The following is a 54,558-nucleotide window of genomic DNA, read 5'->3' on the forward strand; positions in this document are numbered from 1 at the left end:
GCGGTCGAGGCCGAATTCGGCCGTCAGCGGGGAATGCCCTTTGGCGACCAGCTCCGCCATGGCCCAGCCAGAGCCGGGGATTGCCTTGAAGCCGCCAGTGCCCCAACCGCAGTTGATGAAGCAATTGCCCAGCGGTGTTTTCGACAGGATCGGGGAGCGGTCGCCCGTGACATCGACAATACCGCCCCACTGGCGCAGCATCTTGAGGCGCGACAGCATGGGGAACGTCTCGACCAGCGCGCGCACGGTTTCCTCGACATGCTGGAAGCTGCCACGTTGGGTGTAGTTGTTGTAGCCGTCGGTGCCGCCGCCGATGACCATCTCCCCCTTGTCGGACTGGCTGAGGTACCCGTGCACGGTGTTGGCCATGACGACGATATCCATGCAGGGCTTGATCGGCTCCGACACCAAGGCCTGCAGCGCCACGGATTCAATTGGCAGACGGAAGCCTGCGAGCCCTGCCACATGGCCGGAATTCCCTGCGACGACGATACACAGCTTTTCGCAGTCGATGTCGCCCTTGGTGGTGGAGACGCCCGTGACCTGCCCGCCCGCACGCTTCACATCCGTGACCTCGCATTGCTGGATGATGTCCATGCCCATGTCCGAGCAGGCGCGCGCGTAGCCCCATGCCACCGCATCGTGGCGTGCGGTGCCGCCGCGCGCTTGGAACAGGCCGCCCAACACGGGATAGCGGGGGCCGTCGATGTTCATAATCGGGCAGATTTCCTTGACCCGCTCTGGCCCGATGAATTCCGTCTTCACCCCTTGCAGCGCGTTCGCATAGGCGGTGCGCTGGTAACCGCGCACCTCGTGATGGGTTTGCGCCAGCATCAGCACCCCGCGCGGGGAGAACATGACGTTGTAGTTCAAATCCTGGCTCATGGTCTCGTAGAGGCTGCGCGCCTTCTCGTAGATCGCGGCGGAGGGGTCTTGCAGGTAATTCGAGCGGATAATCGTGGTGTTACGCCCCGTGTTCCCGCCGCCCAGCCAGCCCTTCTCGATAATGGCAACGTCAGTGATGCCGTGGTTTTTGCCGAGGTAATAGGCAGTCGCCAGCCCGTGCCCGCCTGCGCCCACGATTATGACCTTATACTTCTTCTTCGGCGTCGGAGAGCGCCAAGCGCGCTCCCAACCGGAGTGGAACCGGACCGCTTCGCGCGCGATCGCAAAGGCAGAATAGCGTTTCATAGAAAGATCCCCTTGTGGGCGGCCACGTTGCCCCCGTTTTGCGCCAGCGCAGGGGGGCGCGTCCCGCTGGTTTCGGCATATCACGGCCTAGTTGCGACACACCAGCGTCGCGAGGTCGCAAATACAACATCTTGAGTGGACTTTGGGGGGCTGCCGCGCCTATCTGGAGGCAAGCAAAGAGCGGGTTTGATATGGGCGAAATTTACGATGACATCACGGCGTTTCTAGACGCCCTGCCCCCGATGCGCCCGATTGTCGGGCTTGATCTGGGCACGGTCACGCTGGGGGTTGCAGTGTCTGACAGCTTCATGTCGGTGGCGACGCCTTTGGAGACGATCAAGCGCAAAAAGTTCGGGGTGGATGCCGCCGCCCTGCTTGCCATCATGGAAAAGCGCGGGGTTGCGGGGCTCGTGCTGGGGCTGCCGTTGAATATGGACGGCTCCGAGGGGCCGCGGGTGCAATCGACCCGCGCGTTTGCGCGCAACCTGTCGCGACTGACAGATGTGCCCATCACCTATTGGGACGAGCGCCTGTCCACCGTGGCGGCGGAGCGCGCGTTGCTGGAGGCGGATACGTCGCGAAAGCGTCGCGCGGAGGTGATCGACCATGTCGCCGCAGGGTTTATCCTGCAAGGGGCACTGGACCGCATACGCCACATAAAGGACAACGCATGAGCGACGACATCTGGCAGCGCGACGAGGTGCAAAGCCCCTGCGTTAAGGTGTGCATCGTGCATCCGGCGGAGCGGTTGTGTACAGGCTGTCTGCGCACCATCGACGAGATTGGCGCGTGGTCACGGATGACGAATGAAGCCCGCGCCGCGCTTCTGGAGGAGCTACCGTCACGGGCGGGGCGCTTGAAGCAACGACGTGGCGGCCGAAAGGCCCGTATAGGCTAGCGCCCGCGCCCCAGTGGCCCTATGGACATGCCATGACTGATACAGATCTTGAGATTTTCGCCGTGGCCCCTCCGGGGTTAGAACCTGCCTTGCTGCCAGAATTCCGTGCATTGGGCTACAAAGACGCGCGATATGGCGCGGGGGGCGTGACCATGATGGGCGGCTGGGCGGATGTCTGGCGGCTTAATCTGGAACTGCGCGGGGCGACCAAGGTGCTGGCCCGCATCGGTAGCTTTCGCGCGATGAGCCTTGCGGGGCTGGACCACCGTGCCGACGAATTCCCGTGGGACGAGACGTTTTATTCCGGCACCACGGTGCGGGTCGAGGCGACGTGCAAACGCTCCAAGATTTACCACGCTGGTGCCGCGATTGAGCGGGTGGAGCGCGCGTTGCTGAAGGCGGGCATGAAACCGTCGGCGGACGGCGAGGTCACGTTGAAGGTGCGCATCGAGCAAAACATCGTCACGCTGAGCGTCGATACCTCTGGCGAAAGCCTGCACAAGCGCGGCCACAAGGAAGCCGTCGGCAAAGCGCCGATGCGCGAAAACCTTGCGGCTCTGTTCCTGCGGCAAGCGGGCTATGACGGCGCGGAGCCGGTGTTGGACCCGATGTGCGGCTCCGGCACCTTTGTTATCGAGGCGGCAGAGATTGCCGAAGGGCTGCAAGCCGGACGGTCGCGCCGTTTCGCGTTCGAGACCTTGGCGAGTTTCGACGCCGTTGACTACAAGGCCCTGCGCCGTGCGGTCAGCGTGGTAAAGGGCCCTGCGCGGTTCTTCGGCTCTGACCGCGATGCGGGGACGCTCAAAGGTGCTGTGGCCAACGCGGACCGCGCGGGGCTGTCGGCTATCTGCGACTTCCAGTGCAAACCGCTGTCAGAACTGAAGCGACCCGACGGCGCTGCGGGCCTCGTCATCGTGAACCCGCCCTACGGCGGGCGGATCGGGGACAAAAAGCAGCTATATGCGCTCTACGCGAGCCTCGGCACGGCGATGAAGACGCAGTTTTCGGGCTGGCGCGTGGCGATTGTCACCTCGGAGCCGGGGTTGGCGCAGGCCACCGGCCTGCCGCTGAGCCAAGGCCCCGCTATCCCGCATGGCGGCATGAAAGTGTGGCTGTTCCAGACACCGCCCCTGAAGTAGCGCCTTAGCCGCCAAGCTGCGTGCGCATCGCTTGGTAGATCACCGCTGTCGCAACGTTCGCAAGGTTGAGCGAGCGCACGATAGGGTTGCGCATCGGCAGGTGGAACACGCGGTCGTCCATGCCGTCCAGAACATCCGCAGGCAGGCCTTTGGATTCGCACCCGAAGACCAGATACGCATCTTCTTGGAACGCAGGTTCATAGACGCTTTGCGCGCCGTGCTCTTCAAAGAAATACAGGGCGTCACGGGGCGGCTGGCGCTCTGCCAAAAAGCTGGCCCAATCGTCGTATTCGCTAAGCTGGACGTGCTTCCAATAGTCTTGCCCCGCACGCCGGACGGATTTTTCATCCAGTGAAAACCCGTAGGGCTTGATCAGGATCAACTCCAGATTAAGCGCCACGCAGGTCCGGCCAATTGCCCCCGTGTTGTAGGGGATTTCGGGCGTTACCAAGACCAGTTTCATGCGCGGATCAGACATAGGGCAGTTGGGCTTTCAGGTTGGGCGGGCGCAGGATGGCCCGTCGCTCCCCGCCTGTTAGCGCGTTCATGGGGCGCACCACAACGGCAAGCTTGCGAAAACCAAGGCACCGCCGGTGGGACGGACTTCAACTATTTTCGTTCAAGCGGGTTCCTGCGCGGTCTGCACCGCGTCCAGCGCCTCCAGCACCAGCGCACTGCCCGCCCCCGCACGGTGGGCGTTATCAGACAGGGTGCGCCGCCAGCTGCGCGCACCGGGCTGGCCCGCGAACAGGCCCAGCATATGGCGTGTCACCTGCCCCAGCTTGCCACCGCGCGCCACGTGATCGTCGATATAGGGCAACATCTGCTGCACCACGTCCGCGCGGGTGTGGGTTCGGGGGGCCGCATCAAAGACCTTTTCGTCGGCGTCGGACAGGATGTCCCATGGTTGGTGATAAGCGGCGCGGCCATACATCAACCCGTCCAACGTGCTAAGGTGCGGCAGCCCCTCCTCCAGCGTCGCCAGCCCGCCATTGAGCGAGATATGCATATCAGGGAACGCCGCCTTCATCGCATGAACGATGTCGTAATCCAGCGGCGGCACGTCGCGGTTTTCCTTGGGGCTAAGCCCCTGCAACCACGCCTTGCGCGCGTGGATCGTCACCCGCGCCACGCCCGCATCACGGATGCGGCTCAGGAAATCGGGCAGGATCACCTCCGGCGATTGATCATCGACACCGATGCGGCATTTCACCGTGACTTCAACCGGTTGCGCCTTGATCATGGCGGCCACACACTCCGCCACCAGCGCGGGGCGCTCCATCAACACCGCGCCGAAAAAGCCCGACTGCACACGGTCCGACGGGCAGCCCACGTTCAGGTTGATCTCGTCGTAGCCACGCTGTGCACACAGGGCTGCGGCCTCGGCCAACTCCGCAGGGTCAGAGCCGCCAAGCTGCACAGCGACAGGGTGCTCCGGCTCAGAGAACTCCAACAAATGCACCGCCCCGCCCCGTACCAAAGCCGGCGCCGTCACCATTTCAGTATAGAGCAGCGCCTGCTTGGAAATCAGACGGTGAAAATAGCGGCAATGGCGGTCGGTCCAATCCATCATCGGAGCGACGGATAACCGTGCGGCGCGCGTTGCGTCCGGGCGGCCTTGCGTTTGAAGCGGGGCGAGAGGGGCCATTTGGGTCGGTTTCCTTAGGTTCGGGGGGCTTTTTCCCCCGTTCGCACCCTCTGCGCAATAGGGTATCTGCGCGGCGGCCTTAGTGCAGACCCCGCGTCACCGCGCGGTGATGGTTACTGTCAGGGACGGAAGCCCGTCGACGCCTGCTTCCATCACGTCGCCCAGCCCGACCGCACTGACACCAGCGGGGGTGCCGGTCATGATCAGATCACCCGGTGCCAGCGCCACCAAGGTGGACAGATGCGCCACGCAATCGGCGGCGGGCCATATCATCTCTGATAGGTCACCGGTTTGACGGGTCTCCCCGTTTACCGTGATCCAGATTTTGCCAGAGTTCAGCGAACCGGCCTCGGCCAGCGGCACCAGCGCCCCCATGGGGGCGGATTGATCGAACCCTTTGGCCATATCCCACGGCCTGCCTGCCTTTTTCGCCACCGCTTGCAGGTCGCGGCGTGTCAGGTCGATACCCACACCAGCACCCCACACATGCTGCATGGCGTCTTGCACGGCAATGTCGGTGCCGCCCGTGCCGATGGCTAGGACCAGCTCCACCTCATGGTGCAGGTCTTCGGTGGCCTTGGGGTAAGGCATCTTTGCGCCGCTTTCGACCACGGCGTCGGCGGGCTTGGTGAAATAGAACGGCGGGTCACGTTCGTCGTTGCCCATCTCGCGGATGTGCTCCGCGTAGTTGCGCCCGACGCAGAAGATGCGGCGCACGGGGAAGCGGTCGGAGGACCCTGCGACGGCGACGGAGGCTTGTGGTGCGGGGGGGATGACGTAGCTCATGAAGAGACCTCTTGCAGGGGGATTCTATGACGGCAACTTAGCCACGGCGGGATTGATTGGACAGGGGCGGATAGACTGGGTAGCGTCACGGCCATGAAACACATTGCCCTCAGCCTTGCGATGCTGCTCGCCGCCACAGGCGGCAGCTACGCCGACACCCTGCGACTGGGGGAGGACAAGCGTCTACGCGCCGCCGCCCAGCAGGTGTTGACGGGGCTGCAAAGCCGCAGCTTTCGCACGGGGCGCGAGTTTTGCGGGCTGCTGGGGCGCAACAAGGACGGCGCGATTGTCGCCACCCGCCCGCGCAAGGGAAGCGCCGACAGCTGCCTGCCGCACGAGTTTCGCGGGCGCGGAATTGTGGCGCTGGCGTCCTACCACACGCATGGGGCCTATGATCACGACGCCGACAGCGAGGTGCCGTCGTATTCCGACCTGAGTGCGGACATCGACGAGGGGCTGATCGGCTTCATCGCCACCCCTGGCGGGCGTTTGTGGGTGAATCTGCCGGACAAGGCCGTCAGCCGCCAGCTGTGCGGTATCAGGTGCCTGCCGCAAGACCGACATTTCCAGCAAGGCGACTGGGGGCTGATCAACAAGCAGTACACCCTGCGCCAGCTTAAACAGCGGCTGCAACTCTACTAACGCGATGACCGATCCCAGCGCCAACCGCGTGGCCGCGCTTTACGGCACCCACAGCGCCGCTTGGGACAGACTGCGGACCCGCAACGGGATGGAGTGTGACTGGATAGACCGTTTCAAGCACGCCATGCCGACCGCGCCCAGCGCGCCCCATGTGCTGGACCTTGGCTGCGGCACGGGGCAGCCGCTCGCCGCGCACCTTATGGACGCAGGCTGCAAGATTACCGGCGTGGATGCGGCGCAGGCGATGACGGCCCGCGCGGCCGCGCGCTTCCCGCAGCAAAACTGGATCACCGCCGATATGCGTGCGTTGCCCCCCTTGGGAACATTCGACGGCGTTCTTGCGTGGCACAGCTTTTTCCACCTGCCCCCTGACGCCCAGCGCCAGATGTTTTCCACCTTCGCGCGGCTGAGCCACGCGGGCACCGCGTTGATGTTCACCAGCGGCCCAGAGAGTGGTGAGACCATCGGCACGTTCGAAGGGCAGCCCCTCTACCACGCAAGTCTGGCCCCCACTGAGTACCGCGAGCTGTTGCGAGCGCATGGCTTTCGCCTGTTGGCACATGTGGCAAAGGATCAGAGCTGCGGCGGCGCGACAGTGTGGCTGGCGGTGATGGGGGCCTCTTAATTGCGATCAATTCGCAACTGGCTTGACTTTGTTGCAAACGACTCGCATATAGAACGGGACTTAATCGCACCATCAGACAGGACCCCTCTCTCATGCGCTTTGCCATCCCCGCAGTTCTTGCCCTTGCCTTGAATGTCCTTCCCGCGACCGCCGCCGATAAATTCAAAGCCGTGACCACCTTCACCGTGATCGCGGATATGGCCACGCGGGTGGCGGGCGACGTGGCCGTGGTGGAAAGCATCACCAAGCCCGGCGCGGAGATACACAACTACCAGCCCACCCCACGCGACATTGTGCGCGCGCAAGATGCCGATCTGGTGCTGTGGAACGGCCTCAATCTGGAGTTGTGGTTCGAGCAGTTCTTCCGCAACCTTTCCGACGTGCCGTCTGCTGTGGTGTCCGACGGGGTGGAGCCTATGGGCATTTCCAAAGGCCCCTACTCCGGCAAGCCGAACCCCCATGCTTGGATGTCGGTCGACGCGGCGCTGATCTATGTCGACAACATCGCCGATGCCTTTGCCCAAAATGACGCGGCCAACGCCGAGATCTACCGCGCCAACGCGGAGGCCTATAAGGCAGAAATCATAGAGGTGCTTGCCCCCCTGAAGGACCGCATCAACGCCCTGCCCGAGGATAAGCGCTGGCTGGTCACGTCTGAGGGCGCGTTTTCCTACCTTGCCCGCGATCTGGGGCTGAAAGAGCTATACCTGTGGCCGATCAATGCCGACGCGCAGGGCACGCCAAAGCAGGTGCGCGATTTGATTGACGCGGTGCGTGCCAACGACATTGGCGTTGTGTTCTCCGAGAGCACGGTGTCTGCTGCCCCTGCCGAGCAGATTTCACGCGAAACCGGCGCGGCTTATGGCGGTGTTCTATACGTGGATAGCCTCAGCACCGCCGACGGGCCGGTGCCCACCTATCTGGACCTGTTGCGGGTCACGGTTGAAACCATTGCGGAAGGTTTAGAGAAATGAGTTTTGGCAGCTTGCCTGACGACACTGCCGGCCTGTGTGCCGAAGGGATCACCGTCACCTACCGCAACGGGCATACCGCCTTGCGTGATGCGTCCTTCTCTCTGCCCAAAGGCACTATTGCCGCGCTTGTGGGGGTGAACGGATCGGGCAAGTCAACGCTGTTCAAGGCGATCATGGGGTTTGTGCCCACGTCCTCTGGCAACATCTCCATCCTTGGCGGCACCGTGCGGGACGCGCTGCGCGCCAACACGGTGGCCTATGTCCCCCAGTCGGAGGAGGTCGACTGGACATTCCCCGTATTGGTGGAAGATGTGGTGATGATGGGACGCTATGGCCATATGGGGTTCTTCCGCATTCCCCGCCCCGAGGACCACAAGATGGTCGAGAAGGCGTTAGAGCGGGTCAACATGCTGGAGTTCCGTCACCGCCAGATCGGCGAATTATCCGGCGGGCAAAAGAAGCGCGTGTTCCTCGCGCGTGCTTTGGCGCAAGACAGCCGCGTGGTACTGCTGGACGAGCCGTTCACCGGCGTAGACGTGCAAACCGAGGATGCCATTATCGCGCTGCTGCGCGAAATGCGTGACGAGGGCCGCGTGATGCTGGTCTCCACCCACAACCTTGGCTCTGTGCCGGAGTTTTGCGACCGCACGATCCTGATCAAAGGCACCGTGCTGGCGCATGGGCCGACGCCCGAGATATTCACCCGCCAGAACCTTGAACTGGCCTTTGGTGGGGTGCTGCGTCACTTCGTGATGCAAGGCGCGGACCTGCACGACGACGAGGAAGACAAGCGCCGCCTGACGGTGATCTCGGACGACGAACGCCCGTTTGTCATCTACGACCATCACGACGACGAGGACACAGAAGAGGCGGGCGCCCCATGATCGACGCGCTTTGGGAGCCGTTCACCTACAACTACATGCTCAACGCCATGTGGGTGTCGGCCTTGGTGGGCGCGGTCTGCGCCTTCCTGTCCGCCTATCTGATGCTGAAAGGCTGGTCGCTGATTGGCGACGCGCTGAGCCATAGCATCGTGCCCGGTGTGGCGGCGGCCTATATGCTGGGCCTGCCCTTCGCGCTTGGCGCGTTCTTTGCGGGCGGGCTTGCGGGCGCGTCTATGTTGTTTCTGAACCAACGCACCGGATTGAAGGAGGACGCCATTATCGGGCTGATCTTCACCTCTTTCTTTGGGCTTGGGCTATTCATGATCTCCCTGTCGCCTGCGTCGGTGAATATCCAGACGATCATCATGGGCAACATCCTTGCCATCTCCCCGGCGGACACGGTGCAACTGGCGTTGATCGGTGGCGTGTCGCTGCTGGTGCTGCTGGCCAAGTGGCGCGACCTAATGGTGACGTTCTTTGACGAAAGCCACGCACGCTCCATCGGGTTGCGGCCCGAGTTGCTGAAGGTGATTTTCTTTACCCTGCTGTCTGCCTGCACCGTGGCCGCGATGCAGACCGTGGGTGCATTCTTGGTAATCGCCATGGTGGTGACGCCAGGGGCGACCGCCTACCTGCTGACGGACCGCTTCCCACGGTTGCTGATGATCGCGGTGGCCATCGGCACGCTGTCGTCGTTCATCGGGGCCTACGCCAGCTACTTCCTCAACGGGGCGACGGGCGGCGTGATCGTGTGCTTGCAAACCGTGTTGTTCCTTGCCGCGTTCATCTTTGCCCCAAAACACGGGCTGCTGGCCGCGCGCGCCCGCGCGAAGGAGGCTTTGTGATGGAGTGGTATATGCCCTTCCAGTTCCCCTTCATGGTGAACGCGCTGCTGATCTCTGTGATGTTGGCTATCCCTGCGGGGTTGTTGTCGTGCTTCCTTGTTCTCAAGGGGTGGTCGCTGATGGGCGATGCCATCTCCCACGCTGTCTTGCCGGGGGTGGTGCTGGCCTATGTGCTGGGCCTGCCCTTTGGCGTCGGCGCCTTCGCGGCGGGCATGGCCTGCGCGGGGCTGACCGGCTGGATCGATGAGAACTCCCGCGTGAAGCGTGACACGGTCATGGGTGTTGTCTTCTCGGGCATGTTTGGCCTTGGGATCGTTATGTACACCAAGATCGAGAGCGAGGTTCATCTGGACCACATCCTGTTTGGCAACATGCTGGGCGTTGGGCCTTCGGATATGTGGACCACGGGGCTGATCGCGGTACTGGTCACAGCGCTTATCGCAGTGTTCTGGCGTGATCTTTTGTTGCAATCCTTCGACGAGCAACAGGCCCGCGCCCAAGGGCTGCATGTCCGCGCTTTGCATTTCGGCACCTTGGCGGCAATCTCACTGACCGTTGTGGCCGCCCTTCAGGCGGTGGGCATCATCCTTGCCATCGCGTTTCTTGTGGCCCCCGGTGCGATTGCCTTCCTGCTGACCAAGCGCTTCGGTGTCATGCTGTGGCTGTCAATGCTGGTCGCCGCCGCCTGTTCCTTCATTGGCGTCTACGTCAGCTTCTTCATAGACAGCGCCCCTGCCCCGACGATTGTGTTGCTGATGACCGTGACCTTCATCGCCGCCTTCGTGCGCGCCTCGGTTCTGGCGCGGCGGGTGACGGCTTAGTTGACGCTGCGTAAATCTTTACTCAACCGTACATATATGTTCGCTAACTGCCGATAAGGAAGCGGGGCGGACATGCGCGCAGAACGCAAAGACAAACGCAAACTGGAGATCGAGAAAGCCGCGTTAGAGGTCGTGCGCAAGCGCGGCTACGAGGGCGCGTCGATGCTCAACATCGCCAAGGCGGCGAAAGCGTCGAATGAAACCCTCTACCGGTGGTACGGCGACAAGCAGCAGTTGTTTCTAGAGATCGTCAAGGCCGAGGCCGCCACGACCAACCGCGCACTGGACGAAGCCTTGGCCGCGCCAACGCCGCCCGATGACATATTGCGACAAGTTGGAGTTCTGCTTTTGGGTGTGCTGATGGGGGAGCGGTCTGTCGCGCTGAACCGCGCTGCCGCCTCTGACACCAGCGGAAAACTGGGCGCCGCCATCTCGGAGGGTGGTCGCGCGCAGGTCTTCCCGAAAGTCGTCCGGCTTATGGCGCGACTGACAGACGCCGGATTGATCTCCCCGCCCAGTGACGACCAAGCGGCGCTGTGGTTTTCCTATCTATTGATCGGTGATTTACAGACCCGCCGCGTGACCGGCATCTTGCCGCAGCCCACCCGCGCCCAGATCGAAGCGCATGTCGATGCTGCGCTAGACGGCTTTTACCGCATGTGCGCCACTACCTAAGTGGCGTAAACAGCGCGCGGCGGTAGATGTGCCATGTGGCGTGGCCCAGCACCGGCAAGGCCAGAAACAACCCCAAGAACATCGGCACCATTGCGACCAGCAGCATAACCGCGATGATCGCCGCCCAAAGCAGCATCACAGCGCGGTTGTGCAGCACCGTGCGGATAGAGACGCCCATGGCGGTCATGAAGTCTAACTCGCGGTCCAACAACAAAGGCATCGACACGACGGTGATGGTAAACGTCAGCATCGCGACCAAGCCGCCCACAAGCACCTCAAACGCGACAAGCGCGAGGCCGTTGGGGGTTAGGAACACTTCCCATGAGGTTGTGATATTGGTCAGCTGCATATTGCCGAAGAACAGCGCCAGCGACATATGAGCGAAGAAGCTCCAGAACAGCAAGATGATCACCAGCAGCGCACCGATCCACGGCAACTGCCGCCCGCGTTCTGCCCAGACAACGGCGAGGACGGACACCCAGCCCAAAGGCTCCTCCGCCTCCAGCCTGCGGCTGACCTCATATAGGCCCACAGCCGCAAAGGGTGCGACCAGCGGGAAGCCCAACGCCAGCACCAGCGTCCATGTGAAGGTGCCCGCGCCCCAATAGCTTAACCCCGCCCCGCAGAGCACATAGAACGCGGAAAAGAAAAGCCCGTACAGCGGCGCACGGGTGAAATCGCGCCACCCTTCGCGCAACGCGCGCAGGAGTTCCCAAAAGGTGACCCGCCCGATGTCGGGCAGTGGCGAGGCGGCGGGTTGGTCGGTTTTTATCATGGCCCATGACAGCACAGCGCGATTTGTCCGGCAAGTGCTAGCTGCCCCCGCCCGCGCAATAGGGTGCTGGCCGCATCGGCCCGGAGCGATTAACTGTGGCGAAAGGCCAAGCACTATTTCAAATAAAATTTGAAATACACGGTCGGTCAAATGCTATAGCGATAGAGTCAGGGGAGAGCTTATATGAAACGATACGCGCGTGACATGCGTGGCCACGGGGCCAATCCGCCGAATGCCAACTGGCCGAATGGCGCGAAGATTGCGGTGCAAATCGTCGTTAATTATGAGGAAGGTGGCGAGAATTGCGTGCTGCATGGTGACGCCGCCTCGGAGGCGTTTCTGTCAGAAATCGTAGGCGCCGCCGCGTGGCAGGGCCAACGCCACTGGAACATGGAATCGATCTACGAATATGGCGCTCGGGCCGGTTTCTGGCGTCTGCACCGCCTTTTGAAAGATATCCCCGTAACGGTCTACGGCGTCGCCACCTCGCTGGCGCGCGCGCCGGAGCAAGTGGCCGCGATGAAAGACGCCGGTTGGGAAATCGCATCGCACGGTTTGAAGTGGATTGAATACAAGGATTACACCGCCGAGGACGAGCGCGTGGACTTGGACGCCGCCGTCAAGCTGCACACCGAAGTTGTCGGCACCCCGCCGCGCGGCTGGTACACCGGACGGTGCTCTGAAAACACGGTGCGACTGGTGGCGGAGCACGGCGGCTTCGACTATGTGGCAGACAGCTACGCGGATGACCTGCCCTATTATGTGCGTATGGGCGACCGCGACCAGTTGATCGTGCCCTACACGCTGGACTGTAACGACATGCGCTTTGCCACGCCGCAGGGGTTCAACTCTGGCGACCAGTTCGAGACCTACCTGCGTGACAGCTTTGACGCGCTTTATGAGGAAGGCGAAGACGGCACGCCCAAGATGCTGTCCATCGGGCTGCATTGTCGCCTGATCGGGCGTCCGGGGCGTATTCAGGCGCTGAAGCGGTTCTTGGCATATGCCCAAGGCCACGACGGTGTGTGGTTCGCCACCCGTGAGCAGATCGCTCAGCACTGGATGGCGGAGCATCCTGCGACGGTCGCAAAGCGCCCCTCTGCGATGGAAAAAGACGCGTTTATAAGCACCTACGGCGGCATCTTCGAGCACTCCCCATGGGTGGCGGAGCGCGCGTGGGGGTTGGAGCTGGGCCCCGCCCATGACAGCGCCGAGGGTTTGTGGAACGCGATGGCGCGGGCGTTTCGCGCGGCCAGCACCACCGAACGGCTGGAGGTTCTGGACGCGCACCCCGACTTGGCGGGCAAGCTTGCTGCCGCAAAGCGCCTGACCGCAGAAAGCACATCCGAGCAGGCCAGCGCGGGACTTGATGCGCTGACGGACGAGGAGCGCCAGTTGTTCACGCGCCTGAATGACGAATACGTGGCAAAGCACGGATTTCCATTCATTATTGCGGTTCGCGACAATGACAAAGCCAGCATCCTGCAAGCGTTTCAGCAGCGTATCAACAACGACAGCGCGGATGAGTTCGCCCATGCCTGCACACAGGTGGAGCGCATCGCGCAACTTCGACTACAGGAAATACTGCCATGAGCTATGCCCTTCCCCCCGCTGGCCTTCCGTCGCAATCCGACAAGCTGACCGGCACATCTATCTTTACCGAGGCCTACGCCTTCATGCCCGCAGGCGTGATGCGCGATATCGTGACGAGCTTTATCCCGCATTGGCAGGGTAGCCGCGCGTGGATCATCGCGCGGCCCCTTTCGGGCTTTGCGGAGACGTTCTCGCAGTACATCATGGAAGTCGCCCCCGGCGGCGGCTCCGACCAGCCGGAAAGCAATCCTGAGGCCGAGGCCGTTTTGTTTGTGGTTGAAGGGCAAGTTGAGCTGCGCAACAGCGCAGGCAAACATACTTTGGATGAAGGCGGCTACGCCTATCTGCCCGCGGGCGAAGGCTGGACGCTGCACAACCGCACTGACAAGAAAGCCACCTTCCACTGGGTGCGCAAACGGTATGAACCAGCGGACGGGATCGCCGCGCCAGAGGCCTTCGTGACCTCCGATGCCGCCGTTGCCCCGATTGCCATGCCCGACACCAACGGCGCATGGGCCACCACCCGCTTTGTGGAGCCCACCGATTTGCGCCACGATATGCATGTCAACATCGTCACCTTCCAACCCGGCGGGCTTATCCCGTTCGAGGAAACGCATGTGATGGAGCATGGGCTTTACGTCATTGAGGGCACGGCAGAATACCTGCTGAACCGCGACTGGGTGTCGGTCGGTCCCGGCGACTTCATGTGGCTACGTGCGTTCTGCCCGCAAGCCTGCCGCGCCACGGGGGACGGGCCGTTTCGCTACCTGCTCTATAAGGACGTGAACCGCCACGCGAAGCTGCCATGGTAATCCGCACAGCGCCTTTAACTGCCGAAGCCTTCGCGCCCTTTGGCGACGTGCTCGATTGCGCGGGCTCCCCGGATAAAATCATTAACGAAGGCATGTGCGGGCGCTTTCACGACCGCGCCACGCTGGACTTTGAGGACGGGCGCGCGGGGGTGAGCATCTTTCACGCCCAGCCGCGCACGCTGCCCTACCAGCTGAAACTGCTGGAGCGTCACCCGCAAGGCTCGCAAGCCTTCATTCCGATGAGTTTCGAGCCATTCTTGATCATTGTCGCCCAAGACTTGGGCAACGCCCCGGGTGAGGTGTCCGCATTCCTGAGTGCGGCGGGCCAAGCCATCAACTTTCACAAAGGAACATGGCATGGGGTGTTAACCCCCCTGCACGCGCCGGGGTTGTTTGCTGTCGTTGACCGGATTGGCGACGGCGCGAACCTAGAAGAATTCAGGCTGGAACATCCGGTCATGATAGAGCGCGGCTAACGCGCCGAACGGCGGCCCCACGATACCGTGCGGCCACAACACCAGACGTACGGGGAGACACGTTATGACAGACACATCCATAGGAACGCCAGAGCAACTGCGCGATCCGAACTATACACCCGCGCTACACCGCGCCATTCCGCTGGGCATCCAGCACGTGTTGGCGATGTTCGTCTCCAACGTGACGCCCGCGATTATTATCGCGGGGGCGGCGGGCTTCGGTTTTGGCTCTGACGCGGGGGCGCAGGGTTTTCCAGACATGACCTACCTGATCCAGATGTCGATGCTGTTTGCGGGCGTTGCGACGCTGTTCCAGACCATCGGGCTTGGCCCCGTGGGCGCGCGGCTGCCGATTGTGCAAGGCACGTCCTTCGCGTTCATCCCGATCATGATCCCGCTGGTGGCTGGCAAAGGCGTGGACGCCCTGCCCGCGCTATTTGGCGGCGTCCTCATCGGCGGGTTGTTTCACACATTCATTGCCACCTTCATCGGCAAGATCCGCTTTGCCCTACCGCCCTTGGTGACTGGCCTTGTGGTCACGATGATCGGTCTGGCACTGGTGAAGGTCGGCATCCAATACGCCGCTGGCGGCGTTCCGGCCATCGACAAGCCGGAATATGGCTCTTTGCTGAACTGGTCTGCGGCCTTGGTCGTGATCTTCGTGACCTTGGGGCTGAAGTTCTATGCCAAAGGCATGCTGGCGGTGTCTGCCGTCGTGATCGGCATCTTCATAGGCTACCTTTATGCAATGCTGATGGGCATGGTCACCTTGGACGGGATCGCCACCAGTTGGGGCCGCGCGGCGCTGTTCCAAGCGCCCATGCCGTTCAAATACGGGTTCGAGCTGAGCTTTGCCGCCGTTATCGGGTTTTGCCTGATGGCCTTCGTCTCTGCGGTCGAGACCGTGGGCGACGTATCCGGCATCACCAAAGGCGGCGCAGGGCGCGAGGCAACAGAGGCGGAAATCTCCGGTGCGACCTATGCGGACGGTCTTGGTTCTGCGGTGGCAGGCGTCTTCGGCGGCTTCCCGAACACCTCTTTCAGCCAGAACGTGGGCCTGATCGCCATGACCGGCGTAATGAGCCGTCACGTGGTGACGATAGGTGCCATCTTCCTGATCATCTGCGGGCTTGTTCCTAAAGTCGGCGCTGTTATCCGCACCATCCCTATCGAGGTGCTGGGCGGCGGTGTGATCGTGATGTTCGGCATGGTTGTGGCGGCTGGTATTTCCATGTTGTCGGACGTGAAGTGGAACCGGCGCAACATGGTGATCTTTGCGATTGCCCTGTCGGTGGGACTTGGCCTGCAACTGGACCCGAAGGCGGTTCAGTACCTGCCGGACACGCTGCGCATTCTGATGACGTCGGGGCTGCTGCCTGCCGCCTTGATCGCGATTGTGCTGAACCTAGTCCTCCCCGAGGAGCTTTCTGGCGAGGCCACGGAAGAGGTCTCCGGCGGGATGTCGGGTCACGGGCGCGGCGAGTTGCCGAAAAGCTAACCCCAGCTTGAGATATGACATGAAGGCCCCGTTGCACGCAGCGGGGCCTTTTTGCTGCGCTGTCCCCTTGGACCAGCGCGCGGGACGCGTTAAGTCAGTGCCAACAAAGAGAGGCACGATTATGAGTACCCTGACCTGTTTCAAAAGTTACGACGTCCGTGGCCGTCTGGGCGACGAATTGACAGAAGACATCTGTTACCGCATCGGGCGCGGGTTCGCGCGGTCCCTCAAGCCGCGCGACGTGGTGATTGGCTACGACATCCGGCCCACATCGAAGGCTTTGGCAGAGCAGCTTAGCGAGGGCTTGCGCGACGAGGGTGTGAACGTGATCAACCTGGGGTTGTGCGGCACAGAGGAAGTTTACTTCGCCACCACCCGCTTTGTGACCGACGGCGGGTTGATGGTCACCGCATCGCATAACCCGATAAACTACAACGGCATCAAGATGGTGCGCGGCGGCTCGCGGCCCATTTCATCTGCGGACGGCTTGGGCGAAATCCAAGCCTTGGTCGAGGCGGATGACTTCGGCCCAACACGCGCGCGCGGCACGCTGGAAACCCGCAACCCACGCGACGCCTATGCGGAACGTGTGACCAGCTTCGCGGACACCAGCACATGGCGCCCCATGAAGGTTGTGGTAAACGCGGGCAACGGCGTCGCGGGCCCCGCCTTTGAGGTGATCGCAGAAAAGCTGGACCCGCCTATAGAGTTCGTGCGCCAGCATCTGACACCGGACGAGACATTCCCGAACGGTATTCCCAACCCCTTGCTGGAAGAAAACCGCGCGCAAACCGCCGATCTGGTGCGCGCCGAGGGCGCGGATTTGGGCGTTGCGTGGGACGGCGATTTTGACCGCTGCTTTTTCTTCGACGAGACCGGAACCTTCATTGACGGCGAATACGTCGTGGGCCTGCTGGCGGGCGCGTTCCTGAGCAAACACAAAGGTGCCAAGATCATCCACGACCCGCGCGTGATCTGGGCGCTGCTTGATCTGGTGAACGCCGGTGGCGGCGAAGCCGTGGCATCCCAATCCGGCCACAGCCATATCAAAGCCAAGATGCGGGATGTGGATGCGGTCTACGGCGGCGAGATGTCGGCGCACCACTATTTCCGCGACTTCATGTATTGCGACAGCGGCATGATCCCGTGGCTTTTGCTGATTGAGCACATGAGCACGACGGGCAAAAAGCTGTCGGAACTGGTGGCGGACATGCAGGCGCGGTTCCCCTCGTCCGGCGAGATCAACTTCAAGCTGGACGACAAACAGCCCGCGATCGACGCGTTTGAGGCGCGGTATTTGCCGGATGCCAAATCCGTGGACCGCCTTGACGGGCTATCACTGGATTACGGCGATTGGCGGGTGAACCTGCGTCAGTCGAACACGGAACCCGTGCTGCGCCTGAATGTAGAAGCCCGCGGCGACCGTGCGTTGCTCGCCGAGAAAGTGGCGGAGATCAGCAAGCTGATCACCGAGGCCTAGGAGCGCACGGCGCGGTCGGACACCAACCGCATCCCAAGGTGCGCGGGCGGGGAGCCGACCGCGCAGCCCCCGCGTGCGGGATCGCGCACAAGATAAGGGATGGCGGCGATGTGCTCCCCGCCGACAAAGAACGCAGGGCAACGGTCCTGCGTCACCTGCCCCTCAGACGCCCCTGCGTAACAGTCCTGCGTCCATTCCCAGACACTTCCGTTCAAATCAACGATGCCCTGCGACGTTGTCTTAAAGCTGCCTTGCGGGCGCAGTGTCCGCTTGGTTTGCGGCTCCATCAGGTAGGCGGCGGCCCAGCTGAGTTCGGGATCGGTGAAGACGGGATCAGGCTCGTGCGGCAGGACTTCGGCGGCCATATGCTCCCACTCCGCCATTGTGGGCAGGCGGAAGGCGACGCCGGTGGCATCATTGATCCATGCAAGGTATTCGCCGACATCCACATAGGATAGGCCCGTAGCGGGCATCTCGGCCTCGGCGTGGCTGCCTTTGGCCCTTAGCGCTTGCGAACACGCGCCCTGTGCGTGGCAGGCGTTCCATTCGGCAACGGTGACTTCAAATTTCTGCACATAGAGCGCGTGACCGTCTGGCATGATCACGGCCTGTTCGGCCATGACGGGGATGGGGGCTGAATTGGGGCTGCGCGGGTGAAGCACAACCCCAACCAGACCCGCCACCGCCAGCAACATGAGCGACCATTTCAGCAATGGCTGTTCGAAGTGTGCATAATTGGCGATGGCGTGTGTCATTTAGGCTCTCCAGTTAGGTGGCGAAGCTGCGTGGCGGGACAACCTGCTCCATCAGCTCGTTGTCCCATTCGCCGTCGACCACGAAGTGGGCTGTGGCCCCAAGCAGAACCGCCTCGATCAGGTTGTGGTTCACATAGGCATAAACGCCGGGTTGCTCGAAGGTGTAGATCGCTGCCCCTGCACTGCCGCCACGAATGAACCAGCTTTCGATGTTGGTCGCAGGCGCATCATTAAAGGAGCCCGCTTCCCAGACGAAGTTCCCGTGCCCGCCGATCAAGTGGGGTCGACTGTCGCGGTTGGCTTGGTTGTGGATCATCAGAACCGTTTCACCAACTTTGGCCTTCAGGGCGGCTTCCCCTGTCAGGGCGCCCACCGCACCGTTGAACACGCTGTGTGTCGGAGTGAGTGTGCGCATGGCCTCCAAGCTGTCGGCGTAGTCTTCGCCAGCCTCTTCGTATTGCCGGAATTCGCCGTCTTCGTCTTTGGGCAGGTAGTAATCCTGCTCGCCGATGTAGGCGATGCTGTCGTAGCGCAGCGGGTTGCCCTCGTTGTCTTTCAAGCCGTCGCGCGGCAGCACCATAACAGCGCCGTTCATGCCGTGGGTGACGTGATAAGGGATCATCGCACCACCGGGGGCGCAGTGATATGTGAACACGCCAGCCTTCGTGGCCTTCCAGCGCAGCACAGTTTCCTCACCGGGGAAGACGTGGGTTAAACCACCCCCGCCCAACGCCCCTGTGGAGGCGTGGAAGTCGATGTTGTGCTCCATCAGGCTGTCTTCGGGGTTGCGCAGTGTCAGCTCCACCATGTCGCCTTCGTGGCAGATGATCAGCGGACCAGGCACATAGCCGTCGTATGTAAGGGCCCAGATGCTGGCGCCCGTGTCTTCGTCGACAACCATCAGGCGTTCTTGGGTTTCCATGTAGACTTCGATGATTTTCGGCCCGCCTGTGGCGACCTGCTCGTGGACAGGGGCGAAGGGCGGCGCGACCATCTCTTGCTTGACGCGTGTGTAGCCCGACAAATCAGCGGGGGCGGCTTGCACCTGCGCTTGGGCCTCGGCCTCAATAAAGCGGGCCGACGGTGCGATGCTTGGAGTTGGCGTGCGGCGCGCGGCGGCAAAGGACGCGGCCCCAGTCATAGCTGCAGCACCCGCGAGAACAGAACCGCGCAGCACGTTGCGCCGGCTTGTGGATTTAAGGCCTGGGTTAATAAACTTAGTCATTTCCGTCTCCAGTTCAGTAATTTAGCTGCGGTCGTAGCGTGGCTAATTGCGGGCCGTTCCGGACATCTAAGTGACTGCAACTAAACGCGGTTTCTCGCCGCTCCTTTGTGGGCTCTCAATCTGGCGGCTGGTCTTGTGTGTCTCCAGCTGCAAAGTCGAGGGGCTTCCCTACAATCGCGTCTTGTCCTTTTCCAACAATTGCCCAAAGGATAGCGCCTGCCGACGGGCGCACATTGATCTGGGACAAGAGAAAACGGCGGAATCTCTTGATCTAAATCAAATACCGTGGTGAAACGCGCCAAATCGTGGGAAGGTGGCCCAATGACAGCCGCAAGAAAACCATACGTCCGACTGGACGAAAGCCTGCTGACCGACCTGCCGCCCTTCTCCAAGCTGAGTGCGCGCGAAATTCGCGAAATCTTGGATCAGGCCAGCTCGCGCCGCTACGATGAGGGCGTGACCGTTTTCGAGGAAGGGTTCGACGCGGGCCGCTTTTTCTTGCTGCTGGACGGCTATGTGCGCGTGGTGCGTATCACACCGGAGGGCGAGCAAGTTATCGCGCTCCACATCCCCACGGGACAGCTGTTTGGCATCGCCAAAGCCTTGGGGCATGACACCTACCCCGCCACCGCGATCACCGCCGCGGAATCGATTGTGCTGTCGTGGCCCATGCACCTGTGGGATGACTTCGTGGCGCGCTATGACGGCTTCGCGACCGAAACCTATAAAACGGTCGGCACGCGGATGAAGGACATGAACAACCGCGTCGTGGAGATGGCCACCCAGCAGGTAGAGCAGCGCATCGCCTGCGCTATTTTGCGGCTGATCAACCAGACCGGTCGCAAAGTGGACGGCGGCATCGAAATCGACTTCCCCATCACCCGTCAGGACCTGTCCGAGATGACCGGCACGACGCTGCACACTGTCAGCCGCATGTTAAGCGCGTGGGAAAAGCAGGGGTTGGTCAGCAGCGCGCGCAAGCGGATCACCGTCCTCAAGGCGCATGAGCTTGTGCTGCTTACTGGGGCGCGGGGTTAAGCGCCTCTGCCAGTTCGTCAAAGAAGTCGTCCACGTTCAGCCCGTATTCCAAGCAGGCGTCTATGACTGTGTGAAACGGGTTCACCAGACAGCCGACACATAGCATCTTGTGACGCAGGAAAACCGGAATGGTTTCCGGCCACATGGCCATCAAATCCTCCAGCGGTAAATCAGGATCATCCAAGCGTTTGCGCTTCATCGTGCTGCTCCCTTCTCACGCTGCAGTTTATGACAACATCCGCTGCGAACGTTGATCTGGCACAAACTCCAAACGCGTCATTGCGCCTAAACAAGAGGCATCCAATGATGAACGGGGGCCGTAATATGGCTGAAATCTTAACAAAATCACGGGCGCGCAATATCTTCTACGGGGGATCCATATTCTTCGTCGTCGTCTTCATTGCTATGTCCGTCCACAGCCACAGATATGTGGTTGATGTATCCACCGCAGGAATGCCCCTCACCGAAGAGGTGATCTTGGGCAAGCATGTCTGGGAGCGGCACTCCTGCATTAACTGCCACTCTTTGCACGGCGAAGGCGCCTACTTCGCGCCTGAGGTCGGAAATGTCATGACCCGATGGGGCGTGCAGGATGATCCCGAAGACGCGTTCGAGACGCTGCAAGCATGGATGGAAAGCCAACCCAGCGGAATTGAAGGGCGTCGTCAGATGCCGAACTTCGACCTGACCGAAGAAGAAGTCCGCGGCCTTGCGGAGTTCCTGCGGTGGGCCGACCAAACCGACACACAGGGCTGGCCGCCCAATGATGCGGGCTAAGGAGTACCCAACATGAAATACCAATCACAAAAAGTGGCCTACGCCTATTTCCTCTGCGCGATGGCGCTGTTCGGAATTCAGGTGGCGGGTGGCCTGCTCGCAGGGTGGGTCTACGTCTCACCCAACTTCTTGGCAGAGCTTCTGCCGTTCAACATCATCCGTATGATCCACACCAACGCGCTAATCGTCTGGCTGCTGCTGGGATTCTTCGGGGCCGCCTACTTTCTGGTGCCCGAGGAGTCGGAGCGGGAGCTGTATTCAACCAAGCTGGCCTATTTACAGCTGATTATCCTGATGGTCGGCACCTTGGGCGCCGTTGGCAGCTACCTTGTTGGCATCCATGGGGGGCGCGAATTTCTGGAGCAACCGCTTTGGGTCAAGTTCGGCATCCTCGTGGCGGCGCTGATCTTCTTGTTCAACATCTCCATGACGGTGCTGGCGGGTAAGAAAACCGCGATCACCAACGTCTTGCTGATGGGCCTGTGGCTGCTGTCGCTGTTGTGGATTTTCGCCTTCATCAACCCAGACAACCTGTCTCTGGACAAAATGTACTGGTGGTTTGTGGTTCACCTGTGGGTGGAAGCCACATGGGAATTGGTCATGGCCGCCATCCTTGCCTTCTTGCTGCTGAAACTGACAGGTGTGGACCGCGAGGTTGTCGAGAAATGGCTCTACGTCATCGTCGCCACCGCGCTGTTCTCCGGCATTTTGGGCACGGGGCACCACTTCTACTGGATCGGCTTGCCGTCCTACTGGCAGTGGGTCGGGTCCATCTTCTCCACCTTCGAGGTGATCCCGTTCTTCCTGATGATGAGCTTCGCCTTCGTTATGGTGTGGAAAGGCAAACGCAACCACCCCAACAAGGCCGCGCTTCTTTGGTCTCTGGGGTCCAGCACCGTCGCCTTCTTTGGCGCGGGGGTTTGGGGCTTCTTGCACACGTTGCACGGCGTCAACTTCTACAGCCACGGCACACAGATCACTGCGGCGCACGGACACCTTGCTTTCTATGGCGCTTATGTGGCCCTGAACCTTGCGATCTTCACCTACGCGATGCCACTTCTGCGCCAGCGCCAGCCCTATAACCAAGTGCTGAACATGGTGAGCTTCTGGCTGATGACCGGCGGCATGGCATTCATGACCTTCGTGCTGACATTTGCAGGCACCATCCAGACGCATATGCAGCGCGTGGTTGGTGACTACTACATGGAAGTGCAAGACAGCCTGTCGGTGTTCTACCTGATGCGCTTTGGCGCGGGGGCATGTGTAGTGGTCGGCGCGTTTCTGTTTATCTACTCGCTCGTCGTCGTGCGCAAACGCGAGGTCATCGAGCCGGGTCTGGCAACAACTGTGGCGGGGGAATAAGTGATGAAAGACACCGTCACCCTCCCCGTCTCGGCCCCGTACTACCAGCCGTCAGGCCGCGAGTGCGAGCTGTTCGAGACCTCCCATGAAAACGGTTTACCCCTTCTTTTGAAGGGGCCGACCGGCTGCGGAAAAACACGTTTTGTGGAGCATATGGCCGCAAAACTGGGCAAACCGCTCTATACCGTCGCGTGCCACGACGACCTGTCGGCGGCCGACCTGATCGGGCGCTACCTGCTGAAGGGCGGGCAAACTGTCTGGGTCGATGGGCCATTGACCCGCGCCGTGCGCGAAGGCGCTATTTGCTACCTTGATGAAATCATCGAGGCCCGCAAAGACGTCACCGTGGTGCTGCACCCGCTGACCGACAACCGCCGCACCTTGATGATCGACCGCACGGGCGAGGAGTTGGTGGCACCGGAGGGCTTCATGCTGGTCGCCAGCTACAACCCCGGCTACCAAAACGTGCTCAAACGGATGAAACCGTCCACGCGCCAGCGCTTCTTGTCGGTGACGTTCGACTTTCCGAAACCCGATCTGGAAACCGCCGTTGTGGCAAGTGAAAGCGGCTTGGACAGTAACCGCGCGGCCCAACTGGTGCGCCTCGGCGGGCATATCCGCACGCTGTCGGGCATGGATCTGGAGGAAGGCGTGTCCACGCGGCTGCTGATCTATGCAGCCACATTGATGGCCAGCGGCATGAACGTGACCCACGCGATTGAGGCCGCCATTATCGAACCGCTAAGCGACGATGAGGACGTGCAAACCGCCCTGCGCGATCTTGTTGCCACGGTCTACGGCTAGGGGGACGACAGATGCACCTGCTTGACCTCATGGAGCCGGAGGAGACCGTAGGAAACCTGTGGCACGACATGGCCAGCGGCATTGGCGCGGATAAGGTTTATCCTGACGCGGTGGTGCATCTGAGCGATGTGCGCCCCAGCCTCGCGGTGCTGTTTCGCGCCTTGGGCGGCGCGGCCAGCGTCGAGTTGAGCGAAGCCCCCGCCACGCTTATGGCGCACCGCAGATCGGTGCGCCGCAAGCTGGGGACGGAGCGCGAAAAAGAATGGGTGGCAAGCTTTGACGGCGCGCGCCTGCGCCTGCCACCCATGATCGCCGCCTTCCCTGACCGTGCGTTGAACCGCGCCGCCTATTTCTGGCTCGTGGCGCTTGCTGCTTCTTGCGACGCCCTGCCCGCCCCGACGGACAATCTGCGTGCGAGAGACTGTGCACAGATTCGGTTTAATGCCGCCGCCGCTGATCGCGCCTACGCGCGTTGCCCCGGCTTGCGCGATGCCTATGTGAAGATGTGCGAACTGGCGCATCTGGCCCGCCCGACACTGACCCTGCCCCCCGCCGAGGCCGCGATGGAGCAAGCCGTGCGCGACCAGCTGTGCGGCGGCACCGCAGCCGTGCAAGACACAGCAACCGACCGCCATTATATGCCCATCGCGCCCGTCCCCTTCTGGCTGCGCTTCGACGCACAAGAACGCGGCGACGCAGCCGCGCCCGATATGGAGGACGCCGCAGCAGCGCCCCCCGTCGCCGCCGCCAGCACCCGCAAACTTGGCCACCGCCAAGACCGCGACGAGGCCAACCGCAAAGACAGCTTCATCCTGCACCGGTTCGAGTCGATCCTGTCATGGGTCGAGTCGATGAACCTGAACAGAAGCGTCGATGATGACGACAACGAGAACGCCCAGAAGGCGGCAGAAGATCAGGACAACATCACCCTGTCCAAAGTCGACAAACGCGCCGCGACGCGGTTGCGGCTGCATCTGGACCTGTCGCCCTCCGACGCGGACCACGAAAAGCTGGCGGGGGAATTCACCTATCCCGAATGGAACCACCAAAGCCGCAGCTACATGGATGCGCATTGCCGCGTTCTGGATGCGCCTGCCGTACCGGACCCGAACGAGACATTCACCCCGAACGCCATCCGCACCCGCGAGGTGCGCCGCCAGTTCGAGAGCTTACGCCCGAGGCGCATCCTGCGCCCGCGCCAGATCGACGGGACAGAGCTGGATCTGGACGCGCTGATTACCACGCAGGCGGATTTGGCCGCCACCGGACATGGCAGCGACCGCATCTGGCAATCCGCCCGCCAGATAGAGCGTGATTTGGCTGTGGCGTTCCTCATCGACACGTCGCGCTCCACCGAGGCGGCAGTGGGCGACACATCCGTGATCGACGTCTCCCGCGAGGCGTTGGCGTCCCTTGCCACGGGGATCGACGCGGCGGGGGACCAGCTCGGCATATGGGGGTTCTCGTCCCTGCGGCGCGACCGCATCTTTCTGACGCGCTGCAAGGGGTTCGACACCAAAATGGGCCCAGACGTCACCGCCAACATCTGCGCCCTGCGCCCCGGTCACTACACGCGGCTTGGCGCCGCAATCCGCCACACCTCCGCCATGCTGGCGGAACAACCAGCGGCGCGTAAGTTGCTGATTGTGCTGACGGACGGCAAACCCAACGACCTTGACCACTACGAGGGGCAGCACGGCATTGAGGACAGCCGCATGGCCGTCCGCGAGGCCCGCCGTGCGGGGCAATCCTTGCACGGCGTGATCATCGACGAGGACGGGCAAGACTGGTTCGCCCGCATCTTCGGGCGCGGCGGCTTTAGTTTGCTGCCCCACCCTGCGCGGCTGACCCGTGCGCTCCCCGACATTTACCGCAGCTTAACGCAGGAGACCTGACATGCGTTTTCTTTCCTCCCTCCTTCTCATTCTGTGCGCGTCCCCCGCCGTTGCCAGCCAGTTCGACCGCCCGATCCCGCAATCGCAATCCGCCACGGCGGAGCTTTGGTTTGGCCTTGCCTCGGTGGTGCTGATCGCAGCGCTTGGCTTGGTGCATCATCTGGTCATGCGCAAATGACACGTCGCGGCTGGACTACGGGGCAAATCGCGCTGGTCCTTTACCCGTTCGGGGCGGGCGCTGCGGCGGTGAATGTGTTCTTCGCGTCGCTGATCGGCACGTGGGTCGGTCTACCAGTGCTGAGCACCTTTTGGTCCATTCTTCTGGGCTGCCTTATTGGACTGCCCGCAACATTCGCCTTTGCAAGGCATCTGCGTCACCTGATGGACGAAGCAGAGCCGGAGGACATGCCATGAAAACCACCACAGCCGAACAAATGCGCCAATGGCGCGGCCCCGCCGTCCTGAGTTTCGGGTTCCGCCCGCTGTTTTCACTTGCCGCCCTATGGGCAGCCGTGGCGATGGCGATGTGGATTGCTATGCTATCGGGCCTGATGGAGCTGCCAACGCGGTTCGATCCGGTGACTTGGCACGCGCATGAGTTTCTGTTCGGCTACCTCAGCGCCGTGATCGCGGGCTTCCTGCTCACCGCAGTGCCCAACTGGACGGGCCGCCTGCCCGTGGTGGGATGGAGCTTGGCAGGGCTGGCGCTGCTCTGGGTGATGGGGCGTGTGGCAATCGTGATGTCCGCCGCCCTGCCCGTCTGGCTGGTCGTCGCGGCGGACATTTGCTTTCTGGCGACTTTATGGGGCGTTGTGCTGCGCGAGATCGTGGCGGGCAAGAACTGGCGCAACCTTCCAGTGTTGGGCTTGGTGGGCGTCCTAATCTTTGCCAATCTGGTGTTCCACTACGAGGCGGCACAGGGCGACTACGCGGCGCAAGGGTTCGGGCTGCGCTTGGGCCTGTCCGTCGCGTTAATGCTGGTGTGCCTGATCGGCGGCAAAATCATACCGTCGTTCACGCGCAACTGGCTGACCAAGCGGAGTGCTACGAAACTGCCAACGCCGCCAATGCAGCGTTTCGACAAGATCACCCTTGCGGCCACCGCCGCCAGCTTGCTGGCGTGGACGGCAGCGCCCGCGCATCTCTTGGTGGGCTTGGCATTGCTGGCAATTGCAGTGCTTCACTTTATACGTCTCGCCCGTTGGCAGGGCACCGCCACCAGCGCGGAGCCATTGGTATGGGTGTTGCACCTCGCCTATATGTTCGTCCCGCTTGGCGCAGCCTTAACGGCTGCTGCGATCCTTGTGCCCGACGCGGTGGCGCAGGCGACGGCGTTGCACGTCTGGACGGCGGGGGCGCTTGGCATGATGACGCTCGCCGTGATGACACGCGCGTCCTTGGGGCACTCCGGTCGTGTGCTCCACGCGGATACGGCGACCACCTTCATCTACCTCTCCCTTGTGGTGTCCATCATGACACGCATCGCCGCCGACTACCTGCCGGAGCTTCGGGCCGAGTTGCTTACCCTGTCCGGCCTGTTTTGGCTTGGAAGCTTTGGCGGCTTTGCGTTAGCCTACGGCCCGATGCTTATGCGCGCAAAGGATGAGAAACCGGCATGACTTGGCTTCAATACGCCGCTGTGATCCTTGCCTTTTTCATTAGCCACTCTGTCCCTGTGCGCCCGAAAATACGCGCAGCACTGGTGGCGCGGCTGGGGGAGCGTGGCTTTACCACCGCCTACTCCGCCCTATCGCTGGTTATGCTGGCCGCGGTGATTGCCGCAGCGGGGCACGGGCCCTTCGTGCTGCTGTGGTCGCAAGCCGCGTGGCAGCATCATGTCGTTATGGCCGGAATGCTGGGGGTGTGTGTCTTGCTGGCGTTTTCGGTGGGCCGCCCAAATCCGTTTTCCTTCGGGGGCGCACGGAATGATCAGTTTGACCCCGCCCACCCAGGCATCGTGCGCTGGACGCGGCACCCGGTTTTGATGGCATTGTTGGCGTGGTCCATGCTGCATTTGCTGCCGAACGGCAATCTGGCGCATGTCATATTGTTTGGCATTTTCGCGGGGTTCGCCGCGATGGGCACCAAGCTGGTCGATAAACGTAAACGCCGCCTGATGGGCGACGACCAGTGGCAGGCACTGCTGGCACAGGTTCGCACCAGTCCGCTTGTTCCCGCCTCCGCGCGCGGCACAAAGGTGCTGATCCGCGCAGGGGTGGCTTTGATTATTTACACCGCTTTGGTGGTGCTGCACCCGATGGTGATCGGCGTGCCCGTCTGGGGCTAGCCGATCAAACGCGGGTGCGTGTCGCTTATATGATGCGCACTTGGGTGCCGACAGGGCACAGGCTGAACAGCTCGGCGATTTGTTCGTTGTAAAGACCGATGCAGCCCGAGGACGAGCGGCGCCCGATCTTACGGGTGTCGTGGGTGCCGTGGATCAGATACGCGGGCCAAGACAGGTACATCGCGTGCGTGCCCAGCGGGTTACCTGGGCCGGGAGGCATGTAGGACAGGTCCGGATCTTCTTTGATCATATTCGCGGTTGGCGTCCAATCCGGCCCGACGCGCTTGCGCACGATCTTGGTGTAGCCGCGTTTGGTCAGGTCCTCACGGCGTGGCACGGAGGTCGCGTAAACGCGGTAATCCGACGCGTCGGAGTTCCAGTAGTGCAGCGCACGCGACGTGGTGTCGGCCACAACTGTGGCAACGCCCAGCGTGTCAAAGTGGTCCTGCCAGTTCTGGTACTGGAAGCTGGAGGCGTTCCGAGTGACGCCACGGGTTTCTTGCTCTTGGCCGATCTCATCCACAGGGGTCGCGACGGTTTGCGCGCGCAGCAATGTGGGCGTGGCCAAAGCGGCTGTTGCCGAGGTAATAAACAGACGACGGGATTGTTTGATGCTCATGTTGTTAGGGCCTCTGGCTCTGTTGAGTGTTTGGGGCAGCGTCTAGCATTTTGATCATGACTAAGAAACTCACATCTGTGTCATTGGTTCAGGTCATTTTGCGGGCAAGATCAATCATCCGGTTCGAAAACCCCCATTCATTGTCATACCAGCCGAACACCCGCGCCATACCGCCCGATTGCGTCACATGGGTTTCAGGCAAGGCCATGACAATGCTTTCAGGCCGCGCGCGCAGGTCCGAGGACACCAGCGGCTCGTCCGTGGTGCCTATGATCTGGCCTTTAATTGTCGTCAGGACGTCGTTGATTTTCTCTTCTGTAAAAGGCTCTTGCGCCTGAAAGCTCATGTCGATTGCAGAGACGGAGGCCGTGGGCACCCGCACCGACGTCGCAAAGATGCGCCCCGCCAGATCGGGCAACACCAGATCGGTCAACTTGCCCGCAGATGTGGTCGTCGGCACCATCGACAGCGCCGCCGCGCGGGAACGCACCAGATCACCGCGCGGGGCGTCAACCGTGGGTTGCGACCCCGTGTAGCAGTGGATCGTTGTCATATGTGCGGTGATCAGCCCGAAGGCGTCGTCAATAACGCGCGCCAAGGGAGCCAGCGCATTGGTGGTACAAGACGCGCAGGAGATGATTTCTTGATCGGTCAGCGCCGCGTCATTCGCGCCAAGCACGACGGTTTCATCTGCCGTGGGGCATGGCCCAGAGATCAGCACCCGTGCCGCCCCCGCCTGCAAACCACGCGCCGCAAATTCGCGGGTGCTGGCTTTGCCCGTGCATTCCAGCACCAAATCCACGCCCGCCAAATTAAGGGTCGACAGATCGGGCGTATCGGTCAGCGGGTAGCGGATGCCGTTAATGGTGAGGGAAGTATCGTCATAGGTGACATCGCCCGGATACTGGCCGAACACGCTGTCGTGCTTGAGCAGATAGGCGCATAGCTCTGGCCGCGCGATGTCGTTGAGGGCGACGATCTCGAACCCGTCGCCCGCAGGTGTCGTGGTTAACAGACGCAGAATGGAGCGCCCGATGCGCCCCAACCCGTTGATGGCAATTTTCGCCATGATCCCGCCCTTCCGTATTTGACGCCTAGAGGATGCCCGACACTAGGCCGCAACAATTTCCAAAAGAAAGCCCAAAAGGCGTGTGTGTCTGCGATCTAACCGGCGTCGCGAATTTCAGCGACAAGCGCCTGCATCTGCTCGAACTCGATTGCACCCGGCACCAGCTGGTCACCGAAGATAAACGCAGGCGTGCCGTTCAGGTTCAACGCTTGTGTCAGCTGCATGCTGGTCTGGATGTGCGCCGCAACTTCCGGCGCATCCATGTCGCGCACCAGTTGATCGGTATCCATGCCCAGTTCTTTGGCGATCCGCAGTACGCTGGCCTCGTTGGCGCGGCCGTTGTTTTGCATCAATGCGTTGTGGAATTCCTCGTATTTGCCTTGCGCGCGGGAGGCCAGAGCGGCACGCGCGGCGTACACGCTTTCCTCACCAAGGATCGGCCATTCGCGCAGCACCAAGCGCAGGTTGCTGTCGGAGCCAAGCAGGTTTTGCACGTCGGAGTAAGTGCGGCGGCAATATCCGCAGTTGTAGTCAAAAAACTCCACCACGGTCACATCGCCGTCGGGATTGCCCACGACAGGCGCGTTCGGGTCTTGCTCCAGCGCGGTGCGGTTGGCGCTCAAGACGGCCTGCGCCTGATCCGCTTGCGACTGCTCTTGGCGCGCTTGCAGCGTCTGGATGGCTTCCATGACGATCTCAGGATTGTCGCGGATGGTTTCCAGCACGAAATCGCGCATCTCGTCCTTGCTCATCTCCTGCGCGGACATGGCGGTGGTGGACAGGCACAGCGCAAGGGCGCTCGACATTGCAAAACGGATCATCAGGCGGGGTTCCTTGGCTGATAAAGAAGTTAACGGGACCGTGATGTTCCGCGCGGTGATTGTCAAACAGTTGACGATCACGAGGCGGTGACAGAGCGCAAAACCTCTTGCGTTTGGCGGGGCATCAGGGGACCAAAGGGCCATGAAAATATTGACCTCCCTGCTCGTCCTCTGGCTCTCCATAGCCGTGTCGCCCGCCTTTGCCGCCACCTCCCTCGCCTATCAAAGCGAGCGGATGACCGCGCGGCTGATTACGGCGGAAAACGCCGTGGCGCCGAACGCGGGCGCGTTGTCAGTCGCTTTGCAGATTGATCTTGCGGACGGGTGGAAAACCTACTGGGAAGCCCCCGGCGCCGTGGGCTACGCGCCCGACCTTGATTGGAGCAGCTCTGCCAACCTGCGCAGCAGCGAGATCATGTACCCCGCTCCCACGCGGTTCGAGGCGTTCGATATCGAGAACTACGGCTACGAGAAGCACGTGACCTTCCCGATCCAAGTGGTGCTGGACGAGACCGGCGAGACGACAGTTCTGAACGTCACTGGCAACGTCTTGGTCTGCGCGGAGCTGTGCATCCCAGAGATGTTCGATCTATCGGTGACCTTGCTGGCAGGTGCTGGCGGGATCGACACCGCATCCGCCACTGAGATCGCAGACGCAGTGGCCACCGTTCCCGTAGCGCTAGATGAGGCTGGCATGCGCAACGCGCGGCACTGGCTGTCACCCGACAAATCCGAGTTGCAGGTCGCCGTCGACAGCGCGCAGCCCTTTGGCAGCAACGTTCAACTGTTCCCCAACATGGGTGCGGACGCAGCATTCGGTGCGCCCAGTTTTACCTATAGCAACGACCGCACCTCTGTGGTTGCCGTTCTTCCAGTGCTCAGCGCGCCAGAAAACACGGCGCCTTTCGAAGTCACGCTGACCGACGGCCCGCGCGCGGCGCGTTTCACGGCGGACACCGCCAGCCCCACCCCCTTGGCCGACGCCAGCGGTGTGGCCAGCCTGTGGTGGATTGCTGCAATCGCGCTGCTTGGCGGGCTGATCCTGAACATTATGCCCTGCGTGCTACCGGTCCTGACGATCAAATTCGCCTCCGCGCTGAAGTCGCGCGACCAAAGTCCTGCCCGTATCCGCGCGGGGTTTCTGGTGTCCGCGCTTGGGGTGCTGGCGTTCATGTGGGCCTTGGTGGCGATCTTGCTGGCCATTCGCGCGGGCGGTGGCCAAATCGGCTGGGGGGTTCAGTTCCAAAATCCGGTCTTCTTGGGTGTGATGATCGCCCTTATCGCGGGCTTCGCCGCCAATATGGCCGGAATGTTCGAGATCACCCTGCCACAACGGCTGAACACCTCCATGGCGCAGGCCGAAAACGGCACGGGGCTATGGGGGGATTTTGCGACGGGAGCCTTGGCCGCAGTCCTCGCCACCCCGTGCTCCGCCCCGTTCTTGGGGACGGCGGTGACCTTTGCGCTGGCGGGAAGCGGCTTTGAGGCCGTGGTTATTTTCACCGCACTTGGGCTGGGTCTGGCTGCACCTTACTTGGCGATGGCATTGCGCCCGTCGCTGGTGAAGGCGCTTCCCAAACCCGGCGTTTGGATGGTGCGGATCAAGTGGCTCATGGCGGGCCTGTTGGCGCTGACCGCGCTTTGGCTGTCGTCCGTCTTGGCACTGGTATCGGGGTGGGGCGTCGCAGTTTTGGTGCTGGCGCTGATCGTGGCCGCCTTGGCCGCGTTGAAGCTGCCCCGCGCCAGCCGCGCGGTGGCCGTCACCTTGGTAATCGGCGCAATCATGGTGCCGGCCTTGTGGCACCCTGCCCCGCAACACGTAGAGCAAAGCGCCGACTGGCTGGCATTTGACGAGGCCGAGATCGCAAAGGCGCTGGCCAAAGATGAGGTGATCTTTGTTGATGTCACAGCCGCGTGGTGCCTGACCTGCAAAGCCAACAAAGCCCGCGTGCTGGACCGCAATCCGGTGGCTGACGCGTTGCAGGCCGACGGGGTGGCGGCGATGCGCGGGGATTGGACACAGTCCAACCCTGCAATTTCCAGCTACCTGAAAGCCAACGGGCGTTTTGGTATCCCGTTCAACATCGTCTACGGGCCTGGCGCGCCGCATGGCATCGCCCTGCCCGAGTTCCTAACGCATGACGCGGTCATGCAGGCGTTAGACGCCGCGCGGCTTTAATTGCCTTTAATTGCCAAGCGCCGCCATCCCCTGCTCCACCGCAATGCGGCGCGGATCGTCTTCGGGCAAGGTATCGGTAACTTTTTTGGCGCTGACGTAAGCGGCGCGCGCGTTCTCTGTCTCGCCCAGCACGCTGTAGGCCCCAGCGAGCTGTAGCCAGCCTTGGATGTTGTCCGGCTCGTCTTCCATACGGGCCGCAAGATTTGACACCATCGTGCGGATGAACTCCTGACGCTCCTCCGCCGTCATGTCCGAGGCGGCTTCAATGTCGTCCGATGACGGGCCACGGGGTGCGGCGTCGGGGAAGTCAGGCAGGCTTTCCGGCTCCAACCCCAGCATGGCGCCCAGACGGTTCACCTCACGCATGTAGAACGGCATCCACGCGGTTGGCGCGGTCTCCAGCGCGAGACGGTCCAAAAGCAGCTGGCGCGCAGCCTCCGTATCACCAGCCTGCGCCGTGGCGACGGCTTTGTAATATGTGCCCGCTGGATTCATCGGGTCCAACGCAACGGCGCGGTCGATGGCCTCTTCGGCGGGCTTGGTTACGGTCCCGTTCTCTGCGGTGATCAGGGCCTCCGCGTAATGTGACCACGTGGACGACGTGGCGTCGTCGCGTTCCACGATGCGGGCGTAGGCGTCGGCTGCTGCGGCGTGGCGGCCCATATTGCCGTAGGTCGTCGCGAGCAATTGCCAGCCACGGGTTTCACCGCCGTCGGGCTCGCTCTCTAGCTTGTTGCGCAGTTGCGTCGTCAGTTTGATCAGGTTTTGCGCCTCACTCCGCTCCGCCGTGCGCTCGGCAAAGGGAACGGACGCGGTGCCAGGTGCGCCAAGCTGCGTGTAAAGCGCCGCGCCCGCCACAGGGGTGAGCAGCGCGAAGGCCACCAAGACATTCCGCCCTGACGTCCCTGCCGTGCGCGACGTGCCGCGCGCCTTATCGGCGGCAAGCATACGGCGCTTGATCTCGGTGCGTGCGGCGTCGGCCTCCGCGCCCGAGATGATGCCGCGTTCGCTGTCGCGGTCGACCTCGGCCAATTGATCGCGGAAGATGGCAATCGCACTATCCGCGCGGTCCAATCCATCCTCGGAGCGGCGCATAAGTGGCCACAGGAATGTCACCACAGTCAGCAGCGCGAGGGCGGCAGCGAAGGCCCAGAAGATCATAGGGACGTGTCCTCTTTCATCAGCTTGGCGAGGTCGGTTTCTTCCTCAGCGCTAAGGTGGGTGTCTTTGGAGGCGGGCTTGCGTGGGCGGCGCGACAAGGACACCGCAACGGCGACGCCACCGATAAGCAGGATCGCAAAAGGGCTAAGCCACAGCGCATAGGTAGAGGGTTTGAACGGCGGCTTGAACAGCACGAAGTCCCCGTACCGCAGCACAAGGAAGTCATAAATTTCCTGATCCGTGTCGCCCGCTACCAACCGCTCACGGATCAAGACACGCAAGTCCCGCGCCACCCCCGCATTGGAGCTGTCAATCGGCTCGTTTTGGCAAACCACGCACCGCACATTGGCCGATATCGCGCGGGCGCGGTCTTCCAACACAGGGTCCGACAGCACTTCGTCCGGCTCCACAGCGAAGGCGGCCGTACTCAGGGCAGCTATGCCCAACGCCAGTATCCCCGCGCGGATCACTGGCGCACCTCGTCCAAGGCTTCCATGAAGCGGCGCAGACCGTCACCCACAACGGGGCCAGCGAAACGGTGACGAATAACGCCCTCCGCGTCGATGATGAAGGTTTCCGGCACGCCGGAAATGCCAAGGTCGATACCGGCACGGCCAGAGAAATCGGACCCGATCGCCGCGTAGGGGTTACCCAGCTCATCGAGCCATTTGGCCGCCGCTTCCGGCTTGTCCTTGTAGTTCACACCGATGAGGGTCAGCCCCTCCTCCGCGCCTAGGCGCGTCAGGTTTGGATGCTCCGCACGGCACGGCCCACACCACGACGCAAAAACGTTGAGCAGTTTGATGCCGTCCATTTCCACCAGATCATCCGTGGTGAACCCAGGCGTCGCGACACCCTCAACCGGCCCTAAGTCCAACTGGGGAACCGGCTGCGAAATCAACACCGACGGCAGTGCCGACGGATCGCGCCCGCCCGACAGGCCCCAGATGGCAAAACCGCCGATGATCAGGGCCAGCAAAAGTGGCAGGGCGAATAGCAGTCGTTTCATCTGGGTTACTCCGCAGGTGTTGCGCCAACCGGCGCGGCTTTGGATTTGCGCGGTGCGCCGACGCGCAGGCGACGGTCCGACAGGGACAGGCTGCCCCCAAAGACCAACAACGTCGTGCCAATCCAGAGGAAGTTGACCAGCGGCTCATAAAGCACGCGCAGCGTCCATTTGCCCTTCGCGCCTTCCGCCGCCGGTTCCGCGATGGACGCGTAGAGATCGCCCGCCAAGGTTTGCCGGATAGAGCTTTCCGTGGTTGAGGAACCTGCCACCGGATAATCGCGCCGTTCTGGGTAGAGCTTGGTGACGAATTTGCCGTCGCGCGTGACGTTCAGTGTGGCGACTTGGGCGATGTAGTTCGGCCCCTGCTGGCGCTCGATGCTCTCGAAGGTCAGCTCAAAGCCCGCGACTTCCAGCTGGGTTCCGGGGCTGGCGAAGACGACGATATCTTCCTTCCAAGCCGACGACGCCGTCGCCCCCATTGCCAAGAGCGCGACGCCAAGGTGCGCCAAAGTCATGCCGTGCGACGCGCGGGGTTGGCGGCGAATGCGCGCCACAGCGCCCGGTTGGAACAGCTTCACCCGCTTGATCCACTCTTGCGACGTTGCCACAAGCAGCCAAACCGCGACGCCCATAGCGATGACCGCCAGAACTGGCCCGCCCGTGGTCACATACCACGTCACGAGCGACGCGATGACGGCAAGCGCCAACGCCAGCTTGAGACGGGACAACACGCCTGCAAGGTCCGCCCGCTTCCACGATAGAAACGGACCGACGCCCATCACCACCATGAGCGGCAGCATGATCGGGATAAAGCCCGCGTTAAAGAACGGTGGCCCGACGGAGATTTTATCGCCGGTGATGGCCTCCAGAAACAACGGATAGAGCGTGCCGAATAGTACCGTTGCTGTGGCCGTGGCCAACAACAGGTTGTTGATCAACAACCCTGCCTCGCGCGAGATAGGCGCGAACAGCCCGCCCCCTTCCATCGCGGGCGCGCGCCACGCGAAGAGCGCAAGGGAACCACCGATGGACAGGAACAACAGCCCGAGGATGTAGACCCCGCGTTCAGGGTCCACTGCGAAGGCGTGAACCGAGGTCAGCAAGCCGGAGCGCACGATAAAGGTGCCAAGCAGCGACAGGGAGAACGTCAAGATGGCCAGCAGGATGGTCCAGCTTTTGAAGGTGTCGCGCTTTTCGGTCACAATCGCGGAGTGCAACAGCGCGGTGCCCAAGAGCCACGGCATAAACGCCACGTTCTCGACCGGATCCCAAAACCACCAGCCGCCCCAGCCAAGCTCGTAATAGGCCCACCAAGAGCCAAGCCCGAGACCCGCCGACAGCGAGGTCCACGCGGCCAAGGTCCACGGGCGCACCCACCGCGCCCAAGCGGGATCAACGCGCCCCTCGATCAAGGCCGCAACAGCGAAGGAAAACACGATAGAGAAGCCGACGTAGCCCACATAAAGCAGCGGCGGGTGGATCGCGAGGCCCACGTCTTGCAGCAGCGGGTTCAGGTCGTTGCCGTCCAAAGGGGGCGGCACGATCCGCGTGAAAGGGTTGGAGGTGAACAGCATGAAGCTGACGAACCCCACGGAAATCCACGCCTGCACAGAGAGCGTCCGCGCCTTCAGGGCTTCTGGAATGTTCCGCCCGAAAAAGGCGACCGCTGCACCGAAGGCGGCAAGGATGAAGACCCAAAGCAGCAAGGAGCCTTCGTGGTTGCCCCATGTGCCCGCGACTTTGTAAAGCATCGGTTTTAGGGAATGCGAGTTATCCACCACGTTCACCACGGTGAAATCCGACACGATATAGCTGCGCATCAACGCCCCGAAGGCGAACGCAATCAACACGAATTGCGCCAGCGCACTCGCCTGCCCAGATCGCATCCAAAGCGCATTGCCGCGTGCTGCGCCCAGCATAGGCAGCACGCTTTGCACCAATGCCGCAATAAGGGCCAATGAGAGGGCGAATTGTCCGAGTTCAGGGATCATGGGGCAGCCTGTCTAATGGTGTCAGCCTAAATGGGGCCAAGCGTGGGCCAAGGTCAAGCGGTGCAGCCGCGACCGGTTGACCCGCCTGTTCACGATCCGGCGATTTGCAGGCCTAAGGCCGCGTCGCGCGCAGCAATATCACCCCCAGAAGGGTGATCATGGTGGAGACGACTTTGCCAAGGCTTAAACGCTCCCCCATCCACAGCACACCGATCAGCAGCGCAAAGATGATCGACGTCTCACGCAGGGCCGTGACCAAGGCAATCGGCGATTGCGTGAAGGCCCACATCACAAGGCTATACGCCACGAAGGACGCGGAGCCTCCGATGAAGAACACCTTTTTGCCCTTCACGAACAGATCGCTCAAAACCTTCGGTGTGGTTGCGGCCATGAACACCGCGAAAATGACCGCATTCGCAATGCCAAGCCACGCGTAATACCCCACCGCGGAGCCGCCCGCCCGTGCGCCCATCCCGTCCACCAGCGAATAGCTGGCGATGAAACAGCCCGTGGTCAGCGCCATCGCCGTCGCTTTACCGTTGCGAAGCCCGTCCGCCCCGCGCACCAGCGATATGCTCAGGATACCGGCGGCGATGGTGACGATTGCCAGAACCTCCATCATGGACAACTCCACGCCAAGGAAGATCAGGGATACCGCCGCCACCAGCAAAGGGGCGACGCCCCGCGCAATCGGGTAGACCTGCGTTAAGTCGCCGATCTTGTAAGACCCAAGCAAAAACCACTGATAGCCGAAGTGCAGCGCGGTTCCGGCCAGAAGATAGGGGTAGGACACCGGATCAGGTGCGGGGACTAGGAACAACGCGAGTATCGCCAGCGGCAAGTGCCCGATGACCACGGCGGCCATGTTCAGACGCTTGTCCGCCCCCCCTTTGACCAAGGCGTTCCAGACGGCGTGAAGCAGGGCTGCCGTCACGACGGCGAAAAATACCAATGGTGTCATAGGGCTACGCTAGGGCGCGCGGTGCGGCGCGGCAAGGCGTATCTGCGGGCGCGTGCCATGGGGGCCGTTGATCCACGTCAAGGTGACCCAGCGGCGTCTCTGCTAGGCTTGGAAGCATATTCAACGCTCTGTTCCGCTTAGTTTGAAAGGCCCCTATGACAGTTTCCAAAACCGCATCCGCCCACCCGCAGCCCGACTACGACGCCCAAACAATCACGGGCTTTGAGCAGGGCATTTACCCCTACCCCAAGAAGATCAACCGCGCCGCCTACGAGGCGGAGAAAGCCGCGTTGCAGGTGGAGTTGCTGAAAGTTCAACACTGGATACAGGAAACCGGCCAAAAGTTTGTCTTGCTGTTCGAGGGGCGCGACGCGGCGGGCAAAGGCGGCACCATCAAACGCTTTACGGAGCATCTGAACCCGCGCACCGCACGGGTCGTGGCGCTGAACAAACCGACCGAGCAAGAGCGCGGTCAATGGTTTTTCCAGCGCTACGTAAAACATCTGCCGACCTCGGGCGAGATGGTCCTCTACGACCGCTCTTGGTACAACCGCGCGGGCGTGGAACGGGTGATGAATTTCTGCGCGCCCTCGGAGTATCTGGAATTCATGCGTCAGACGCCGGAGTTCGAGCGCATGCTGGCGCGCAGCGGCATCAAGCTGTTCAAATACTGGTTTTCCGTCACGCAAGAGGAGCAGAAGAAGCGCTTCTCGTCGCGGGAAACAGACCCGCTGAAACGCTGGAAACTCTCACCGATCGACCGCGCAAGTCTCGACAAATGGGATGACTACACCGAAGCGAAGGAAGCCATGTTCTTCTACACGGACACGGCCGACGCGCCTTGGACGGTGATCCGCTCGAACGACAAAAAGCGCGCGCGGCTGGCCTGTATCAAACACTTCTTGTGGCAGTTGGACTACCCCGACAAGGACGCCAGCGTTGCCACCCCGCCAGACCCGAAAATCTACCACCAAGCGGAGGCGGTCGTGCATCAGGCGGACCACATTTTTGCGACCTCCCTGCACCCAGCCACCCGCAAAGGATGAACGCAAAGCGGGCGCCGCAAAGCGCCCGCCTGCATGGTAATTACTTCAACGCGGCGTCGGTAATCTCTGACGTCCACGCGCCAACCGGCTCTTTGGAGATCACAGGATCGGAGCCACCGCCCAGTAGGGTCGCCACGGTGCGGTTGTAATCCGCTTCGTCCAGCGCCCCGTTGGAGCCTGCGGTCAGCTTCGCAATCTCCGTCATCATGCGCTTTTGGTGGGATTCCGTCTGCGCACCGGACTCGTCATTTTCCAACACGATCTCCGCCGCCTCGTCAGGGTTTTCTTCGGCGTATTTCCACCCCTTCATCGACGCACGCACAAAGCGCACCATCTTGTCCTTGAAGGCTGGGTCTTTCAGGTTCTCTTCCAAGGCATAAATGCCGTCTTCCAGCGTGGCGACGCCTTGGTCCTCGTATTTGAAGGTCACCAACTCATCCTCGGACACACCCGCATCCAGCACCTGACCGTATTCATTGTAGGTCATGGTGGAGATGCAGTCGGCTTGGCGTTGCAGCAGCGGATCCACGTTGAACCCCTGCTTCAACACGGTCACGCCGTCCTCGCCACCGTCGGTGGAAATGCCCTCCTGGCTCATCCACGACAGGAACGGGTATTCATTGCCAAAGAACCACACGCCGATGGTCTTGCCTTTGAAGTCCTGCGGCGAGGTGATGCCCGTGTCTTTCCAGCAGGTCAGCATCAGACCGGAGGTTTTGAACGGCTGCGCGATATTTACGACCGGCAGGCCTTTTTCTCGCGCAGCCAAGGCCGATGGCATCCAGTTCAGCATGACGTCGGCGCCGCCCCCCGCCAAGACTTGCGGTGGTGCGATGTCCGGCCCGCCCGCGAGCACGGTCACGTCCAGATCTTCCTCTTCGTAGAAGCCCTTGTCCTTGGCCACGTAGTAGCCCGCGAATTGTGCTTGGGTGACCCATTGCAGTTGCAGTTTGACTTCGTCCGCTGCGTTGGCTGCCGTCGCCATTGCAACTGCGGCGGCGCTTAAGAGTAGCTTTTTCATGTTGTCGTCCTCCAGGTTGTTGTGAGTTCGTTTCTTATTTTTATATCGTTTCTATTTTCGGTGGGACGGATGCCAGAAGGTCGTGGACGCCTCAGCCAAGGCCACCACCCCGTAGAACGCTGACCCCGCAAGCGCGGCCACCACGATCTCCGCCCAAACCATATCAAGCGCCAGCTGCCCGACCGAGGTGGAAATGCGAAATCCCATCCCCATTGTCGGGGAGCCGAAGAACTCCGCAACAATTGCCCCAATGAGCGCCAGTGTTGTCGAAATTTTAAGCCCGTTGAAGATGAACGGCATCGCAGCAGGCAGGCGCAATTTGGTCAACGTCGCCCAATAGCCCGCGCCATAGGTCCGCATCAAATCGCGCTGCATCACGGTGGTTTCCTGCAAGCCCGCCACCGTGTTCACCAACATGGGGAAGAACACCATAACCACGACCACAGCCGCCTTGGATTGCCAGTCAAAACCGAACCACATCACAAGGATTGGCGCCGTCCCCACGATCGGCAAAGCCGCTACGAAGTTCCCCACCGGCAGCAAGCCGCGTCGCAGGAAGTCATAACGGTCAACCAGAATAGCCGCCAGAAACGCCGCCCCGCATCCGATGACATACCCCGACAAAGCGCCCTTCAGGAAGGTCTGTTTAAAGTCGAGCCACAGGGTCGGAAGCTCGCTAAAGAACGTGGCCATAACATGGCTTGGCGCGGGCAGGATCACCAAAGGGACGGCCAACCCGCGCACGAGCAACTCCCACGCGACCAATATGGTTAGCCCGAAGATTGCGGGCACAAGGAGGCGGATAAAGCGGGTCTCGGCATGGGGGCCGTTTGCCAACCGGGTGTTCAAGCCCCACATCGCAATCCAGATAATCAGTGCGGATAAGACCAAAATCATAACAAGCCCATCCGCTTTAACGTGCGGTTCTGAAGCCAGCCGATAAGCAGGACCAAGGACGCCGCAAGAACAGCAGCAAACACCAGTGCGGACCAGATTTGCACCATCTGGCCGTAATAGCTGCCCGTTAACATCCGCCCGCCCAAACCGCGCGCGCCACCGGCGGGAAGCTCCGCCACGATGGCCCCGACAAGCGCCGCCGCCACGCCGATCTTCAAAGACGCGAATAAGTACGGCATGGATGCGGGTAGCCTGAGTTTCCAGAACCCTTGGCTCCCCGACGCGTTATAGGTCTTCAATAGGTCCAACTGCATCGCATCCGGTGCGCGCAACCCTTTTACCATGCCGACGACCACGGGGAAAAAGCTCAGATATGCAGAGATAATCGCCTTTGGCACCACCCCTTGAATGCCGACGGAGTTCAGCACCACGATAATCATCGGCGCAATCGCAAGTATGGGAATGGTCTGCGATGCAATGGCCCAAGGCATAACACTCATGTCCATTGCTCTGCTGTGAACGATACCGACAGCCAGCAAAATGCCCGCGCCGGTCCCTATCGTAAACCCAAGCAGCGTGGCGCTAAGCGTGATCCAGCCATGGTAAACCAGCGACCGCTTGGAGGTCACTTTCTTCAAGACAACGGTTTCCCACAAGTCCTGCGCCACTTGGTGGGGCGCTGGCAGTCGCGGGCGCTCTTGCGCGTAGGTTGCTGGGATCGCGAAACTGTTGCGAAGAACAAGCGCCACCGCCGATGCATCACGGCGCGCGATGGGGTTGTCCGGGACCACCGTCGTCCCCGCGCGTTCCAGCCCTGTCAATGTCTCTTTCACATTCATGAAGGGGACAGCCGCATACCAAAGCGTAAAGATAGAGGCGACCACGGCCAAAACGGGAAGAACCTTAGACATGGGCGCTGTCCTCCCCCATCATTGCTTCACAAATACCTCCCGCGGAGCGTCCGACCCTCACCCCAAGCACTTGATTAAACGGGGAGCGCTTTAGGTATTTAGAAAGCAGTGATGGTAACGGGTTCTTAATCAAAACGAGGGTAGCATCTGACTGCGGAACAGGCTGAGGAGCCGATGGCCGTAAGCGGTGATGGGACGCGAGAGCGTCACATTTCCTGCGCTCCGGCCCGCGTGGTCGGGGCGCTTTCTCTAAATAGCCCCGATTATGCATCGCTATGCCCCGCCCTTAGCCCTTCGCGCACGCGGTGGGCGATTTCTATAAACTCGGGGGAGTCGCGGATATCCAATGGGCGCTCTTTTGGAAGCGGGCTTTCAATGACATCTGAAATCCGACCCGGGCGCGGGCTCATCACGACGATCTTTGTCGACAGGTAAACCGCCTCCGGAATGGAGTGGGTAACAAAGCCGATCGTTTTATTGGTGCGGGCCCAAAGTGCCAGAAGTTGCTCGTTAAGGTGATCGCGGACGATTTCATCAAGCGCGCCGAACGGCTCGTCCATCAACAAGATATCAGCGTCAAAGGCCAGCGCACGCGCGATGGAGGCCCTTTGTTGCATCCCGCCAGACAGCTGCCAAGGGTACTTGGCTCCGAAGTCAGAAAGCTCCACAAGCTCAAGAACCCGCGCCACCCGATCGTTTTGCTCGGCCTTGGAGTAGCCCATAATCTCGAGCGGAAGCTTGATATTGCCCGCGATCGTACGCCAAGGATATAGGCCAGCCGCCTGAAAAACATAGCCATAAGCGCGCGCGCGGCGCGCTTCGTCGGGGGGCATGCCGTTTACGGTGAGTGTCCCGCCGGTCGGCGTCTCCAGCCCCGCGATGCAGCGCAAGAACGTGGTTTTGCCACAGCCTGACGGGCCAATGAAGCTCACAAAATCGCCTTGCGCGATGTCGAGCGACACATCTTTTAACGCCTGCACAGGGGCGTCAGCCGTTTGAAACGTCAAATCCAGCGATTTGGCGCTAATGACGGGGGTGTTTACAGGTGAGGCCATCAGAGTGGCCCCGCTGCGGTGTTCAGGCTGCAGGCATATCCGCCGTCTGCTCCAGATCGGCCTGATCCGGCGCGGCTGAGCTGTACTTCGACCAAACCCCGCCGATTGCGAAGGCCGCAAAGATGAACATCGCGTCCGCGATGGCGATATCGTTGATCCATGTCCCTACAGCGAGCAGGCCGAGCGCCACCACCAGAAGTACTTTTGTAAAGAGAACCTGCATTTAAAAACCTCGCTGCGTTTCCCGTTTGGAAAGCAAGGTTTCTCAGTCTATTCCGGCAATTATGTGACACGATCCGGGCATTTCCTTCATTATTGTCCATATTTGAGGCTGCTATACGCCGGATGGAATGTTGAGAGGGTCGCGCTCGATCTTGCGCGGGGTGTTCAGCGATTTCCATTTGCTAAGCGCCTGAGACGCGCTCGCGAAAGCGGGTCTGCGCACGAATTTGCCGCGTCCGGGCTGCGGTTGCGAGTTTTGCCCGTAGGCCCATATCACATCACCGCGGGACAGCGTGTAGCGCGGCTGCGCGGTGACGGTCATGCCCTCGAACACATTGTAATCAATGATAGATTTTTGAGTACTCACAGCGATTTCTCGGCTGATGCTTGGATCCCAAACCACGATATCGGCATCACCGCCCACGGCTATGCCGCCCTTCATCGGGTAGATGTTGAGGATCTTGGCAATGTTGGTCGAAGTCGCGGCCACGAATTCTTCGGGCGTGAGACGCCCTGTTTCCACGCCGGTGGTCCAGAGCATCGCCATGCGCTCCTCCAAGCCGCCCGTCCCGTTCGGGATGGCGGTAAAATTGTCGATCCCCATCTGCTTTTGCTTGTCGGAGAAGGCCGCATGGTCCGTCGCCACGACCTGCAAGGAGCCGGACGACAGCCCCGCCCACAAGGACGCCTGATGCTCTTTGGAGCGGAACGGCGGCGACATCACGCGGCGCGCGGCGTATTGCCAGTCCTTGTTGAAATACTCGGTTTCGTCCAGCGTCAGGTGCTGGATCAGCGGCTCCCCGTAGACGCGCATACCCTTCTGGCGAGCGCGCCGGATAGCTTCATGGGCCTGCTCGCACGACACATGCACGATGTAGAGCGGCGAACCTGCCGCGTCCGCGATCATAATCGCGCGGTTGGCCGCTTCGCCCTCCACCTCTGGGGGGCGCGAATAGGCGTGACCTTCGGGGCCGGTGATGCCCTCGGCCAGATACTTTTGTTGCAGCTCCTGCACGATGTCGCCGTTCTCGGCGTGCACCAAGGGCAATGCGCCGAGCTCCGCGCAGCGCTTGAAAGAGGCGAACATCTCGTCGTCCTCGACCATCAACGCGCCCTTATACGCCATGAAATGTTTAAAGGTGTTGATGCCGCGCTCCTTAACAACGGCCTCCATCTCATTGAAAATATTCTTATTCCAGCCGGTGATAGCCATATGGTAGGAGATGTCGGTGCAAATCTGGTCGCGGGACTTGCGATCCCAATCGTCTATTGCCGACAGCAAGGAGCCGTCCTCCCCCGGAAGGCAGAAGTCCACCAGCATCGTCGTGCCACCCGCCGCGGCCGCGAATGTGCCAGACTCGAATGTTTCCGCCGCCGTGGTGCCCATGAATGGCATTTCAAGGTGGGTGTGCGGGTCGATGCCGCCGGGGATCACATAGGCGCCAGAGGCGTCGATCACCTCATCCCCCGTCAGGTTTTCGCCGATTTCGGCGATCTTTTCGCCTTCGATTAACACATCTGCCGTCCAGCTTCGATCTGCCGTGACGATTGTGCCGCCCTTGATGACTTTGCTCATGTGCGTCTCCCTTCAGGTCTGTCGGTCCGCGCGTGTCTTGCTGCCGCGCTTGGTGTTATATGTGCCGGACGTCGCGATTATGCTTTGCCCCGCTATTTTCGTTTTATCGCGAAATCGCTGCGCTCCGCCCCAGAGCTGCGCAGGATGAACATGTCGATCAACACCGCATTTTGGTCGATGGAATAGACCGAACGGCGGGTTTCATTCGGCACGCCCGCGTTGTTCGCTTTCGGGTCAAGCACAGTGGTGGAGCGCCAGACGCCCCCTTCTTCCGTGGTTTTGGTGATCAGCGACACCGCAGATCCGTCGCGCGCGATGGCTTTGTAACGGCATGTCCCCAGCACCCCAAAGCAATCATGCGGCGCGTATTTGGTCACATCACCGGTGATATTGGAGCTGGTAGAGCGGAACCGGTTATCAGCGGTGAGGCCCACGGGAATAAACAGTTGGTTCCCGCGAACACGGATGCTGGATTTTCCCATCGCTTCGGAGAGAACCTGCGCAATGTCTTCCAAGTTTTCGGCCTCAGGAAGGGTCATAACCATCTGACCGTTATAGGTATATTTAGAATTGCTGCGCTTGCGCGATGTCAGCGACATGGTGACCGGCACTGGCACGCCTTCGTTGACCAGCGCAAAATTATAGCGCACGCCCGAGGGGGGCGAGATCGCGTTCAAATCAACCTCCGCCCCAATGCCGGGGCGTATTTGGATCGGATCACGGGGCGCACTACATCCAGCGACCACGAGACCCGCAAGCAAAATGCAAATGGCGTTGAGTTTGATCACCCAACGACCTCCGCCGTCTCGAGCACCGCATGAAAGAGCACGTTTGTCCCCGCCTCGGCCCATTCTGGGCTAATTTCCTCGGCCTCGTTATGGCTTAGTCCGTCAACGCAAGGGCACATGATCATCGCCGTCGGGGCCACGCGGTTGATCCAGCAGGCATCGTGCCCCGCGCCGGAAATCAGGTCCATGTGGGAATAGCCCAGCCGGTTCGCGGCGTCGCGCACCGCGCTGACGCAGTTCTCATCGAACGCGACTGGGTCGAAACCGCCGACTTTCTCCAGCTCAATTTCCAGCCCCATTTCGTCGCAAATGACCTTCGCGCCTGTGGCCAGCCGTTGCTCCATGTCTTCGATGACGTCCAACTCGGGGGAGCGGAAGTCGATGGTGAACACCACCTTGCCCGGTATGACATTGCGCGAGTTTGGGTAGACGTCGATGTGGCCCGCCGCCCCCACCGCATGCGGCGCGTGAGACCACGCGATTTCATCGACAAGCTTCAGCACTTTCGCCATGCCCAGCCCCGCATTCTTGCGCATCGGCATGGGCGTGGAGCCTGTGTGGCTGTCTTTTCCGGTGATCGTCACCTGCGTCCAGCTTAGGCCCTGCCCATGGGTAACAACGCCGATGTCTTTCTTCTCGGCCTCTAGGATCGGGCCTTGTTCGATGTGCAACTCGAAGAACGCGTGCATCTTGCGTGCACCGACCTCTTCCTCGCCGCACCAGCCGATGCGCTTCAACTCATCCCCGAAAAGCTTACCCTCCGCGTCTTCGCGCGCGTAGGCCCAGTCTTGCGTGTGGATGCCCGCAAACACACCGGACGACAGCATCGCGGGGGCGTAGCGCGTGCCCTCCTCATTGGTGAAATTGGTCGCAACAATCGGGTGTTTCGTCTTGATGTTCAGGTCGTTCAGGGTGCGGATAACCTCTAGCCCGCTGAGGACACCCAAGACCCCGTCATACTTCCCGCCCGTCGGTTGCGTATCAAGGTGGGAGCCTATGTAGACCGGCAGCGCGTCGGGGTCCGTCCCCTCGCGGCGGGCAAACATGTTGCCCATCTGGTCAAGGCCCATCGTGCATCCGGCGTCTTCGCACCAGCGCTGAAACAGGGCCCGTCCCTCGCCGTCTTCATCTGTCAGGGTTTGACGGTTGTTGCCGCCCGCAACGCCCGGCCCGATCTTGGCCATGTCCATCAGGCTGTCCCAAAGACGTGCGCCGTCGATCTTCATATTTTCGCCAGGTGCTGCCATCATTCTTCCCCCAGTATTTGACCAGTCGGTCAAAGGAAGGCTAACAGTGGTCATGAAGCTGTCAAGGATTCCCCTTGGATATTTCGCCGGAACACGCGGCAACTGCTTAAGGAAGAGGCATTTATTCATGCCAGACGGATCGAAGACAGACCGCCCGCGCACCCGCATCCAGCAGCGCAACCGCGACCTTATTGCGGAGGCCGCACTAGAGGTCTTCTCGACCCACGGATTTCGCGGCGCGACCTTGGACAATATCGCCTCCGAAGCTGGCCTGTCCAAGCCGAACCTGCTGTATTATTTCCCGTCAAAAGAGGCCATTCATACCCAGTTGCTCAGCACGCTGATGGACACTTGGCTAGACCCTTTGCGCGCCCTTGATGCGCAGGGCGACCCGATCACCGAGCTGTTGGCCTACGTGGAGCGGAAGCTGGAAATCAGCAGATTGTACCCGCGTGAAAGCCGCCTCTTTGCCAACGAGATTGTGCAAGGCGCACCGCGCATGCTGACGTCGCTAGAGGGGGAGTTAAAGGATCTGGTCGATGAGAAGGTTGCGATTATCCGTGATTGGGCGGATCAGGGCAAAATCGCCAAGGTACATCCGTACCACCTGATATTCTCGATCTGGTCGCTGACCCAGCACTATGCCGACTTCGATGTGCAAGTGCGGGCGGTGTTGGGAGGCGAGGAACCCTTTGACGAGGCCCCCGCCTACCTAAGAGAAGTTTTCTTAAAGCTCTTAACGCCTTAGCGGTTATTCCGCGGCGCATGCCCCCGGATTGTTGGGGTGCGTCGTCCAGTTGGCGTATTCCTCTTGCACCACTTTGCCCGTGCGCGGATCGACCTCGCCCGCCGCCATTGGCAGCATCGAGATGCAATCCTCAATCGGGCAGACATCTACGCACAAGTTGCAGGCGACGCATTCGGCGTCGATCACCTCGAACACGCGGTCCGCTGACATGGAAATCGCTTGGTGCGATGTGTCCTCGCAGGCGGCGTAACAGCGTCCACATTTGATGCAGGCGTCTTGGTCGATCTTGGCCTTGGCCACGTAGTTGAGATTCAGATACTGCCAGTCGGTGACGTTCGGCACCGCCCTGCCAACGAAGTCTTGCAAGGACGTGTAGCCCTTCTCGTCCATCCAATCGGACAGGCCGGAGATCATTTCTTCGACCACTTTAAACCCGTAGATCATCGCCGCCGTGCAAACCTGCACGTTGCCACAGCCCAAGGCCATGAATTCCGCCGCGTCGCGCCACGTGGTCACACCGCCGATGCCAGAGATAGGCAGGCCCTGAGTTTCAGGGTTACGGGCAATTTCGGACACCATAGACATCGCAATCGGCTTCACCGCTGGCCCGCAATACCCGCCATGCGAGCCCTTACCGTCGATTGTTGGCTCAGGGCTCATGCTGTCGAGGTTCACGGAGGTGATCGAGTTGATCGTGTTGATCAACGACACCGCATCCGCACCGCCACGCATCGCTGCGGCTGCGGGCTTGCGCACGTCGGTGATGTTTGGCGTCAGCTTCACGATCACGGGTTTGGAGTAATACTGCTTACACCAGCGCGTGACCATTTCGATGTATTCGGGCACCTGCCCCACTGCCGCGCCCATGCCGCGTTCCGACATGCCGTGCGGGCAGCCGAAGTTCAGCTCAATCCCGTCAGCGCCCGTGTCCTCGACCAGTGGCAAGATATCTTTCCACGCCTGTTCCTCGCAAGGCACCATCAGGGAGACGATGATCGCGCGGTCTGGGTAATCGGCTTTGACTCGCTTGATTTCTTCCAAGTTGGTTTGCAACGGGCGGTCGGTAATCAGCTCGATGTTGTTGAGCCCGAGCAGGCGGCGATCCGCGCCGTAGATCGCGCCGTAGCGTGGGCCGTTCACGTTGACCACAGGCGGGCCTTCCATGCCCAAGGTCTTCCACACGACGCCGCCCCAACCGGCCTCGAAGGCACGGCGAACGTTGTATTCTTTGTCCGTCGGCGGCGCAGAGGCCAGCCAGAACGGGTTCGGGGATTTGATGCCTAAGAATTCTGTCGTTAGATCGGCCATCTTAGTTGCCTCCCATCAAGGTGGAATGAATGTCTTCGGCCGCGTCGCGCCCTTCGGCCACAGCCGTTACGGTCAAATCGTCCCCGCCAGAGGCACAATCGCCGCCCGCCCAGACGCCGGCCACCGAGGTGGCACCTGTGCCCGAGACCGCTATTTTGCGGCCTTCCAGCTCCAGCCCGTCCGGCGCACCGTTGAGGGTTTGACCGATTGCCTTGAACAGCTGATCCGCTTTGATGCGGAATGTCTCACCACTGCCGGTAAGTGTGCCGTCCTTGCTGGTGGTATACTCGAACTCTGCCTCGGCCACCGCACCATTTCCATGCACTGCCATGGGCTGTGCGTTCGGTATGATGCGCACCCCCTTCGAGGTCGCCAAATCCTGCTCGAACTTGGAGGCGCCCATCTGATCCAGCCCGCGCCGGTACACGATGGTCACATTCTCCGCGCCCAGTAATTTGGATTGCACCGCCGCGTCCACAGCAGTCATCCCGCCGCCGATCACGACGACATTGCGCCCGACGGGGATTTGCGCCAAATCGCCTGCCTGTCGCAGATCAGCGACGAACGAAACCGCATCAGAGACGCCTTCCTTGTCTTCACCGTCCGCGCGCAGGGCGTTCACGCCAGTCAAACCGATCCCCAAGAACACGGCGTCGTAGTCACCTTGCAGCGCTTCAAGCGTCACGTCGCGGCCCAGCTGTTTGTTCGTCTCGACGGTGATGCCACCAATCTGGAGGAGCCAGTCCACCTCTTTCGCGGCAAACTCGTCCGTCGATTTGTAAGCTGCGATGCCAAATTCATTGAGCCCCCCCGCCTTCGGGCGGGCGTCAAGCAACGTGACGTGATGACCGTGCATCGCCAAGCGGTGCGCGCAAGACAGACCCGCTGGCCCTGCCCCGACCACCGCTACGCGCTTGCCGGTGTCCGCGGCGCGGGTGAACGGATGCTTGCCCGCGCCCATCAGCGTGTCAGTGGCAAAGCGCTGGAGGCGGCCAATCTCCACGGGTTTGCCTTCTGCGGCCTCACGAACGCAGACCTCTTCGCACAGGGTTTCCGTCGGGCAAACGCGTGCGCACATGCCGCCCAGAATGTTCTGGCTCAGGATAGTCTTCGCCGCGGCCTCCGGCGTGCCGGTCTGGATTTGCCGGATGAACAACGGGATGTCGATGTCCGTCGGGCAGGCGGTGACGCAGGGCGCGTCGTGGCAGAAGTAGCACCGATCCGCCGCCACCGCCGCCTCATGTGGGGCGTAGGCGGGGTGCAAATCATCGAAGTTATCTGACAGTGCGTCAGCACTCAGGCGACCCGGTGCGATACCGGGTGTTAGGGGCGTGGCGTCGGGCATGATCTCTCCGGGCTGCGTCAACTTTCCGATGAGACTGGCACAGTTAAAAATTTTATCAACTGGTAAAATTTAGGCATTTTGGAAACGCCTACAGCGAAAAATCCTTGCTCGGCCCCTGATCCAACCGCCAGCAATAGTCCGGCCCGTCCTGCGCAAACAGCGACGTCACCAACGGATCATGCCCCGGAATGATCAGCGATCGATCGGACGCCAACTGGTGCAATCTCGCGAAGCCATCGAGCATATTTTGAAGATCAACTACAATCGGGAACGGCTTGTTCTCAAACACATTTTCGTAGTAATGCGTCGCATCCGACGCGAGGCAGAGCCACCCAGCGCTTGTGCGCACCCGCACCGCCTGTAGCCCGCGGGAATGCCCCCCCAAGCAATGCACACTCACCCCGTCCGCCACGTGCCCGTCACCGTCATGAAAGACGCAGCGCCCCTGATAAACGCGCTTCACCGCCTCACAGATATGATCCGCAGAAAACGGCATTTTTAGCGTGCCATGGCACATGCATGGCCCCGTCGCATAGGCCATTTCGGCCTCTTGCAGGTGAATCGTTGCGTTTGGGAACAGGTGCAAACCGCCCGCGTGGTCGTAATGAAGATGCGTCACGATGAGCTGCGTGATGTCCTCGGCGCGCAGTCCGATGCCAGCCAGCGCCTCCCTCGGGTCGCGCAAAATCGGGCGGTCGCGGGCGGCGGCTTCCTCGGTGTCATATCCGGTATCCACAAGGATAACTTCAGCCCCGCGACGAAGCACCCAGATGAAGTAATCCATCGCGTGGGGCGCGTCGTGATTGTCATCAAAGATAAAGCTGTCGGCGCGGGTCCGGCTGTTGCGCTCCGCGTATTTGAGCGCGTGAACCTGCCAGTCGCTCATTGGTGCACCTGCGAGAACGTGCGCACATCCTTGCCCGTGACCATGCCGTCGATGCTGGCTTGAAACGTGGCATAATGGTCGCTGGCGAGATGCACGCCGAACGCTGCTTCGTCGTCGTAGACCTCATATAGAAAAACCTCATCAGGGCGGGCCGGATCAAGGCAGACGTCGAACTGCTTGCACCCCTCCTCTAGCGCGAGTGAGGTTTTGGCGTTCAGCACCATAGCGGCCACGAAAGCGTCAAAACGGGCGGGGTCGGATCGGAAGGTGACAGTTACGACAAACATCTAGGTGGCCCTTTCGGCTGTTGCATACATTAATGTATACGTTAATATGATCTGCAACGTCCATTCATAAAGCCGGAATTTTTAGACCATGACAAAGACTTTCAAGATTGCAGTATTTGACGGTGACGGCATCGGCCCCGAGATTATGCACCCGACGGTTGCCCTGCTCAAAACGCTCGCGGCGGCGTCGGCGGACTATGACTTTGTGTTCGAGACCGTGCCCGCCGGCGCCGCCCACTATGCAAAACACGGCGAAAGCCTGCCCGCCGCGTCCTTGGCGATGGCCAGAACCGCCGACGCGATCTTGCTATCTGCGATGGGTCTGCCATCCGTGCGCTACGAGGACGGAACCGAAATTTCGCCGCAGATCGAAATCCGCAAAGCCTTAAACCTATACGCCGGTGTGCGGCCTGTGCGCATCGTCCCGGGCCAGCCCACCCCCCTAGCCCTTCGCGGACAAGAACCCGTAGATTTCGTGCTCATCCGCGAAAGCACCGAAGGGCTGTTCCATTCCCAAGGCACGCGTGACGTGCGCGAGGATGCGGAGGCTTACGAGACGCTTAAAATCACCCGCGAAACCTCGGAGAAACTGTTTCGCTTTGCCTTCAAGCTGGCCCAGTCACGCAAAGCTGCGGGACGAGGCAACGGGCGCGTCACATGCGTTGACAAGGCCAATGTGTTCGCGGCCTTCGCCTTCTTTCGCAAAATATTCGACGAAGAGGCCGCGCGTCACCCCGACCTCACTTCCGACCACGCCTATGTGGACGCCACAGCCCTTTGGATGGTGGAGAAGCCTTGGGCGTTTGACGTCATGGTCACGGAAAACATGTTTGGGGACATTCTGTCCGATCTGGGGGCCGGATTGATGGGCGGGCTTGGCCTTGCGCCCTCTGCGGACATTGGCGACGATCACGCGGTGTTCCAGCCGTGCCACGGCTCCGCGCCGGATATCGCGGGGGATGGCATCGCAAACCCCTTCGCGATGATCCTATCGGCGGCGATGATGCTGGACTGGCTTGGGGCCGCGCATGGCGTTGACGCAATGGCCCGCGACGGCGTGCGCCTGCGCGAAGCGGTGGAGGCGGCAATCACGGACCGCAATGACGTCACCCGCGACTTGGGCGGCACGGCCAGCACAGCGGAGGCAGCGGCCGCAATCGCGGCGCGGCTGTCATGAAAGTCGCCTGCCTCGGCGCGGGCTACTTTGCGCAATTCCACTATGACGCGTGGCGCCGCATGCCGGACGCCGATCTGGTCGGCGCGTGCGACTTTGATCTGGACAAAGCGCAAGCAACTGGCGCGCGGGCCTTCACCGACCTGCGTGCGATGCTCGACGCAACGAAGCCCGACATTGTTGATATAATCACCCCGCCGGATACCCACGCGGCGGCCATAGCCGTCGCGTTGCAGGCCGATGTAAGGGTGATCATTTGCCAAAAGCCGTTTTGCACATCGCTGGAGGAAGCGCGCCAAGTGACGGAGCTGGCCGCCAAGGCGGGGATACCGCTGATCATCCACGAGAACTTCCGGTTCCAGCCGTGGTATCGCTGCGCCAAGATGTTGATGGACGACGGCGAAATCGGCACACCGGTCCAGCTCACGTTTCGCCTGCGCACCGGCGACGGGCAAGGGCCCCGCGCCTATCTCGACAGGCAACCGTATTTCCAAACCATGCCGCGCCTGTTGATCCATGAGACCGGCGTGCATTGGATCGACACATTCACCTATCTGTTCGGTCGTCCCACTGCCGTTTATGCCGACCTGCGCCGCATGAACCCCGTTCTGGCCGGAGAAGACGCGGGCCATGTGATCTTTGAGTTTGCCGACGGCAAGCGCGCCTTGTTCGACGGCAACCGCCTGCTGGACCATAGCGCGGAGAACCACCGTATGACGCTGGGCGAAGGATTGTTCGAGGGCACGGGCGGCACCCTGTCGCTAACCGGAGACGGCGGGCTGCATCTGCGCCAGTTCGGCCAAACCGAAAGCCTGACGGCCCTGCCACCGATGCAGCGGCCCGGATTTGGCGGCGATTGCGTCTATGCACTGCAGCGCCACGTCCTCAACGGGCTGAACGAAGGGCAACCTTTCGAGAACGAAGCCGCAGAGTATTTGTTTGTGCGCGAAATCGAAGACGCGATATATCGCTCCGCACAGACGCACACACGGGTGGAGGTTTAACGGCATGGGGCTATCGCAAAGTGATCTCGCGCTGAGCCGCCTGCGTCAGATGGTGTTCAGTGGCGAATTGGCCCCCGGTTCCAACCATTTTGAGGCCGATCTGGCGGACCGTTTGGGGATGTCTCGCACACCCGTCCGCGAGGCTGCGTTGACCATGCAAGCGCAAGGACTGGTGGACGTGCAGCCTAGGCGCGGCGTTCGCATACGCCCTATCGCGGCGGAAGACATGGCCGACATCTACGACGTGCTTTGTGAACTCGAAAGCCTTGCCGCCGCCCGCGCAGCGGAGCGCGACTACGGCACGCAAGACCTGCAGGCCGCCCAAGACTGTATCGACGAAATGGACAGCGCCCTGTCGCGCCAAGACCGCGCTGCATGGGCGGATGCCGACGACAGGTTTCATATCGAACTGGTTCGCTTGGGGGGCAATGCCCGTGTGATGGAGATTGTCGCGCGTTACACGGATCAGGTGCGGCGCGCGCGCATGATGACCCTGCCACTACGACCGTTGCCCGTGCAATCGAACGAAGACCACCGTGCGGTGCTATGCGCGATCAAACGTGGTGACGCCGAGCAGGCGCGCGCGTTGCACCGTGCGCACCGCCAAGACGCGAGCACCCTGCTCACCGAACTGATCCGGCAATTCGGACTGCGCCGCCTCTAATCGCTGCTGAGGTTGTCCGGCGCGAAGACGTTACCAAAGGCCCCCGTCCCTGATTGCGGCTCGGGTTCATCGACCTTCTGCTCGGGCGCGTCGCCTGACAGATTGCCCGGGGCGAAAACATTGCCAAAAGCGCTGCTGTTATTCGGCGTTGCGGGTGCCGCGTTTGATGGTTGCTGCGCCGCTTTGGCGTCCTCTTTCTGGCGGCGGGTTTCCTTCAGCGCGTCGATGCGCTTTTGGATCTCGATCTGCTTGGCCTCACGGACCGCGATCTTGCAGGCCTCTGGGCTGTATCTTTGCGCGGTGCCAACCATCACGATCACCATGAAGGCGAGCAGCACCAACACCACGGCGGCGGGGTTTCCGGTTAGGAAGCTTGGCAAGATACCCGACTTTTGCGTGACGCCCCTGCCCTGCGCGGCAGCCAGCTTGCGGTCCTTGTTACGGTTGGCGGCTTCAAACGCCAGAGCCGCAAAAATGGTCAACACGATGATGATGAACGCCAAGGATGATATCGACGGGTTGATCCCCAGCCGCACCTTTTGCGCCAGCACCGTGGTTAGGGTTTTGTATTCCAGAATGGTGAAGGTCGTCGTGTTGTAGTTCTCAAAGGACGCCAGAAATGCCAGCACCGACGCGGAGGCGATTGCGGGTCTCATGAAAGGCA

At 61.3% G+C, this 54,558-nt stretch carries 59 protein-coding genes (2 of these 59 running past the window's edge); 30 read left to right on the forward strand and 29 right to left on the reverse strand.

Annotation, left to right across the window (positions count from 1 at the left end):
- Nucleotides 1–1,191 carry the 5' portion of a sarcosine oxidase subunit beta family protein gene (locus BLW66_RS09525; protein WP_089946913.1) on the reverse strand. Its footprint begins 54 nt before the window's first position, so the window shows 1,191 of its 1,245 coding nt (coding positions 1–1,191); the start codon lies at nucleotides 1,189–1,191; the stop codon falls past the left edge of the window.
- 191 nt (nucleotides 1,192–1,382) lie between these two features.
- On the opposite strand from BLW66_RS09525, the gene ruvX reads away from it, so the two are divergent.
- From ruvX to BLW66_RS09540, 3 genes are read left to right on the forward strand one after another with little or no spacing between them, the layout of a single operon-like run.
- Nucleotides 1,383–1,865: a Holliday junction resolvase RuvX gene (gene ruvX, locus BLW66_RS09530; protein WP_089946914.1), complete on the forward strand. Its 483-nt coding sequence runs from the start codon at nucleotides 1,383–1,385 to the stop codon at nucleotides 1,863–1,865.
- Entirely contained in the window at nucleotides 1,862–2,089 is a 228-nt protein-coding gene (locus BLW66_RS09535) for a DUF1289 domain-containing protein (RefSeq protein ID WP_089946915.1), read from the forward strand. The genes ruvX and BLW66_RS09535 overlap by 4 nt, the downstream gene beginning before the upstream one ends.
- 32 nt (nucleotides 2,090–2,121) lie before the next feature.
- Nucleotides 2,122–3,228 (forward strand): THUMP domain-containing class I SAM-dependent RNA methyltransferase, encoded by a 1,107-nt coding sequence (locus tag BLW66_RS09540; protein WP_089946916.1) that lies wholly within the window; start codon nucleotides 2,122–2,124, stop codon nucleotides 3,226–3,228.
- Nucleotides 3,229–3,232: 4 nt separating this feature from the next.
- Here BLW66_RS09540 and BLW66_RS09545 read toward each other — a convergent pair whose 3' ends face one another.
- The 3 genes from BLW66_RS09545 to BLW66_RS09555 form a co-directional block, all read right to left on the reverse strand.
- Nucleotides 3,233–3,706 carry a tRNA (cytidine(34)-2'-O)-methyltransferase gene (locus BLW66_RS09545; RefSeq protein WP_089946917.1) on the reverse strand — a complete coding sequence of 158 codons (474 nt, stop codon included), beginning with the start codon at nucleotides 3,704–3,706 and terminating at the stop codon, nucleotides 3,233–3,235.
- A 141-nt stretch (nucleotides 3,707–3,847) separates the two neighbouring features.
- Nucleotides 3,848–4,876: a tRNA dihydrouridine(20/20a) synthase DusA gene (gene dusA, locus BLW66_RS09550; protein WP_089946918.1), complete on the reverse strand. Its 1,029-nt coding sequence runs from the start codon at nucleotides 4,874–4,876 to the stop codon at nucleotides 3,848–3,850.
- Between the two features lie 96 nt (nucleotides 4,877–4,972).
- Nucleotides 4,973–5,662: a fumarylacetoacetate hydrolase family protein gene (locus BLW66_RS09555; RefSeq protein WP_089946919.1), complete on the reverse strand. Its 690-nt coding sequence runs from the start codon at nucleotides 5,660–5,662 to the stop codon at nucleotides 4,973–4,975.
- Between the two features lie 93 nt (nucleotides 5,663–5,755).
- Between BLW66_RS09555 and BLW66_RS09560 the strand changes: the two genes are divergently transcribed.
- The 7 genes from BLW66_RS09560 (at nucleotide 5,756) to BLW66_RS09590 (ending at nucleotide 11,128) form a co-directional block, all read left to right on the forward strand.
- Nucleotides 5,756–6,304, forward strand: a complete 549-nt coding sequence (locus tag BLW66_RS09560; protein WP_089946920.1) for a DUF4329 domain-containing protein — start codon at nucleotides 5,756–5,758, stop codon at nucleotides 6,302–6,304.
- A 4-nt stretch (nucleotides 6,305–6,308) separates the two neighbouring features.
- Nucleotides 6,309–6,929, forward strand: coding sequence for a class I SAM-dependent DNA methyltransferase (locus tag BLW66_RS09565; protein ID WP_089946921.1), 621 nt, complete (start codon nucleotides 6,309–6,311; stop codon nucleotides 6,927–6,929).
- A 92-nt stretch (nucleotides 6,930–7,021) separates the two neighbouring features.
- Entirely contained in the window at nucleotides 7,022–7,903 is an 882-nt protein-coding gene (locus BLW66_RS09570) for a metal ABC transporter substrate-binding protein (protein ID WP_089946922.1), read from the forward strand.
- On the forward strand, nucleotides 7,900–8,787 hold the full coding sequence (locus BLW66_RS09575) for a manganese/iron ABC transporter ATP-binding protein (protein WP_089946923.1): 888 nt from the start codon (nucleotides 7,900–7,902) through the stop codon (nucleotides 8,785–8,787). The genes BLW66_RS09570 and BLW66_RS09575 overlap by 4 nt, the downstream gene beginning before the upstream one ends.
- Nucleotides 8,784–9,632, forward strand: a complete 849-nt coding sequence (locus BLW66_RS09580; protein WP_089946924.1) for a metal ABC transporter permease — start codon at nucleotides 8,784–8,786, stop codon at nucleotides 9,630–9,632. Before BLW66_RS09575 ends, BLW66_RS09580 begins: the two co-directional genes overlap by 4 nt.
- Entirely contained in the window at nucleotides 9,632–10,453 is an 822-nt protein-coding gene (locus BLW66_RS09585) for a metal ABC transporter permease (RefSeq protein WP_089946925.1), read from the forward strand. Before BLW66_RS09580 ends, BLW66_RS09585 begins: the two co-directional genes overlap by 1 nt.
- A 72-nt stretch (nucleotides 10,454–10,525) precedes the next feature.
- Entirely contained in the window at nucleotides 10,526–11,128 is a 603-nt protein-coding gene (locus BLW66_RS09590) for a TetR/AcrR family transcriptional regulator (RefSeq protein WP_089946926.1), read from the forward strand.
- Here BLW66_RS09590 and BLW66_RS09595 read toward each other — a convergent pair.
- Nucleotides 11,121–11,903, reverse strand: coding sequence for a DUF2189 domain-containing protein (locus BLW66_RS09595; RefSeq protein WP_089946927.1), 783 nt, complete (start codon nucleotides 11,901–11,903; stop codon nucleotides 11,121–11,123). The two genes, BLW66_RS09590 and BLW66_RS09595, sit on opposite strands and share 8 nt — an antisense overlap.
- A gap of 183 nt (nucleotides 11,904–12,086) precedes the next feature.
- Here BLW66_RS09595 and puuE point away from each other — a divergent pair, with 183 nt between their 5' ends.
- From puuE to BLW66_RS09620, 5 genes are all read left to right on the forward strand, one after another.
- On the forward strand, nucleotides 12,087–13,496 hold the full coding sequence (gene puuE / locus BLW66_RS09600) for an allantoinase PuuE (RefSeq protein ID WP_089946928.1): 1,410 nt from the start codon (nucleotides 12,087–12,089) through the stop codon (nucleotides 13,494–13,496).
- Entirely contained in the window at nucleotides 13,493–14,308 is an 816-nt protein-coding gene (locus BLW66_RS09605; protein ID WP_089946929.1) for a bifunctional allantoicase/(S)-ureidoglycine aminohydrolase, read from the forward strand. The genes puuE and BLW66_RS09605 overlap by 4 nt, the downstream gene beginning before the upstream one ends.
- A complete protein-coding gene (locus BLW66_RS09610) occupies nucleotides 14,302–14,784 on the forward strand; it encodes an ureidoglycolate lyase (RefSeq protein ID WP_089946930.1) in 483 nt (160 codons plus the stop codon). Before BLW66_RS09605 ends, BLW66_RS09610 begins: the two co-directional genes overlap by 7 nt.
- Before the next feature lie 64 nt (nucleotides 14,785–14,848).
- Nucleotides 14,849–16,282, forward strand: coding sequence for a uracil-xanthine permease family protein (locus tag BLW66_RS09615; protein WP_089946931.1), 1,434 nt, complete (start codon nucleotides 14,849–14,851; stop codon nucleotides 16,280–16,282).
- Between the two features lie 121 nt (nucleotides 16,283–16,403).
- Complete coding sequence (locus BLW66_RS09620) at nucleotides 16,404–17,762, forward strand: phosphohexomutase domain-containing protein (RefSeq protein ID WP_089946932.1); 1,359 nt, start codon at nucleotides 16,404–16,406, stop codon at nucleotides 17,760–17,762.
- On the opposite strand, the gene BLW66_RS09625 is transcribed toward BLW66_RS09620, so the two are convergent.
- Together BLW66_RS09625 and nirK are read right to left on the reverse strand one after the other, a co-directional pair.
- A complete protein-coding gene (locus BLW66_RS09625) occupies nucleotides 17,759–18,517 on the reverse strand; it encodes a formylglycine-generating enzyme family protein (RefSeq protein ID WP_089946933.1) in 759 nt (252 codons plus the stop codon). The genes BLW66_RS09620 and BLW66_RS09625 overlap by 4 nt on opposite strands.
- 13 nt (nucleotides 18,518–18,530) lie before the next feature.
- Entirely contained in the window at nucleotides 18,531–19,742 is a 1,212-nt protein-coding gene (gene nirK, locus BLW66_RS09630; protein ID WP_089946934.1) for a copper-containing nitrite reductase, read from the reverse strand.
- A gap of 321 nt (nucleotides 19,743–20,063) precedes the next feature.
- Here nirK and BLW66_RS09635 point away from each other — a divergent pair, with 321 nt between their 5' ends.
- On the forward strand, nucleotides 20,064–20,780 hold the full coding sequence (locus tag BLW66_RS09635; protein ID WP_089946935.1) for a Crp/Fnr family transcriptional regulator: 717 nt from the start codon (nucleotides 20,064–20,066) through the stop codon (nucleotides 20,778–20,780).
- On the opposite strand, the gene BLW66_RS09640 is transcribed toward BLW66_RS09635, so the two are convergent.
- Nucleotides 20,761–20,979, reverse strand: a complete 219-nt coding sequence (locus tag BLW66_RS09640; protein ID WP_089946936.1) for a DUF1858 domain-containing protein — start codon at nucleotides 20,977–20,979, stop codon at nucleotides 20,761–20,763. The two genes, BLW66_RS09635 and BLW66_RS09640, sit on opposite strands and share 20 nt — an antisense overlap.
- Nucleotides 20,980–21,104: 125 nt before the next feature.
- Here BLW66_RS09640 and BLW66_RS09645 point away from each other — a divergent pair, with 125 nt between their 5' ends.
- The 8 genes from BLW66_RS09645 to BLW66_RS09680 are packed head-to-tail and all read left to right on the forward strand — an operon-like array spanning nucleotide 21,105 to nucleotide 27,905.
- Complete coding sequence (locus tag BLW66_RS09645; RefSeq protein WP_089947088.1) at nucleotides 21,105–21,557, forward strand: c-type cytochrome; 453 nt, start codon at nucleotides 21,105–21,107, stop codon at nucleotides 21,555–21,557.
- Between the two features lie 12 nt (nucleotides 21,558–21,569).
- Nucleotides 21,570–22,919 carry a cbb3-type cytochrome c oxidase subunit I gene (locus BLW66_RS09650; RefSeq protein WP_089946937.1) on the forward strand — a complete coding sequence of 450 codons (1,350 nt, stop codon included), beginning with the start codon at nucleotides 21,570–21,572 and terminating at the stop codon, nucleotides 22,917–22,919.
- Between the two features lie 3 nt (nucleotides 22,920–22,922).
- Nucleotides 22,923–23,723, forward strand: a complete 801-nt coding sequence (locus BLW66_RS09655; protein ID WP_089946938.1) for a CbbQ/NirQ/NorQ/GpvN family protein — start codon at nucleotides 22,923–22,925, stop codon at nucleotides 23,721–23,723.
- Nucleotides 23,724–23,734: 11 nt separating this feature from the next.
- Nucleotides 23,735–25,618: a nitric oxide reductase activation protein NorD gene (locus BLW66_RS09660; protein ID WP_089946939.1), complete on the forward strand. Its 1,884-nt coding sequence runs from the start codon at nucleotides 23,735–23,737 to the stop codon at nucleotides 25,616–25,618.
- Between the two features lies 1 nt (nucleotide 25,619).
- Complete coding sequence (locus BLW66_RS09665; protein ID WP_089946940.1) at nucleotides 25,620–25,796, forward strand: protein NnrT; 177 nt, start codon at nucleotides 25,620–25,622, stop codon at nucleotides 25,794–25,796.
- On the forward strand, nucleotides 25,793–26,032 hold the full coding sequence (locus BLW66_RS09670) for an NnrT protein (protein ID WP_089946941.1): 240 nt from the start codon (nucleotides 25,793–25,795) through the stop codon (nucleotides 26,030–26,032). Before BLW66_RS09665 ends, BLW66_RS09670 begins: the two co-directional genes overlap by 4 nt.
- Entirely contained in the window at nucleotides 26,029–27,237 is a 1,209-nt protein-coding gene (locus tag BLW66_RS09675) for an NnrS family protein (RefSeq protein WP_089946942.1), read from the forward strand. Before BLW66_RS09670 ends, BLW66_RS09675 begins: the two co-directional genes overlap by 4 nt.
- Nucleotides 27,234–27,905, forward strand: a complete 672-nt coding sequence (locus tag BLW66_RS09680; RefSeq protein WP_089946943.1) for an NnrU family protein — start codon at nucleotides 27,234–27,236, stop codon at nucleotides 27,903–27,905. The genes BLW66_RS09675 and BLW66_RS09680 overlap by 4 nt, the downstream gene beginning before the upstream one ends.
- 25 nt (nucleotides 27,906–27,930) lie before the next feature.
- Here the strand turns inward: BLW66_RS09680 and BLW66_RS09685 are convergent, their stop codons facing one another.
- From BLW66_RS09685 to BLW66_RS09695, 3 genes are all read right to left on the reverse strand, one after another.
- Nucleotides 27,931–28,524 carry a L,D-transpeptidase gene (locus BLW66_RS09685; protein WP_089946944.1) on the reverse strand — a complete coding sequence of 198 codons (594 nt, stop codon included), beginning with the start codon at nucleotides 28,522–28,524 and terminating at the stop codon, nucleotides 27,931–27,933.
- Between the two features lie 88 nt (nucleotides 28,525–28,612).
- Nucleotides 28,613–29,593 carry a type I glyceraldehyde-3-phosphate dehydrogenase gene (locus BLW66_RS09690; RefSeq protein ID WP_089946945.1) on the reverse strand — a complete coding sequence of 327 codons (981 nt, stop codon included), beginning with the start codon at nucleotides 29,591–29,593 and terminating at the stop codon, nucleotides 28,613–28,615.
- Between the two features lie 95 nt (nucleotides 29,594–29,688).
- On the reverse strand, nucleotides 29,689–30,414 hold the full coding sequence (locus BLW66_RS09695) for a DsbA family protein (protein ID WP_089947089.1): 726 nt from the start codon (nucleotides 30,412–30,414) through the stop codon (nucleotides 29,689–29,691).
- A 142-nt stretch (nucleotides 30,415–30,556) separates the two neighbouring features.
- On the opposite strand from BLW66_RS09695, the gene BLW66_RS09700 reads away from it, so the two are divergent.
- Nucleotides 30,557–32,593 (forward strand): protein-disulfide reductase DsbD family protein, encoded by a 2,037-nt coding sequence (locus BLW66_RS09700; RefSeq protein ID WP_089946946.1) that lies wholly within the window; start codon nucleotides 30,557–30,559, stop codon nucleotides 32,591–32,593.
- A 6-nt stretch (nucleotides 32,594–32,599) separates the two neighbouring features.
- On the opposite strand, the gene ccmI is transcribed toward BLW66_RS09700, so the two are convergent.
- The 5 genes from ccmI to BLW66_RS09725 form a co-directional block, all read right to left on the reverse strand.
- Nucleotides 32,600–33,754, reverse strand: coding sequence for a c-type cytochrome biogenesis protein CcmI (gene ccmI, locus BLW66_RS09705; RefSeq protein WP_089946947.1), 1,155 nt, complete (start codon nucleotides 33,752–33,754; stop codon nucleotides 32,600–32,602).
- Complete coding sequence (locus BLW66_RS09710) at nucleotides 33,751–34,224, reverse strand: cytochrome c-type biogenesis protein (RefSeq protein ID WP_244508608.1); 474 nt, start codon at nucleotides 34,222–34,224, stop codon at nucleotides 33,751–33,753. Before BLW66_RS09710 ends, ccmI begins: the two co-directional genes overlap by 4 nt.
- Nucleotides 34,221–34,763 carry a DsbE family thiol:disulfide interchange protein gene (locus BLW66_RS09715; RefSeq protein ID WP_089946948.1) on the reverse strand — a complete coding sequence of 181 codons (543 nt, stop codon included), beginning with the start codon at nucleotides 34,761–34,763 and terminating at the stop codon, nucleotides 34,221–34,223. The genes BLW66_RS09710 and BLW66_RS09715 overlap by 4 nt, the downstream gene beginning before the upstream one ends.
- 5 nt (nucleotides 34,764–34,768) lie before the next feature.
- Nucleotides 34,769–36,754: a heme lyase CcmF/NrfE family subunit gene (locus BLW66_RS09720; protein ID WP_089946949.1), complete on the reverse strand. Its 1,986-nt coding sequence runs from the start codon at nucleotides 36,752–36,754 to the stop codon at nucleotides 34,769–34,771.
- Nucleotides 36,755–36,866: 112 nt separating this feature from the next.
- The gene (locus BLW66_RS09725; RefSeq protein ID WP_089946950.1) at nucleotides 36,867–37,715 is read right to left on the reverse strand and encodes a DMT family transporter; all 849 of its coding nucleotides are present in this window, start codon (nucleotides 37,713–37,715) and stop codon (nucleotides 36,867–36,869) included.
- 155 nt (nucleotides 37,716–37,870) lie between these two features.
- Between BLW66_RS09725 and ppk2 the strand changes: the two genes are divergently transcribed.
- The gene (gene ppk2 / locus BLW66_RS09730) at nucleotides 37,871–38,761 is read left to right on the forward strand and encodes a polyphosphate kinase 2 (protein ID WP_089946951.1); all 891 of its coding nucleotides are present in this window, start codon (nucleotides 37,871–37,873) and stop codon (nucleotides 38,759–38,761) included.
- A gap of 40 nt (nucleotides 38,762–38,801) precedes the next feature.
- Here the strand turns inward: ppk2 and BLW66_RS09735 are convergent, their stop codons facing one another.
- From BLW66_RS09735 to BLW66_RS09770, 8 genes are all read right to left on the reverse strand, one after another.
- Complete coding sequence (locus BLW66_RS09735; protein WP_089946952.1) at nucleotides 38,802–39,782, reverse strand: ABC transporter substrate-binding protein; 981 nt, start codon at nucleotides 39,780–39,782, stop codon at nucleotides 38,802–38,804.
- A gap of 51 nt (nucleotides 39,783–39,833) precedes the next feature.
- Complete coding sequence (locus BLW66_RS09740; RefSeq protein WP_089946953.1) at nucleotides 39,834–40,679, reverse strand: ABC transporter permease; 846 nt, start codon at nucleotides 40,677–40,679, stop codon at nucleotides 39,834–39,836.
- The gene (locus BLW66_RS09745) at nucleotides 40,676–41,590 is read right to left on the reverse strand and encodes an ABC transporter permease (protein WP_089946954.1); all 915 of its coding nucleotides are present in this window, start codon (nucleotides 41,588–41,590) and stop codon (nucleotides 40,676–40,678) included. Before BLW66_RS09745 ends, BLW66_RS09740 begins: the two co-directional genes overlap by 4 nt.
- Nucleotides 41,591–41,853: 263 nt before the next feature.
- Entirely contained in the window at nucleotides 41,854–42,645 is a 792-nt protein-coding gene (locus tag BLW66_RS09750; protein WP_089946955.1) for an ABC transporter ATP-binding protein, read from the reverse strand.
- Between the two features lie 22 nt (nucleotides 42,646–42,667).
- Nucleotides 42,668–42,868, reverse strand: coding sequence for a hypothetical protein (locus tag BLW66_RS09755; RefSeq protein WP_089946956.1), 201 nt, complete (start codon nucleotides 42,866–42,868; stop codon nucleotides 42,668–42,670).
- A gap of 111 nt (nucleotides 42,869–42,979) precedes the next feature.
- Nucleotides 42,980–44,443, reverse strand: a complete 1,464-nt coding sequence (hydA, locus tag BLW66_RS09760; protein ID WP_089946957.1) for a dihydropyrimidinase — start codon at nucleotides 44,441–44,443, stop codon at nucleotides 42,980–42,982.
- 92 nt (nucleotides 44,444–44,535) lie between these two features.
- Nucleotides 44,536–45,231, reverse strand: coding sequence for a hypothetical protein (locus BLW66_RS09765; protein ID WP_089946958.1), 696 nt, complete (start codon nucleotides 45,229–45,231; stop codon nucleotides 44,536–44,538).
- Nucleotides 45,228–46,478 (reverse strand): Zn-dependent hydrolase, encoded by a 1,251-nt coding sequence (locus BLW66_RS09770; protein WP_089946959.1) that lies wholly within the window; start codon nucleotides 46,476–46,478, stop codon nucleotides 45,228–45,230. The genes BLW66_RS09765 and BLW66_RS09770 overlap by 4 nt, the downstream gene beginning before the upstream one ends.
- 127 nt (nucleotides 46,479–46,605) lie before the next feature.
- On the opposite strand from BLW66_RS09770, the gene BLW66_RS09775 reads away from it, so the two are divergent.
- Nucleotides 46,606–47,226 (forward strand): TetR family transcriptional regulator C-terminal domain-containing protein, encoded by a 621-nt coding sequence (locus BLW66_RS09775; RefSeq protein WP_089946960.1) that lies wholly within the window; start codon nucleotides 46,606–46,608, stop codon nucleotides 47,224–47,226.
- Between the two features lie 3 nt (nucleotides 47,227–47,229).
- Here the strand turns inward: BLW66_RS09775 and preA are convergent, their stop codons facing one another.
- The 4 genes from preA to BLW66_RS09795 form a co-directional block, all read right to left on the reverse strand.
- Nucleotides 47,230–48,534: an NAD-dependent dihydropyrimidine dehydrogenase subunit PreA gene (gene preA / locus BLW66_RS09780; protein ID WP_089946961.1), complete on the reverse strand. Its 1,305-nt coding sequence runs from the start codon at nucleotides 48,532–48,534 to the stop codon at nucleotides 47,230–47,232.
- 1 nt (nucleotide 48,535) lies between these two features.
- Complete coding sequence (locus BLW66_RS09785; protein ID WP_089946962.1) at nucleotides 48,536–49,879, reverse strand: NAD(P)-dependent oxidoreductase; 1,344 nt, start codon at nucleotides 49,877–49,879, stop codon at nucleotides 48,536–48,538.
- Nucleotides 49,880–49,967: 88 nt separating this feature from the next.
- The gene (locus BLW66_RS09790; RefSeq protein WP_089946963.1) at nucleotides 49,968–50,765 is read right to left on the reverse strand and encodes an N-acyl homoserine lactonase family protein; all 798 of its coding nucleotides are present in this window, start codon (nucleotides 50,763–50,765) and stop codon (nucleotides 49,968–49,970) included.
- The gene (locus BLW66_RS09795; RefSeq protein WP_089946964.1) at nucleotides 50,762–51,052 is read right to left on the reverse strand and encodes a putative quinol monooxygenase; all 291 of its coding nucleotides are present in this window, start codon (nucleotides 51,050–51,052) and stop codon (nucleotides 50,762–50,764) included. Before BLW66_RS09795 ends, BLW66_RS09790 begins: the two co-directional genes overlap by 4 nt.
- A gap of 88 nt (nucleotides 51,053–51,140) precedes the next feature.
- Here BLW66_RS09795 and BLW66_RS09800 point away from each other — a divergent pair, with 88 nt between their 5' ends.
- The 3 genes from BLW66_RS09800 to BLW66_RS09810 are packed head-to-tail and all read left to right on the forward strand — an operon-like array spanning nucleotide 51,141 to nucleotide 53,894.
- Nucleotides 51,141–52,229, forward strand: a complete 1,089-nt coding sequence (locus BLW66_RS09800; RefSeq protein WP_089946965.1) for an isocitrate/isopropylmalate dehydrogenase family protein — start codon at nucleotides 51,141–51,143, stop codon at nucleotides 52,227–52,229.
- Nucleotides 52,226–53,230 carry a Gfo/Idh/MocA family protein gene (locus BLW66_RS09805; protein ID WP_089946966.1) on the forward strand — a complete coding sequence of 335 codons (1,005 nt, stop codon included), beginning with the start codon at nucleotides 52,226–52,228 and terminating at the stop codon, nucleotides 53,228–53,230. Before BLW66_RS09800 ends, BLW66_RS09805 begins: the two co-directional genes overlap by 4 nt.
- A 4-nt stretch (nucleotides 53,231–53,234) precedes the next feature.
- Complete coding sequence (locus BLW66_RS09810) at nucleotides 53,235–53,894, forward strand: GntR family transcriptional regulator (RefSeq protein ID WP_089946967.1); 660 nt, start codon at nucleotides 53,235–53,237, stop codon at nucleotides 53,892–53,894.
- Here BLW66_RS09810 and BLW66_RS09815 read toward each other — a convergent pair.
- Nucleotides 53,891–54,558, reverse strand: partial view of an ABC transporter permease gene (locus BLW66_RS09815; protein ID WP_089946968.1) — the 3' portion only. It continues 592 nt past the right edge of the window; only the last 668 of its 1,260 coding nucleotides appear in the window; its start codon lies beyond the right edge, outside the window; the stop codon is at nucleotides 53,891–53,893. The genes BLW66_RS09810 and BLW66_RS09815 overlap by 4 nt on opposite strands.

Origin of the sequence: Litoreibacter albidus (assembly GCF_900107015.1) — a bacterium.
GTDB lineage: Bacteria > Pseudomonadota > Alphaproteobacteria > Rhodobacterales > Rhodobacteraceae > Litoreibacter > Litoreibacter albidus.

Bases quoted from the DNA above. Each gene is read 5' to 3' on its own strand.
- BLW66_RS09670 (WP_089946941.1), top strand. From the start codon at position 25,793: ATGACACGTCGCGGCTGGACTACGGGGCAAATCGCGCTGGTCCTTTAC.
- BLW66_RS09640 (WP_089946936.1), bottom strand. From the start codon at position 20,979: ATGAAGCGCAAACGCTTGGATGATCCTGATTTACCGCTGGAGGATTTG.
- BLW66_RS09615 (WP_089946931.1), top strand. From the start codon at position 14,849: ATGACAGACACATCCATAGGAACGCCAGAGCAACTGCGCGATCCGAAC.
- BLW66_RS09750 (WP_089946955.1), bottom strand. From the start codon at position 42,645: ATGGCCTCACCTGTAAACACCCCCGTCATTAGCGCCAAATCGCTGGAT.
- BLW66_RS09800 (WP_089946965.1), top strand. From the start codon at position 51,141: ATGACAAAGACTTTCAAGATTGCAGTATTTGACGGTGACGGCATCGGC.
- ppk2 (WP_089946951.1), top strand. From the start codon at position 37,871: ATGACAGTTTCCAAAACCGCATCCGCCCACCCGCAGCCCGACTACGAC.
- BLW66_RS09790 (WP_089946963.1), bottom strand. From the start codon at position 50,765: ATGAGCGACTGGCAGGTTCACGCGCTCAAATACGCGGAGCGCAACAGC.
- BLW66_RS09590 (WP_089946926.1), top strand. From the start codon at position 10,526: ATGCGCGCAGAACGCAAAGACAAACGCAAACTGGAGATCGAGAAAGCC.
- dusA (WP_089946918.1), bottom strand. From the start codon at position 4,876: ATGGCCCCTCTCGCCCCGCTTCAAACGCAAGGCCGCCCGGACGCAACG.
- BLW66_RS09700 (WP_089946946.1), top strand. From the start codon at position 30,557: ATGAAAATATTGACCTCCCTGCTCGTCCTCTGGCTCTCCATAGCCGTG.
- BLW66_RS09660 (WP_089946939.1), top strand. From the start codon at position 23,735: ATGCACCTGCTTGACCTCATGGAGCCGGAGGAGACCGTAGGAAACCTG.
- BLW66_RS09580 (WP_089946924.1), top strand. From the start codon at position 8,784: ATGATCGACGCGCTTTGGGAGCCGTTCACCTACAACTACATGCTCAAC.
- BLW66_RS09770 (WP_089946959.1), bottom strand. From the start codon at position 46,478: ATGGCAGCACCTGGCGAAAATATGAAGATCGACGGCGCACGTCTTTGG.
- BLW66_RS09805 (WP_089946966.1), top strand. From the start codon at position 52,226: ATGAAAGTCGCCTGCCTCGGCGCGGGCTACTTTGCGCAATTCCACTAT.
- BLW66_RS09595 (WP_089946927.1), bottom strand. From the start codon at position 11,903: ATGATAAAAACCGACCAACCCGCCGCCTCGCCACTGCCCGACATCGGG.
- BLW66_RS09715 (WP_089946948.1), bottom strand. From the start codon at position 34,763: ATGAAACGACTGCTATTCGCCCTGCCACTTTTGCTGGCCCTGATCATC.
- BLW66_RS09545 (WP_089946917.1), bottom strand. From the start codon at position 3,706: ATGTCTGATCCGCGCATGAAACTGGTCTTGGTAACGCCCGAAATCCCC.
- BLW66_RS09755 (WP_089946956.1), bottom strand. From the start codon at position 42,868: ATGCAGGTTCTCTTTACAAAAGTACTTCTGGTGGTGGCGCTCGGCCTG.
- BLW66_RS09695 (WP_089947089.1), bottom strand. From the start codon at position 30,414: ATGATCCGTTTTGCAATGTCGAGCGCCCTTGCGCTGTGCCTGTCCACC.
- BLW66_RS09540 (WP_089946916.1), top strand. From the start codon at position 2,122: ATGACTGATACAGATCTTGAGATTTTCGCCGTGGCCCCTCCGGGGTTA.
- BLW66_RS09655 (WP_089946938.1), top strand. From the start codon at position 22,923: ATGAAAGACACCGTCACCCTCCCCGTCTCGGCCCCGTACTACCAGCCG.
- BLW66_RS09645 (WP_089947088.1), top strand. From the start codon at position 21,105: ATGGCTGAAATCTTAACAAAATCACGGGCGCGCAATATCTTCTACGGG.
- BLW66_RS09570 (WP_089946922.1), top strand. From the start codon at position 7,022: ATGCGCTTTGCCATCCCCGCAGTTCTTGCCCTTGCCTTGAATGTCCTT.
- ruvX (WP_089946914.1), top strand. From the start codon at position 1,383: ATGGGCGAAATTTACGATGACATCACGGCGTTTCTAGACGCCCTGCCC.
- BLW66_RS09725 (WP_089946950.1), bottom strand. From the start codon at position 37,715: ATGACACCATTGGTATTTTTCGCCGTCGTGACGGCAGCCCTGCTTCAC.
- BLW66_RS09560 (WP_089946920.1), top strand. From the start codon at position 5,756: ATGAAACACATTGCCCTCAGCCTTGCGATGCTGCTCGCCGCCACAGGC.
- BLW66_RS09745 (WP_089946954.1), bottom strand. From the start codon at position 41,590: ATGTCTAAGGTTCTTCCCGTTTTGGCCGTGGTCGCCTCTATCTTTACG.
- BLW66_RS09740 (WP_089946953.1), bottom strand. From the start codon at position 40,679: ATGATTTTGGTCTTATCCGCACTGATTATCTGGATTGCGATGTGGGGC.
- BLW66_RS09575 (WP_089946923.1), top strand. From the start codon at position 7,900: ATGAGTTTTGGCAGCTTGCCTGACGACACTGCCGGCCTGTGTGCCGAA.
- BLW66_RS09555 (WP_089946919.1), bottom strand. From the start codon at position 5,662: ATGAGCTACGTCATCCCCCCCGCACCACAAGCCTCCGTCGCCGTCGCA.
- preA (WP_089946961.1), bottom strand. From the start codon at position 48,534: ATGGCCGATCTAACGACAGAATTCTTAGGCATCAAATCCCCGAACCCG.
- BLW66_RS09620 (WP_089946932.1), top strand. From the start codon at position 16,404: ATGAGTACCCTGACCTGTTTCAAAAGTTACGACGTCCGTGGCCGTCTG.
- BLW66_RS09625 (WP_089946933.1), bottom strand. From the start codon at position 18,517: ATGACACACGCCATCGCCAATTATGCACACTTCGAACAGCCATTGCTG.
- nirK (WP_089946934.1), bottom strand. From the start codon at position 19,742: ATGACTAAGTTTATTAACCCAGGCCTTAAATCCACAAGCCGGCGCAAC.
- BLW66_RS09735 (WP_089946952.1), bottom strand. From the start codon at position 39,782: ATGAAAAAGCTACTCTTAAGCGCCGCCGCAGTTGCAATGGCGACGGCA.
- BLW66_RS09775 (WP_089946960.1), top strand. From the start codon at position 46,606: ATGCCAGACGGATCGAAGACAGACCGCCCGCGCACCCGCATCCAGCAG.
- BLW66_RS09675 (WP_089946942.1), top strand. From the start codon at position 26,029: ATGAAAACCACCACAGCCGAACAAATGCGCCAATGGCGCGGCCCCGCC.
- BLW66_RS09650 (WP_089946937.1), top strand. From the start codon at position 21,570: ATGAAATACCAATCACAAAAAGTGGCCTACGCCTATTTCCTCTGCGCG.
- BLW66_RS09720 (WP_089946949.1), bottom strand. From the start codon at position 36,754: ATGATCCCTGAACTCGGACAATTCGCCCTCTCATTGGCCCTTATTGCG.
- BLW66_RS09585 (WP_089946925.1), top strand. From the start codon at position 9,632: ATGGAGTGGTATATGCCCTTCCAGTTCCCCTTCATGGTGAACGCGCTG.
- BLW66_RS09565 (WP_089946921.1), top strand. From the start codon at position 6,309: ATGACCGATCCCAGCGCCAACCGCGTGGCCGCGCTTTACGGCACCCAC.
- BLW66_RS09690 (WP_089946945.1), bottom strand. From the start codon at position 29,593: ATGGCGAAAATTGCCATCAACGGGTTGGGGCGCATCGGGCGCTCCATT.
- BLW66_RS09785 (WP_089946962.1), bottom strand. From the start codon at position 49,879: ATGCCCGACGCCACGCCCCTAACACCCGGTATCGCACCGGGTCGCCTG.
- BLW66_RS09610 (WP_089946930.1), top strand. From the start codon at position 14,302: ATGGTAATCCGCACAGCGCCTTTAACTGCCGAAGCCTTCGCGCCCTTT.
- BLW66_RS09535 (WP_089946915.1), top strand. From the start codon at position 1,862: ATGAGCGACGACATCTGGCAGCGCGACGAGGTGCAAAGCCCCTGCGTT.
- puuE (WP_089946928.1), top strand. From the start codon at position 12,087: ATGAAACGATACGCGCGTGACATGCGTGGCCACGGGGCCAATCCGCCG.
- ccmI (WP_089946947.1), bottom strand. From the start codon at position 33,754: ATGATCTTCTGGGCCTTCGCTGCCGCCCTCGCGCTGCTGACTGTGGTG.
- BLW66_RS09795 (WP_089946964.1), bottom strand. From the start codon at position 51,052: ATGTTTGTCGTAACTGTCACCTTCCGATCCGACCCCGCCCGTTTTGAC.
- BLW66_RS09635 (WP_089946935.1), top strand. From the start codon at position 20,064: ATGACAGCCGCAAGAAAACCATACGTCCGACTGGACGAAAGCCTGCTG.
- hydA (WP_089946957.1), bottom strand. From the start codon at position 44,443: ATGAGCAAAGTCATCAAGGGCGGCACAATCGTCACGGCAGATCGAAGC.
- BLW66_RS09680 (WP_089946943.1), top strand. From the start codon at position 27,234: ATGACTTGGCTTCAATACGCCGCTGTGATCCTTGCCTTTTTCATTAGC.
- BLW66_RS09665 (WP_089946940.1), top strand. From the start codon at position 25,620: ATGCGTTTTCTTTCCTCCCTCCTTCTCATTCTGTGCGCGTCCCCCGCC.
- BLW66_RS09810 (WP_089946967.1), top strand. From the start codon at position 53,235: ATGGGGCTATCGCAAAGTGATCTCGCGCTGAGCCGCCTGCGTCAGATG.
- BLW66_RS09685 (WP_089946944.1), bottom strand. From the start codon at position 28,524: ATGAGCATCAAACAATCCCGTCGTCTGTTTATTACCTCGGCAACAGCC.
- BLW66_RS09605 (WP_089946929.1), top strand. From the start codon at position 13,493: ATGAGCTATGCCCTTCCCCCCGCTGGCCTTCCGTCGCAATCCGACAAG.